Here is a 54,913-nt window from a genome sequence, read left to right on the forward strand (position 1 = left end):
GCGCGGGCTCTGCGAGATGGATCCGTTCGAGTTGACCATCGGTGCGCTACGACGGGTGCCCGCCGCACTGATCTTCGATGCGACACCCGTCGGGAATGTCGACGAGTTACGAAGAAAGTTGAGAGCGGGCGCTATCGGCGCGCTCTCCGAGTCGGATGCTCCACCACAGCAGCACCCCCCGCACGTGACCGTTGCGTACGGTAATTCGGACGGGATCGCGCCTCCGGAACTAGATGAGGCGGTGGCGACGGTGGACCGCAGTTTGCGAACGGTGCGGGTGGAGGTGTCCGAGGTCTCGATGGTCCTGCTCTACCGGCGGCGGGCCATGTACTCGTGGGATTTGATCGAGCGAATTCCGCTTGGGAAATCGATCTAGCGTTCGTGCCGAACCCGGTATTTCCTCCGTCTGCCGTTCAGACGCGGTCTGTCGTCGCCAACCAGGCCGGTGCGCCGTGGTCGTGGAATCGGGTTTCGATCCGGTCCGGTACGACGGCGGCGATACTCCAGCCGCTGGTGGGGGTGAAGGTCGCGTTCAGTTCCTCGAGGCTCACCGGGTGGGGGCCGAGGTCGGGGCCCTCGTCGCTGAAGCAGAGTAGGTACAGCGTGGCACCGGGCGTGGTCACCGAGGTCAGGCTCGCGACGTAGGGGTGGCGCTCCGCGGTGTCGAAGGTGTGGAACAGGCCGCAGTCCAGCACCGTGTCGAATCTGCGGTCGATTTCGCTCAGTTCGAGCGCATCGGCGGCGACGAACTCGACCGCGATTCCACGGTCGGCCGCCTTTTCCCGGGCTGCCGCCAGAGCCGTTTCCGCCACATCGAACCCGAGTACCGGCAGCCCTGCCTCGGCTATGTGCAGTGCGTTCTCCCCGGTCCCGCAGCCCGCGTCGAGGACCGAACCTGTGAAACCGCCCTCGGCGGCCACGCGCACCACGGCGGGTTGCGGCCGGCCGGTATCCCACGGGGCGGGACCGTCCAGATAGGAAGCGTCCCAGGGGAGCCCGGTACTGCGTTCGTGGCTGGTGGGTCGTCTGCCGCCGAACGGATCACCGGTGCGGTCTCCCTGTTGTCCGGGCAATGCCATCACCTCCCTGGGGCCTGGTCACCACATGGTGGCACGTCGGGAGGTGAATACCGAGGATCGACCGGCACCTGTCGGACCCCTGCTGTTCAATGCGTGGTGTGGACACTGTGGACTTCGCGCGGGTCGTAGCGGAATTCGGTGCCGGCTCCGCGCTGCTCGTCGAACCGGGGAGCTCCGCCGCCGCGCACGTCCCCGCACAGTGGGATCCGATCGCCGGTGCTCGTGACCCGCGCGTCCGGAGCGCCGCTGCGGTGGCGCTGTGGAATCTGGACATGTTCGAGCTGGTGCCCCGGTTCGGTGCCGTGCTGGCCGAATGCCTCGACGATGTGCGGGTCTGTCTGCTGCGTGGCGACTGGGTGTTGCTGTACGCGCTGCGGAAACCGTTCCAGCCGCACGAGTTCCGTATCGGCTGGGATCCGGCGACCTTCGGCGCCGATGTGCCGCGCTACTGGGATGCGCTGCCGGAACCGCTGCGGGTTTTCCTCGGTATGGTCCATGCCGGATTCACCGACCTCGACGGCGTGTCCTTCGGTCCGGCCCGGCCGCGGGATATGCAGACCTACGACGAGCTGGATCTGTCCGGATCGGTGCGGAACTGGGATACCGACGAGCGGATCCCGGGCGACCGGGCGATGTTGATCGCCAAGGGGCTGGGCGATACGAACTACTTCGCCTCCCCGGAGCTGCCCGGTGACACGGTCGGCTGGGAGTACGGGGGCGATATGGAACGGCCCATGGACTTCGGCCGCACTTTCGACGATCTGATGGGCCACGGTTTCCAGCTCGAACGCGACCTTCCACCCGAGCCCGCCGCGCCCGTCACTCCGGACGAACTGCGGCAGCGGGTCGCCGCCCTGTCGACCGTGCGAGCGGCACGAGCGGTCGTGTGGACGCGCGAACTCACCGAGGACGCCGCCCGCGCCCGCATTCGCGAAATCCTCGCGGAATTGCTCGACGCGCTCGGCGGCGAGCTCGGCGCCCGGCCCCAGGACGGCCCGGACGGCGAGACGATCCTGCCGTGCGACGACGACGCCGGAAACGTTTACCAGGTGGATCGACTCGAAGCCCGCTATTTCCTCGATCCGCCGCCACCGGACCGGCCCCAGGCCTATCTGCCGTTGATCCTGCGTATCTGGGAGCAGCTGGGCTGGAAGGTCACCACCTCCGCCGGGGCCGACGGTATCTCCGGCGAGGCCCGGACTCCGGACTGGTACGAGCTGACGCTTTCCTGTCGCGACGACGACGCGCTACGTCTGGCGGTGGCGTCGCCGGGCTTCCCGCGGCCTTTCTGAAGAAGGCATCGGGGGGAGACGGGGCCGGATGGTCCGGCCGCGATCAGTCCACCGACCGCCCGGCCCGCCAAGCGTGCAGCGGTTCGGCGGTCAGCACCTCGCCGTGGCCAACGCAGACGGTATCGACATCGAACCGGGCCAGCCGGTACGCCGCCGCGTCGACGGCGGCGCTGTCGAGGTTGAACACTCCTGGCATGGTCACACCCCGCACGTTCGCCAGTGTGTCACCGGTGAAGAGCAATCGGTGGCGCGGGAGATGCAACGCGATACTGCCGGCCGTATGCCCCGGAACCTCGACTACCTCCGCGCCGCCACCGAAATCGAGAACATCGCCGGCGCGCAGTTCGCGGTGGACCGGAGCCGGACGGGGCCGCGGGCCCGGTGGGAGAGCCTCGGCGATAGGACGTTCCCAGTCACGCAGCACCGGAGAAGGTTGCGGTCGCCGGCCGCGCACGATATCGGCATCGGCGTGGTGGGCCCAGATCTCGGCGCCACGGGCAGCGAGATCGGCCGCGGATCCGATGTGATCGTCGTGGGCGTGGGTGAGCACCACCCGCCGCACGGCCTCCGGCGCGAACCCGAGCTCGCCGAGTCCCTGGTCGATCTCGGTGAGGGAACCGGGCAGTCCGGCGTCGATCAGGGTGATCGTTGCGCCGTCGTCCCACACGTAGACGTTCAGGTCGTTGGTGTCGGCGAAGCGTAGTGCTGTCAGCCGGGGTGATACGGGCACGATCTCCACGAACGCGAACTTACCGGCGCCGCCACCGCGTGCGCCGCTTTCTCTGCTCTGAGCAGCGACGGGCGTTCGGTGAGTGCACGTCCGCACCCGCCGCGAGTTCACCGTCGCACGATCACGTATTCACCGTGGTTCTCCTGGAACTCGACCGCGGTCACGATCGCCGCATCGTCGAGATCCGGGCTTCCCGGCGGGACGACCACCAGTTTGTCGTCATCGTCGTACAGCCGGTGCACGATCGCGATACATCTGCCTCGTGCGGTGGCCAGCGGTTCGGCCGGACCGAGATAGTAGGCGTCCAGTTCCTGACCGTCCGGCGCCAGCGTGCCGGGGACGTAGCCGTAGTTCACCGGGTAGCGGAATCCGCAGCGCGGGTGCAGGCTTCCGTATGGCCGGTCGAAGGTGAGATCGACACTCCGGCCGAGAAAGGGGCGGGCCAGCGCGAGCGATACCGAATCGTATTCCGCGCTCCGATCGGTCACCGGATCACACTACCGGGCCGGAGGACACCGCCTCGCTATCCGGCGGTGGTGACCATCGGCAGCTGATCGAAGGCTTCGCCGTAGAGCGTGAAAGTCGGTCTCCGGGGTGGTCGGCGACCAGTCGGGCGTTAGCGGCCGTGTGCGCACATCTGCGTTTTGCGTTCAGGGAATTGTCTTGTGTCTCCCCCCGGGGGAGACAGCAGTCTGGTGTCCATGGACGACGAGACGCTCTACACGATCGGGTCCCTGGCCGAACGGACCGGACTCTCGGTGAAAACGATCCGGTTCTACGCCGATCGGGGAATCGTCCCGCCGACCGCCCACAGCCCGGCCGGTTACCGGCTCTACGACACCCACGCGCTGGCCCGCCTGGAGCTGGTCCGCACTTTGCGCACGCTCGATATCGACCTCGCGACGGTGCGGGCGATCCTGGCCCACGAGACCTCCCTGCGTGAGGTGGCGGCCGCGCACGCGGACGCCCTCGAGGTGCAGATCCGCACGCTGCGGCTCCGGCGTGCGGTATTGCGAGCGGTGGCCGACCGGGATTCGAATCCGCAGGAGATGGATCTGATGCACGAACTGGTCAACCTGTCCGCAGCCGAACGGCACCGCCTGGTCCACGATTTCGTCGACGGAACCTTCGGCACGGTCGACGCGAACCCCGCTGTCGTGGAGTTGTTGCGATCGACCATGCCGGACCTACCGGTCGATCCCACCACCGAACAGGTCACGGCATGGATGGATCTGGTGGCACTCGTGCGGGACGAGACCTTCCGCGCCGCCGTGCGCCGGATGGCCGAATACCAGGCTGAAGAGCGGGCCGCGGGCGACGATACCGGACTTCACCACGAGCTGACGGAGGCGGTGCGCGACGAGGTGAGCAGGGCACTGGAAGCGGGTATCGATCCCGGCTCGGCTGCGGCGTTGTCGATAGTCGATCGGCTGGCCGGGCGATACGCCGAGACTTTCGGCAGGCCGGACGACGGTGAACTGCGGGGCTGGATCCTGGAAAGGCTGAAGGTGGCCGATGATTCCCGGGTGGCCCGGTACTGGCAGTTGGTGGCCGTGGTCAACGGGTGGCCGCCACCGCCGGAGCTGGGCCCGGTGTTCGCTTGGTTCACCCGAGCTCTCCGCGAATCCCTGCGCCGGCCCTGATCACCGGCAGTGCGTGCCCGGGCACCGAATACTCGAGCGCGCGGATCCGCGATGCCGCTGATCACGAGTTCGGCTCGGGTACGGGAAAGCACAGTCCGGCCGGGACCCCCACCGGCCGGGCGGTGTCGGTGCTATCCGGAGAGGGAGCTGAGCAGGCAGGAGAGCTGGCCGAGCGGGTGGATGACACCGGTACAGTCGGCCGTGGCGACGGATTCGGCAGGAGCCGGGGTGGGCGCTTCGAGCGGAAGGGGGGCGGCCGTGGCGGCCCCGGCGCCGGCCAGGGTCGCGGCGCCGATCAGGGCGGCAGTAAGAGTTCCACGTAAGGCGGTCATTCAAACTCCTCAGATGTCGATCAGTAGCCGTTCGAACCTAGCCGACACCTGTTTGCGCTGACCAACCGAAATATGGTGTCCCCGAGTCGGATATCTCACATTCGCGCCGGTGCCTACGCGGTCGGCCTCGGCTGTGAATTGTTCATGGCCTGTTCGATTCGGTCCTGCGACCATCTCGGCCGGACAACCCGAGCGGCCGCGGAGATCGGAACCCGGCGCACAGGTTCGGCTTCGAAAAGGACGATGAACAGCATCCTTCGGGCGCCCGTGACCGTCGCGCCTCCCACACCTGCGCGTTCGCTGGATTAGCATCCGAGGCCGTCGGCCGATGCAGTCCGGGTGACAGTGGATCGGCCATTCGCCCTCTGGAAAGCAGGTCGATGAAAACTGTGCTCACGCTGCTCGCCCGACTTGGTGTGGTCCTCGTTTTGCTGGGTTGCGGTTCGGTAGGGGCATCGGCCGTTTCGGCCCACGCCGATCCTGCGCCGGCGAATCCGGTGCTGGTGATCGGGGGGTTCGATGCCGACCGTGGGATCTTGGAGAACTTGCGGTCGGAGTTGTCCGATCGTGGATACACCGCCTATTCGATGGTGCCGGCCGGGGTGCCGGCCGGGTCGTCCGGGTCAGCGGGAATCGCCGAGTCGGCGAGAGTGATCGCCCGGAAGGTCGCCGAGATCCGGCAGGGCACCGGGGCCCGCCGGGTGGATCTGGTCGGGCATTCCATGGGCGGACTGGCCCAGCGGCACTATGTGAAGTTCCTGGGCGGTTTGGACTCGGTGGGAACCTACGTCGATTTGGGCACCCCGAATTCCGGCCAACCTCTCGGATACCTTTGCTCGCTCGTATTTCCGGGCTGCCGCGATATCGCACCGAACTCGGAATTCCTGCGGCAACTCAATACGCCGCCGGCATTGCCGCCCGGTCTCCCGGCATACCACCTGTATTCGGAGAACGAGGGCCCTGAGCGCGAACCTCTACCGGGAGCGGTCAATGCGAGCGTTCAGCAATTCTGTCCCGGGCGACATGTCATACATCGCAACGAACCACAGGACGGGGCTTTCCAGGATCTGATCGATTCCGCCCTGCGCGGTGGCCCCCTTGCCACGGACTGCCCGCGACAGTTCTTCCTCAGCTCCCGGTAGCCGGTCGCGGCAGTGGGTCGCGCCCTCGGAACACCGGTCCCCGTGAGGCGCGAGGTCGGCGGTGTCCAGGTGGATGAGATGGCCGTTCCGCCGGTTGTACAGAGATTCGGTAGGTCCGGTGGATACGGCTGTGCCCGGCAGATCTTTCGAAAGATCTGCCGGGCACACGGTGTTCCATACCCCGGGGCGCGAATCCGGTGGCCGGTAGCCGCGCTATCTCACCTGGATGTCACTCGGCGTAGCTGAGCACCACATCCCCCAGCACCGGGGCGCCGTCGCGTTCCACGGCGGTGGCGCTGATGATCAGCTGTCCCGGTTCCCGCCAGATCCGCGACCGCAGCGTCTCCCCGGGGAACAGCACTCCGGCGAACCGCGCCTTGAACCCGGTCACCCGGCCGGCGACCGAGTCCAGCACCGTATCGGTGGCGGTTTTGCAGATGATCCCGTAGGTGCACAGGCCGTGCAGGATCGGCGCCGGGAAACCGGCCCCCTTCGCGAATTCCGGATCGGAGTGCAGCGGGTTGCGGTCGCCGCAGAGGCGGTAGAGCAGGGCCTGCTGCGGGAGGGTCGCGGTGGTGACGTCGAAATCCGGGTCGCGGTCGGGGAGTTCGGTCTTGCTGCTCGGACCGCGCTCACCGCCGAATCCGCCCTCGCCGCGGGCGAAGATGGAGGACCGTTCGGTCCACAGCGCTTCGCCGTCGGAACCGGTGACGGTGAACTCCTGCACGATCACCGCGTTGGCGCCCTTGTCCCACAGTTCGCTGATCCGGCCGGTGCGGGTGGCTTTACCCGCGGCGGGCAGCGGCCGGTGCACCTGAACTTCCTGCGAACCGTGCACCACCTTGGCCAGGTCGATATCGACACCGGGGAACTTCACCTTCGGCGGGTCGGTATCGCGCAGGGTGTGGGCGACGGTGGCGAAAGTGGGCAGCACCTGCGGTTCGCGATCGTCGAGGTAGCGCAGTTCGGCGGGTTCGGTCCAGCGGTGACCGGCGCCGATGCCCAGGTGGTAGAGCTGGACATCGGAAGCGGTCCAGGAGAACTCCTTGCTCGGAAGTTCGGCTCCGAGCGCGACTTCAGGATCGATGGGCATACAGATTCTCCTCGCCGGCGGCTCAGGCCGCGGACTTCTTGCGGTCGATGATGTCGTGGACCGCGAGATAGCCGAAGGCGATCGCGGGTCCGATGGTGGCGCCGGGGCCCGCGTAGGTGTGGCCCATGACCGGGGTCGATACATTGCCGGAGGCGTACAGCCCCTCGATCGGGGTACCGTCCTCGCGCAGCACCCGCGCGGCGGTATCGGCGACCAGGCCGCCCTTGGTGCCGAGGTCGCCGGGCACCATCTTGGCCGCGTAGAACGGGCCCTGGACCAGCGCCGCGAGGCACGGGTTGGGTTTCACGGTCGGGTCGCCGTAGTACCGGTCGTACTGGCTGTCGCCGCGGCCGTAGTCCTCGTCCTTCCCGGTTTCGGCGAACTTGTTGAACCGCTCCACTGTGGCCGCGAGTTTGTCGGCGGGCACACCGATCTTCTCGGCCAGTTCCTGAAGGGTCGCGGCCTTGACGATGAGGTCGTTCTCCATCCAGCGCGACGGGAACTTCAGGCCCGGTTGCAGGCTGGCGAACATATAGCGGTTGCGGTAGCGCTGGTCGAAGACGAGCCAGGTCGGGATGTTCTCGCCGGGGCCCTCGCCCTGCCCGTACTCACCGCCGTACATGGTGTGCACGGCCTCGACGTAGGGCGCGGACTCGTTGCCGAACCGCTCGCCCTTCGGGTTGATCATGATCGAACCGGGCAGGTTGCGCTCGGACAGCGCGAACCAGGGCTTGCCGCCCTTGAAGATGGTCGGACCCCACCAGGCGTCCTCCATGAAGCCGATAGCGGCGCCCGCGTCCATACCGGCGACGATGCCATCGCCGGTGTTGGTGGCGGCACCGGTTGTCCACTCAGTGGTAATCGGTTCGCGCTGGTATTTGGCCCGCATCTCGGCGTTGTGCTCGAACCCGCCGCTGCCGAGCACCACGCCGTAGCGCGCGGTGAAGGTGACCGTCTCGCCCTTGTGGGTGGCCTCGACCCCGGTGACCTTGCCGTTCTCGACGACCAGTTTGGTCATGGGGGTGTCGAGCAGCAGGGGCACGTTCGCGTCCATCAGGCCCTTGCGCATGCCCGCGATGACCGCCTGGCCCATCACCATCAGATGCTTGTTGGTGAACTTGGCCCAGTAGGTGCGCGCCCCGACGCGCAGGGCCCGCAGCATGCCTTTCGGGTGGCGGCGGATCAGGTTCAGCCGGACGAAGTCGGCCTGGGTGACCGCCACGTTCAGCGGCGCCTTGGAATAGGGCGGATGGATATTGAACCGCTCGTCGCCGAGGATCTTGGCGTTGAACGGCTTCGGCTCGCAGGACCGCCCGCCCGCCCGGCCGCCGGGGGCCTCGGGGTAGTAGTCGGAATAGCCCTTGACCCAGGTCATCTTCAGCGGTGAGTGCGCGAGGACGAAATCCATGGCTTCGGCGCCGCGGTCGATATAGGTATCGATCCGTTCGGCGGGCACCACGTCGCCGATGATGCTGTGCAGATACCTGCGCGCTTCCTCGCGGTCGTCGGGACCGCCCGATTCGCGCAGGGCCTTGTTACCGGGGATCCACACCCCGCCGCCCGAGCGCGCGGTAGATCCGCCGTAGTACGGCGCCTTCTCCAGGATCACCACACTCAGCCCGTTGTGCGCGGCGGTGAGGGCGGCGGTCATCCCGGCGGCGCCGCTGCCGACCACCACCACATCGTATTCCCGATCGTTCATGTAGAACACGTTATAGAATGATGGCGCTGTTGGTCTATGTTGTCTGGCAGAAGACTTGTTCTGTGGAGTAAACAGCAGGGAAACTCGTTTCAGTTTGTGGTGGAGTTGGTAGATGACGCACGAATGGGACCTGGCCGCGGACGTGGTGGTCGTCGGTTTCGGCGCGGCGGGCGCGGCCACCGCCCTGCAGGCCACCGAGGACGGTGCGCAGGTACTCGTACTGGACCGTTTCACCGGCGGGGGCGCGACTGCGCTGTCCGGCGGCATCATCTACGCCGGTGGGGGCACCTGGGTGCAGCGCGCGGGTGGAGTCGAGGACACCCCGGAACTGATGCTGGCCTATCTCGAACGCGAGGTCGGTGACGCGGTCTCGCCGGCGACACTGCGGCGTTTCGTCGACGACAGTCCCGCCATGATCGACTGGCTCACCGGGCACGGGGTGCCGTTCGAGGCGTCGCTGTGCCCGTACAAGACTTCCTACCCGAACAACGACTACTACCTCTACTACTCCGGCAGCGAGATCTCCGGCGCGTTCGCCGATATCGCCCCTGCTCAGCGCGGCCACCGGGTCAAGGGATGGGGCACCTCCGGGAAGAAGCTGTTCGCACCACTGGCCCGGTCGGCGCGGCAGCGGGGAGTGCGGGTGGAAACGCTCACCACCGCCACCGCCCTGATCACCGACGACACCGGCGCGGTCGTGGGGGTCGAGTGCCGCACCCTGCGCGACGCACCCGCGCGTGTCAAGACGCGTTACGCGCGACTGGCCGCGATCGCCGCCAAACCCGGCATCTACTACCCGCCGCTGCGCCGGGCGCTGGAGAAGCGGCTGGCCCGGCTGGACCGCAGATATGCGACCACACTCCGCGTCCTGGCCCGGCGCGGTGTGGTGCTGACCGCGGGCGGGTTCATCGCCAACCGCGAGATGCTGCACGCCCACGCCCCCGCCTACAAGAACGGCCTGGCCCTGGGCAGCTCCGGTGACGACGGCAGCGGGATCGAGCTGGGTCGCAGTGTGGGCGCCGCGACCGACCGGATGGGCAATGTCTCGGCCTGGCGGTTCCTGCTGCCACCGAGTTCGTTCGCCGGCGCGCTGCTGGTCGACGGAAAAGGGCAGCGGGTCATCGATGAGACCCGCTACGGCGCGGCGGTCGGCGACGCCCTGATCAACCGGCACGACGGTATCGGCTGGCTGCTCGCCGACGACGCGCTCATGCGTACCGCCATCTCCCAGATCGGCCCCCAGGCCGCCTGGTTCCAGCGCATGCAGTTCGAGGTCATGCGCCGCAAGGCCAAGCGTGGGAAAACCCTCGACGAGGTCGCCGCCGCGGCGGGTGTCGACCCGGTGGGCTTGCGTGAAACAGTCGCCGCGTACAACAGCGCCTACGCGACCGGCGCACCCGACCCGGTGGGCAAACCGGCCGAATACGTGCGCCCGGTCGGCGCCGGCCCGTACTGGATGCTGAACGTATCGATCGAGCCGAGCCTGACCAATCCGTGCCCGATGTTCACCGTCGGCGGCCTGGTGGTCGACGAGCAGACCGGGGCGGTGCGCGATACGCACGGCGGTGAGATCCGAGGCCTGTACGCGGCGGGCCGGACAACCGCAGGAATATGCGTGAACTCCTATGTCAGTGGCTTGTCCCTGGCAGATTGCATTTTCTCTGGTCGTCGGGCGGGCCGTAGCGCGGCGGGCGAAGCGTTGGCCGTGGAAGGCGTGCCCGCAGAGCGCACGGTGAGGTAGGGATCGAACACCGGAGGCGCAGCCGATTTCGCGCCCTACGCCAGCGGGGACGCGGTGCCTGTTGACGCAGTCGCGGCCTTCGCCGACATCGATTACGCCACCGGTTTCGAGCTGGTCGACGGTTTGGCCCGGCTGGCGGCGATGAATCTGCTGCTGCACGGCATCGGGACCCCGAACGGTGGAGCGGGCAAAATCCTGCGCGCCAAACTCCTGGACGACTTCGATCTGCACACTATCCTCAGGCTGCCCACCATGGGCAGACCGTCATTCTGCCGCGGAGCAGCGGGCGGCCCGCACTGCGGTCAGCTCCTCGTTGCCGGCGGCAGCAGCGTGGCGGACAAGTGCTCCTGTGCCAAGCGGCGGAGAGCGGAAAGCGCGGTGTCGCCGAGGACGGTCCCGACGATGGCGGTTTCGATCATCCGCTCGAGAGTGGGCTCGTTGCCGATCAGCCCGAGGTCCGTGGCGGCGATGGCTTCGCTGGCGACGGCGTACTCGTCCAATGCGGCGACCACGTCGGAATGACCGAGCAGGTGAAGCGCCGCGCATACATCGATGAGGTTGGCGAGAGCGGGGCTGTGCTCGGCAATGTGCCAGCCTCGGCGCTCCAGTAGGGCAGCGACATCACGCGCGGCCGACTCGCGGCGTTCGTCACCGACTGGTGACCGGCGACCGGCGACCGCGTACAGCACATGACCGAGCGAGTCGCGGGCGGACAACTTCCTGCTGTCGAGCGCGGCGAGTAGCTCTTTGGTTTCCCCGACCGACAGTCCGCTGATGTCCATCAGTGCCTTGATCAGGCGCAGACGGCCGATGTGTGCGTCGCTGTAGTCGACCTGGTTGTGATGAGTTCGCATGCCGGGTGGCAACAGGCCCTCGCGGACGTAGTACTTGATCGTCGCGGCAGAAACGCCGCTGACGCGGCTGAGTTCGGCGATCCGCATCGAGACCCATACCTTTCGGTCGAGTGTTGACAGTCGATAGTAAAACTATCGATAATGCTATCGATAGTTCAACTATCGATAGTGTCACTATGAAAGAAGGCCGACCGATGACAGCTCCGTTTCCCGCCCTCCACTGGCATCGCCCGTTGATGCTGCTGGCCATCGTCATGGCAGCGCTCACCGGCGCGTCCCTCATAGGCTTGGTCATCGACGATCGCACCTTGACCGGCATGCCGATCTGGACCAAATCCGTGAAATTCGCCGTGTCCGTGGTGGTTTATGCCGTGACCTGGGCCTGGCTGATCGCCCAGCTCACCCGCTGGCGGAAGATCGCGTGGTGGGCCGGCACGATCGCGGCGGCCGGTCTCGCGGTGGAGTTGATCATCATCGTCACCCAGATCGTGCGCGGGACCACCAGCCACTTCAATTACACGACGCCGCTGAACGCGACACTGTGGAATATCATGGGGGCCTCGATCATTCTGGTCTGGGTCGCCACGCTGGTTGTCTCGGTGGCACTGTTCCGTAATGGCACGGCCGACCGCGCCCGCAATACGGCGATCCGCTACGGCGCCGCGCTGTCCCTGGCCGGCGCGGCACTCGGCCTGTTGATGGTGCCGGCGACCCCGGCGCAGCGAGTGACGGGCAGTTCGGTCGTCGGCGCGCATACCGTCGGCCTCCCCGACGGTGGACCCGGATTGCCGTTCCTCGGCTGGAGCTCCGTCGGCGGCGACCTGCGGGTCCCGCATTTCATCGGTATGCACGCGCTGCAAGCGCTTCCGCTGCTACTGGTCGCCCTCGAATTCGGGGCACGGCGGATTCCGGCCTTGCGGTCGATGCAGGTACGACACAGACTCATCGTGACAGCGGCGGTGGCTTTCGGCGCGTTGCTCGTCGTGCTGACCTGGCAGGCGTTGCGCGGTCAGTCGGTAGTGCGGCCGGACGGTCCCACCTTGCTCGCCTTCCTCGTGATCGTCGTAGCTTCCCTGTGCTCGGCGGGCATTGTCCTGCGGCCGAGAGCCGTTGCTGTTTCGGGCGACTCGGTGGACGCGGTCCGATGACCGATTTGCTCTTCGATATCACTTTCTGGTTCGCGGCGCCGTTCTGGGCGCTGATGATCCTGGCTCCCGGATGGCGTCGAACCAGTGCTGCTGTGGCATCGCCACTGATCTGCCTACCGTCTCTGGTGGTCTACGCCGTGTTGATCCTTCCCGGCTTCTCCAGTTTCGCGAAAGAGCTGATCAACCCGAGCCTGCTCGGCCTGCAGGCTGTGCTCGGTAGCGATGTGGGCGCGGCAGCCGCGTGGGCGCACTTCGTCGCATTCGATCTGTTTCTCGGGCGGTGGATCTTCCATGACAGCCGCGCTCGTGGTCTTCCGGCGCTGCTCATCAGCCCGCTGCTCGCGCTGACCATTCTGTTCGCGCCGGTCGGTGTCCTGCTGTATCTGATCACCCGATCCGCGTGGGCAGCGCAGTCCCGGCTCGGCCGGCCCGCCCCTCAACGATCTTGATGGGCCGCATGTACCGTCCCGGCAACGCTCGTTCAGCCGATGCGGTTCTCTCACCGGGGGTATCGCCGGGCACCCCCCCGAACCTTGAACGAGGGGGCCTGATCGGGCCGATGCGGCGTCGGCGTCGGCGTCGGCCCGTCGGCAGCGTGGCGGCCATCGGCGTCGGGCTCAGTTCTGTTGAGCCGATTTCCCCTCGGCCGACGCGGAGCTCAATGCGGTGGCCTGGGGGTTGACCGTATCGCGCACGATGCGTAACGCGCAGAGAAGTGCGTCGAGTTGTTCGGCGGTGAGCAGGTCGATGAGCCACTGCTGGATTGCGTCGAGGTAGAGCGGCAGGACTTGTTCGAGTCGTTGCGCTCCCGCCGCGGTAAGTGTGGCGTAGGAGACGCGCCGGTCGGTGGGGTCCAGTTCGCGGACCGACAGGCCGCCGCGGGACAGCCGGTCGACCAGCCGGGTGACACCGCTGGTGGACAACGAGGTCTGGTTCGCGAGGTCGGTCATGCGCAACCGTCGGCCGGGGGAACGGCTCAGTCGGATCAACGCATTGAGGTCGAGGCCGGACAATCCGTGCGCTTTCCAGACGGGTTCCATCCGCGCGAGCAGGCCCTCGTGCGTTTCGAGCAGCAGACCCATCGCTGTGAGCCGGGGGTCATCGAACAAGTCACTGGCGCCCATGCGCTCGAACCTACCAGAAGTCTGATGCGCGGATAGTTGACATGCGTAATATTGACGTGCAAAATCTGCTCTATGGGAAATTCCGCATCGCAAATAAACTTCGACGGAAACAGCTGGCTCGCCGGCTTCCGATCGGGTGTCATCAGCCCGGATGAGCAGATCGCACTCACCGAACCCCGTGCGTTCGCCGATCAGACGATCCGCCAGTCCCTGCGACTCGCCGGGGGCGGCAGCCGGGTACGGGTGCGTCTGACCAACCGTTACGGCCGCACTCCGCTGCGGGTGCGGGCCAGGATCGCGATCCAGTCGGCGGGGGACGAAATAGACGCGGCGACCGACACTCCGCTGCGTTTCGCCGGCGCGGACGAGGTCCGGATCGCGCCGGGGGCCGAGGTCGTGAGCGATCCGATCGACTGGGCGACAACGGCCGGAACGACCCTGGCGCTGAGTCTGTACCTACCGGAGTCCACCGGCCTCGCGACCTACTCGCACATGCCGCAGCAGACCGCCTACGTCGCACCCGGTGACCAGTCCGGCGCTGTCCGCCTCACCGGGGTGGAGCCGGTGGGCGCGCGTTTCTTCGTCACCGGTGTCGACGTCTACGGCCCTGCCTCGACGCCGGTGACGGTCGCATTCGGTGACTCGTGGTTCGAAGGCGTGGGTACGACTCCCGACACCGACCGGCGCAGTGTCGACATCATGAACCGGCGGCTGCCCGCGGGCTGGGTGGTCAACCAGGGAATATCCGGTAACAGGTTGCTGCGCCCGGAGATCGGCGAGAGCGGGCTGGCCCGGTTCGATCGGGACGTCCTCGCGGTCCCCGGGGTGCGGCGAGTCCTGCTCCACTTCGGCATCAACGATCTGATCCTCGGCGGGATGGCCGGGCAGCCCCCGGCGACGGCGGCGGAGCTCATCGCGGGCTTCATCGAGTTGGCCCGGCGCGCACATAGGGCCGGGCTTGCGGTGCACGCCGCGACGATAGGACCCTTCGGTGGGTCGGTATTCCCAAAAGTTACTGCTGTCGAGGGGTCTCCGATCCGTCGGGAGGTCAACGAGTGGCTCCTGCGCACAGATGTCTTCGACTCGGTGGCCGACCTCGCGGACGCGGTGGCCGACCCTGCGGACCCGGACCGTATCCATCCGGTGTTCGACAGCGGCGACGGAACCCATCTCAACGACCGAGGAGCGGCGGTCATGGCCGAAACCCTGCTGCCGATGCTGCCCGAGTTCGACCGCGTGATACCAGGGCGGGGAAGCTCGGCGGGGGCTGGTCTCGCGGAAGCTGCCTGACCGGGTGCGGGGTTCCGCAGCCCCGGGGAGACGGCACGATCGAGAGGCGGGTGTACGGTTCACCGCTCACCGCTGCGGGATGAGCGAACGCCGGGCCCGAGGTCCCGGACCCCCGCGGAGGGGTCTGCCGACCGTTCGTGGTGAACGCCGCGTCGGTCCGGTGGCCCGGCGGATCATCTCTGCGGACCGGGGTCGTCGCAATGGGATCCCGGTCCACATCGGAAGCGCTCATTTCTGCGGCCGGCGACCCAGATAACGCAGCAGCCGGTCCGTACTGGAACCCTCGCCCTCGACGATCGGGCCGTAGGCGCCCCAATCGCGCAGTGGTTCGATCCGGCCCTGGGCCGCGGCGAGGATCGGTGCGCAGAGTTCGTCGGTCAGCGGGGATTCCTGGCCGGTGGCGACCGCGATATCCCAGGCGTGCACCGCCGCGTCCAGGGCGCACAACACCGCGGCCACCGGGGTGGGCAGGGGGCCGAAGGGGAGTGGGGTGGGCACGCTCTCGGTGTCGTCGGTGACGGTGGACCAGGCGGTCGCCGTCTCCTCCAAGGCGACGGTGACCAGGGCGACGGGGCCGTCGGCGATGGTGCCGGTCGGGGAGAAGGGATCGTAGGCCGGGCCGGCGCCCACGCCGAGTGCCGCGGCGAAGGCGCGCTGATCTCCGGCGGCGTGCTCGGCGACCTGTGCGACATTCCAGTCCGCGCACGGGGTCGCCAGCTGCCACTGACCGGCGTCGACTCGTGCGATCACCTCACGCAGTGCGTCGTGGGCGGAGCTCAGCACCTCGCGCCAGACCGGTGCGAGCTGAGCGGTGGTGTCCTGTGCGGCGGTGATTTCCATTGTGCTGCCTCTCGGTCGTTTTCGGTGTTGAACACAGGCTATGGCCCTATTAGGCTCGTTTTCTTCCTGATAAGCACGGCGCGGAAATGAGAATTTTGTGACCTCCACCACAACCCGGGTGCTTCGGTTGCTGTCGCTGCTTCAGGACCGCGCTTACACCGGTCCCGAACTGGCGCAACGGCTCGGCGTCACCGATCGCACCCTGCGCCAGGACATCGCCCGTTTACGCGAGCTCGGATACCCGGTGCACGCCGCCCGGGGCCCGGTCGGCGGCTACCGCCTCGGCCAGGGCGCGACCATGCCGCCGTTGCTGCTCGACGACGACGAAGCGGTCGCGGTCGCGCTGGCCATGGGCCTCGCCGAGGACGGGTCCACCGGTATCGCCGATATCGACCACAGTGTCAAACGGACCCTCGCCAAGCTGGAGCGCATCCTGCCGAAACGCCTGCAGCGCACTGTGCACGCCCTGCGCGAGACCACCGCGGTCGGTCCGGCGACCATCGGATCCCGGGAACCGGACGCGCCGGTGCCCGCCGAAACCCTGGCCACGATCGCGGCGGCGATACGTGCCGCCCGGGAACTCGAACTGGACGATCTCCGGGTCGAGCCGTACCGGCTGGTCAGCTGGCAACGCCGCTGGTATCTGGTCGGCTACGACCTCGACACGCACGCCTGGCGCGCGTTCCCGGTGGCGAATCGGCGCCGGGTGGTGGCGGGCACCCGCCGCTTCGCCGCCCGCACCCCGCCCGAAAGCGATTTGGTGGCATTCGTGCTCCGGGAGGTGGCCTCCGCGGGTTACGCGGTGCACGCCCGGGTCACGGTGCTGGCACCTGCGGAAACCGTTATCGCCCGGATCAATCCGGCGGTCGGGGTGGTGGTACCGGTCGACGAGAACTCGTGCCTGCTGCTCACCGGCGCGGACGCGATGGAGACCATAGCCATCTACCTGAGCATGTTGATGATGGATTTCCGCGTCGACGGCCCACCGGAACTGGTCGAACACATCCGCACCCTGGGACGGCGATATCGGGAGGCGGTGGCCCACCTCTGATATGGCCGGGCCTGTGTGGCGAGCCGATTCACCGTGAGCACCCATGCGGGTTGCCGTGGAATCGAATGGACCACTGTCCGCCCGTGCTGCCCGAACATCGAATCGGCGGAATGGTCGATCCCGGGTGCTCAGGCGGTCGCCGGGAGGGTCGGATAATCCGTATAACCCTCGGCCCCGCCCACGTACATCAGCTGCGCGTCGCGGACCGCGTTCAGGGGCGCGCCGATACGCAGGCGTTCCACCAGATCGGGGTTGGCCAGGAAGGCGCGGCCCAGCGCGATGTGGTCGGCGCCGGCGGCGAGCAGGCGTCCGGCCCCTTCGACGATGGCGCCGGCATCGCGGGCATCACCGGCGGGGTTGGCGACGAGGCTGCCGGGCCACAGCTCCCGGAGCCGGGGCAGCAGCGGATCGTCGGCCTCGACCCGGACGATGTGCAGGTACGCGAGACCCCGGTCGGCGACCGCGCTGACCAGGGCCGGATAGATGGCCTCGGTATCGCCCTCCGCTATGCCGTTCACGGGATTCGCCGGCGAGATGCGCAGCCCCACCCGCTCCGGCCCGATGGCCGCCGCCACCGCCTCGACGACCTCGACCGTGAACCGGATCCGGTTCTCGACCGGGCCGCCGTACTCGTCGGTGCGCTGGTTGGTGTTGCGGGCCAGGAACTGATGCAGCAGATAGCCGTTGGCGCTGTGGACTTCCACCCCGGCGAACCCGGCGTCGACGGCATTACGCGCGGCGGCGGCGAAATCGGCGACGGTCGCCTGGATCTCGTCGGCCGTGAGTGCGCGCGGTGTCACGGCCGGCTGATGACCCGACGGGGTGTGCACGGTATCGGGCAGTGGGATCGGCGAGGGCGCGACCGGAACCAGACCGCTGTTGTCGGGATGACCGACCCGCCCGCCGTGCTGGAGTTGCAGGAACATCCGACCGCCGGCCGCCCGGACGGCGTCGGTGACGCGGCGCCAGCCCGCGATGTGCTCGGCGCGGTGGATACCGGGGATATTGGCGTAGGTCTGGCCCACCTGGTTCGGGGTGGCGGCCTCGGCGATGATCAGACCCGCGCCGGCCCGCTGGGCGTAGTAGGTCGCCATCAGGTCCGAAGGGGTGCCGTCCGCCTGCGCGCGGTTACGTGTCAAGGGGGCCATCACCAGGCGGTGCGGTAGTTCCAGCCCGGCGAGGCGAGCGGGAGCGAATAGATCACGGGGCGCTGTGGTTGTCATGCCTGGACGGTAAGACCTGACATTGATGTGAAGTTCAAGCCCGAACGGGAAAATACGAGGTGAGCATGCGAATCGGAGAACTGGCGCAGCGGACCGGGGTCAGCGAACGCTCACTGCGCTACTACGAAGAACAGCGGTTGCTCACCGCCGACCGCACCCCGGGCGGCCATCGCGACTATCCCGAGCACGCGGTGGACCGGGTCGTACACATCCAGGAACTCTTCGCGGCCGGACTGTGCAGTAAGAAGATCGTGGAGATCTTGCCCTGCATGCGCGACACCGACGGCGGCGCCAATGAATTCGCGACCCCCGCGCTGGTGAACGAGCTGCGGGTCGAACGGGAACGGATCGACCGGATGATCGCCGATCTGCTGCGCTCGCGCGAAGTCCTGGACGAGGTGATCGAACGGGCGGGCGCGGGTTTCACGACCGCGGCTGCGTGAGAGCCGTCCCCGCATCCCGAATCGGTTCGCCGACGCCGGATGTCGCTGCCGGCAGGCCCCGGTCCGTGTCGGCGACAGGCGGAGCCGCAATGAAGCCGGGAACCGGCCCCACCGGTGTATCTCACCCTCGAGCGGAGACTTGACTGCCGGGATTGCGCTGTCATCGTCGCCGATCCCGCTACACTCGGGCCACTGTTCCCGAGTCAGGTGGTGACTCATGGTATTCGCGGTGTGGGTACGGCCGATTGCGGTTTTCACGGCGCTGCTGGCGGCCGCGCTGAGTGGCTGCGCGTCCCCCAGCGACGGCGACCCCGGCTCGACGGTCTCCTCGGCCGCGCCTCCGGCGGCGGCACAAACGTCCACGGTCGCGGCGACCGGGGAACAGCTCCCGGATGACCCGCCGTCCACCACGATGGTCACCCTGGCCGCCGTCGACGCCTCGGGCCGCCCGGCCGACGGTTTCGACGTATCCGGTACCGCGCCCGCGGGCCGGCTCGACTGCGGCAATGTCGTATCCAGTCGGTCCGCGATCAGCCCGGGTATCTACCACTGTGGGGCTTCCGCCGACGCCGCCGATATCTGCTGGGCCCGGGCCGGCGGCACCGAACTGCTGTGCGCCGACGACCCCTGGAACCGTGAACTGCGCTGGTACAGCGTCGAGCCCCGGCTCGAACCGATCGGGAAAACCCTCGATCCCGAACCGTGGGCGCTCGAATTGGCCGACGGGCGCCGCTGCCGTATCCGGGTCGGCGGAGCGTGGGGCGGCCGGGCCGACGGCCTGGTCGGCGCCTATTCGTGTACCGGCGGCGCCGAAGTTGTCCTGCAGCCGTCCGCCGCGCGGACCGCCATCGACACCTCCGCCCCCACCTGGCATGTCCGGTTGGGCGAACTCGGCGCCGGTTCTCCTGAGCTGCCCCCGCCCACCATCGTGGACGTGCGGACAGCGTATTTCGCGGCCGTATCCTGACGACTTCGCCTCCGCCTCCTGGACCGAGCCGGTCGGGCCGCCCGTCTACTCGCCGGCAGCTTGCCGATGAGGTGGATTGCCGCCGGGTATCGCCGGTGCCGCGCTCGGCTGCGGATGAACACGCGCGGCGCCGACTCGCGCGATGCGTTCCCGCCCCCACTCGCCGAGCGGTTCGAGCGCAGTATTGAGGGAGCGGCCCAGGCCGGTGAGACGGTATTCCACCCGCGGCGGAACCTCCGGGTAGACCGTCCGGTCTATCAACCCGTCTTCCTCGAGCTCACGTAGCTGTTGGATGAGCATCTTCTCGGACACCCCGGGGAGCCCGCGACGTAGCTCACCGAACCGCCGTACGCCGTAGTTGTCCAGCTCCCAGAGAATCAGCCCTTTCCATTTACCGCTGATCACATCCATGGCGGCATCGATCCCGCAGAAATACGGTCCGAACCTTTTCTCGCCCACTTCGACCTCGCTACCTGTTCCCATACCTTTTGGTAGGTACCTCACCGAATAGTAGGTACTTGTCCCGACATCCGGTGTCGATGATCGTTGGTGCGGGCGCGCCGAGCAGATGAACCATTCGCCTCAGCAAGGAGTCGGTAGATATGACCGCAAACGAGCAGACAACCGTGGCCGTGCTCGGTCTCGGACCCATGGGCCGGGCCATTGCCACCACCCTGGTGAAGGCCGGAAATCCCACCACGGTGTGGAACCGTACCCCGGGAAAGGACGCGGAACTGGTGGGCCTGGGTGCCGTGAGCGCCCCCGATACCGTGTCGGCGATCGGTTCCGCTGCCGTGATCGTCGCCGTCCTCGGCGATCACGCGTCCGTGCATGAGGTGCTCGACCCGGTCGTCGACCGGCTGCGCGGTAAGGCGCTGATCAATCTGACCAGCACCGCTCCGGAGGACTCCCGGGAACTCGCCCGCTGGGCGGCCGGACACGGTATCGACTTCCTCGACGGCGGTATCATGGCGGTACCGCCGATGATCGGCGGGCCGGGCGCCTCCATCCTCTACAGCGGCTCGGAATCGGTATTCCAGCGCTTCCGCTCGGACCTGGAGAAACTTGGCGCGGCGGATTACTTCGGTGCCGATGCCGGGACCGCCGCGCTCTACGATTTCGCGTTGCTGGCCGGTATGTACGCGATGTTCACCGGGTTCTTCCACGGTGCCGCCATGGTGCGTTCGGCCGGGGTCACGGCCGCGTCCTTCGCCCCCCGCGCGGCCGCGTACGTCACCGCCATGGCGGGGCTGCTTCCGGCCTATGCCGAGGTGATCGACAGTGGTGACTACGCCGACGACGTCCAGCCCGCGCGATTCCACAAACCCGCCTTCGACGCGATCGTGCGGGCCAGCCGGGACGCCGGGGTCGGCCTGGACATCGTCGGCCCGATCAAGAACCTCATCGATCGGCAGATCGCAGACGGCCGGGCGGGCGAGGGACTGGAACGGATCACCGAGGAGTTGGCCGGGAACCGCGAGTAACACGCACCACGGTCGCTGCCCCCTGTCGGTGCCGACCGGCATGATCCGGTCATGGCGTTCACCAACCGGATCGAAGTGCGGGTTTCCGACCTGGATCTACAAGGGCATGTGACCGGCGCGGCGTATCACCAGTACGCCGATCATTCCCGGTTCGCATGCGTGCAGGCCGCAGGGATTCCGGTCGAGGAGATGATCGCGGCAGGCTTCGGTCCGGTGAACCTGGAAACGGTCCTGCGTTTCCAGCGGGAGCTGCGTGGCGGCGACTACGTCGACATCACCTGCGACTGGGTGTGGGGGACGGGCAAGACCTATCGGGTCGAGCACGTCCTCACCCGCCCGGACGGCGAGGTCGCCGCCACGGTGTCCCACGTCAGCGGGCTACTCGACCTGACCACCCGCCGCCTCGTCGCCGACCCGGCCCGGCAATGGCGGTCGATGGCGAGCCGCCCCGAACTGCTGCAGCTCGGCCGACACTGATGTACGTATGAAGGTGGCGCTTGATCTCGCCTACAGCCAGGTGTCCAGGGTCGTGGTGGTGAGGAAGTGGTCGAGGTCGGCGCGCCAGGGGGCCGGGGTGGTCTTCTCCGGTTCGATGGCGGTGTACTGACCCCGGTAGAACAGCAGCGGGCGGCCGTTGGTGGTGGCGGGGGTCTCCGACATGGCCAGGACGCGGCCGATGACGATGAAATGGTCGCCGCCGTCGACCACGCTGTCCACCCGGCATTCGATGGTGGCCAGGGAGTTGTCGAGCCGCGGCAGGCCGAGGTCGGAGGTGTGCCAATCGGTTCCGGCGAATTTGTCCGGTTCGCGGGAGCCGAACTTCGCGCAGACCGGCTGCTGTTCCTCGGCGAGTACGTTCACACAGAACCGGCCGTTGGCCTCGATGGCGGCCCAGGACCGCGAGCCCTTGGTCGGGCAGAACAGCACCAGAGGTGGTTCGAGGGAGAGGGCGGCGAAGGATTGGCAGGCGAAACCGATGGGGGTTTCGTCGTCGGTGAACGTGGTGATGACCGTGATGCCGGTGCAGAACTGCCCGAGGATATTGCGGAACTGCCGCGGGTCGATAGTGGCCGCTTCGCCCGCGCCGTCGGCCGGATCCGCTGGTGCCGTCACGTTCATACCGTCCTCGCCTCGTTCATGGAGCTGCCGGCGGACGGGCCGCCGGATTCGGCCGGACCCGATGCGAGTATCGCACCGGGTCCGGCCGGAGATCACTTGAAACCCACGGAGAAATCGTGGCCCCACAGGCTCACCGCGGTGGATTCCCGGGCGATCCAGCTGTGGTCGTCGACTTCCAGTCCTTCGCAGCCGAATTCGACGTCGAACCCGCCGGGAGTCTTCATATAGAACGACAGCATCTTGTCGTTGATGTGCCGGCCCAGGGTGGCCGACATCTTCACCTTCTTGCGCATGGCCCGGTCCAGGCACAGGCCGACATCGTCGGAGTTCTCCACCTCGACCATGAGGTGGACGATGCCGGTCGGATTGGGCAGCGGCAGGAACGCCAGCGCGTGGTGGCGCGGATTGCACCCGTAGAACCGCAACCAGGCCGGGTCACCGTCCTCGGGCCGGCCCACGAGCTGTGGCGGCAAACGCATCGAATCGCGCAACCGGAATCCGAGCACATCCTGGTAGAACGCCTGTGCCGCGGCATCGTCGTTGCAGGTCAGGACCACATGGCCCAGGCCCTGTTCGGCGGTGACGAATTTGTGGCCGTACGGGCTGACGAACCGGCGGCCCAGGTACTGCGCACCGTAGAACGCCTCGAGGGTGTTGTCGGAGGGGTCCCGGAAGCGGATCATTCCTTCGACCCGGCGCTCGGCGAGTTCCTCCTTGGTGCCTTCTTCGAAGTCGACGCCGTTCTTCTCCAGTGTCTCCCGGAGGCGTTGCAGTGCGGGACCGTCGGTGACCTCCCAGCCGGAGACCAGCAACCGGTCCTTCTCACCCGGCACGATCACCAAGCGGGCGGCGAAATCATCCATCCGGAGATAGAGCGCGTCGGGGTTGTTCCCGTCGCCCTCCATCATGCCGAGCACCTTCAAGCCGTACTCGCGCCAGGCCGCCATATCGGTGGCCTCGATACGCATGTACCCGAGTGCCTTGATACTCATCGTCATTTCTCCTTGACGCCGAGCAGGAAATCGGTGGCCAGCCGGTTGAATTCGGCGAACTTCTCCAGCTGGGCCCAGTGCCCGCACCCGCCGAACACATGCAATTGTGCGCGCGGGATGCTCTTGAGCGCCACCAGCGCGCCGTCGAGTGGGTTCACCCGGTCCTCGCGGCCCCAGATCAGCAGGACCGGCTGGCGCAATTTGTACGCGTCCCGCCAGAGCATGCCCTTCTCGAAATCGGCGCTCGCGAAGGATTTACCCATGGCCCGGGCGGCGGCGAGCGCCTCGGGGGTGCTCGCGGAGGCGAATCGTTCGTCGATGAGTTCCTCGGTGACCAGGGACTGGTCGAACACCATGATCCGCAGGAACGCCTCGATGTTCTCCCGGGTCGGTTCGTAGTTGAACTTGCCCAGCAGTTTGACGCCCTCGGTGGGATCGGGGGCGAACAGGTTGGTGCTCAGCCCGCCCGGGCCCATCAGGATCAGTTTCCCGGCCCGATCGGGGTAGTCGAGCGCGAATCGCACCGCCGCGCCGCCGCCGAGCGAATTGCCCAGCAGATGGACCCGGTCGGTGATCTCCAGGGTGTCGAGCAGATCCTTCAGCGCCGAGGAACTGTGCACGAAGTACTGCGGATGCTCGGTCGGCTTGTCGGACTGCCCGTACCCGGGCTGATCGACCGCGATCACGTGGAAGTCACGGGCCAGCACCGGGATATTGCGCGAGAAGTTGGACCAGGAGGAGGCGCCCGGCCCGCCGCCGTGCAGCAGCACGATGGTGGGACCGTTACCGATGCCGGCCTCGTGGTAATGCAGCTTCAGATCCGGACGAACCTGGGCGAATCGCGAGGTGGATTCGTAGGTGAGTTCGGCGGTCGAGGTCATCACACCATCCCGTCGGAAACCGGCAGCCCGAATTCGTGCGTGCCGTACATGACGTAGGCGCGCTCGGGATCGTTGGAGGCGTGCACACGCCCGGCGTGGGCGTCCCGCCAGAACCGCTGCAGCGGCGTGCCGTTCACCAGTGCGGTGGCACCGGAGCTCTCGAACAGTTTGTCGATCGAGGCGATGGCCCGGCCGGTCGCGCGGACCTGGTCGCGCCGGGCGCGTACACGCAGGTCGAACGGGATCTCCTTGCCCTCGAGCAGCAGCGCGTATTCGTCGGCCACATTGCCCGACAGCTGCCGCCAGGCGGCATCGATATCGCTGGAGGCCTCGGCGATCCGTACCTTGGTGAACGGATCCTCGTTCGCCTTCTCCCCGGCGTAGGCCGCGCGCACCCGCTTGCCCTGGTGCTCGACATGGGCTTCGTAGGCGCCGTAGGCCATACCGATGATCGGCGCGGAGATGGTGGTGGGATGGATGGTCCCCCACGGCATCTTGTACACGGGATCGGTGTTGCGTTCGAGACCGGGCGATTTCAGGTCGTTCATGGTCTTGTAGCTGAGGAACCGGTGCGTGGGGACGAAAACGTCCTTCACCACGAGCGTATTCGACCCGGTGCCGCGCAGGCCGACCACGTTCCAGACGTCGTCGATCTCGTATTCGGAGCGAGGAATCAGGAAGCTACCGAAATCGACCGGTTTGCCGTTCTTGATCACCGGACCGCCGACGAAGGTCCAGTCGGCGTGCCCGGAGCCCGAGGACCAGGCCCAGGAGCCGCTGACCCGATAGCCGCCGTCGACCACGGTGCCGGCACCCATGGGCGCGTAGGACGAGGAGATCCGCACATCGGTGTTCTCGCCCCACACCTCTTCCTGAGCTTCCTGGCCGAAGAGCGCCAGGTGCCAGTTGTGCACGCCGATGATCCCGGCGACCCAACCGGTGGAGCCGCAGGCGCTGGCGATCTTGCGGACCGTGTCGTAGAAGACGACCGGGTCCGCGGCGTGCCCGCCCCACTGCTTGGGCTGCAGCAACCGGAAGAACCCGGCTTCCTGCAGGTCCTTGATGGATTCGTCGGGGATCTGCCGAAGGTCTTCGGCCTCCTGTGCGCGGGCGCGCAGCGTGGGCAATAGCGCCTCGACCCGTTCGGTCACTTGTCGCGTCATCTCCGGCCCTGCTCCTGCCTGGTCGTTTGCTAACCGGTGGTCATCTGCTCGGCGCAGAATTTACTTCTGAGACTAGAACAGGTTCTTGTTCATGTCGAGAACCGGTGTCGGTGGGCCGCATATATGCGACATGTGCTGGATGTGGCGTGAATAGCTGGCGTTCGGGGCGTCAGTTTTGTAACGTGTTCTAGTACAGCAGGAGGAGGAATTGCGATGGCAGTAACCCCCCCGTCGCCGAGCGATGGGCCCGGAGGAGGCAGCGTGCGTAACCACGGAGGGACCCGCGCGGCGGCGGATCCGGCGCAGCGCGGTGCGAAGGTCCGGGAGCTCGACGTCGGCTCGGTTCCCACCCGGTACGCGCGCGGATGGCATTGCCTGGGGTTGGCGCAGAATTTCCGGGACGGCAAACCGCATTCGGTGCAGGCGTTCGGAACCAAACTGGTGATCTGGGCCGACAGCGCCGGCGAATTGCACGTACTCGACGCCTACTGCCGGCATATGGGCGGTGATCTCAGCATGGGCGAGATCAAGGGCGACGATGTCGCCTGCCCGTTCCACGATTGGCGCTGGGGCGCCAACGGCAAATGCACGTCCATCCCCTACGCGCGGCGCGTGCCCCCGCTGGCGCGGACGCGGCGCTGGACCACCCTCGAACGCAACGGTCAGCTCTTTGTCTGGCACGACCACGAGCGCAACGAACCGCCGCCCGAGGTCACCATCCCTTATATCAAGGGCCCCTACACCGATGCCGACGGCAACCCGGTGGAGGAACTCGACAGTGGCTGGACGGAATGGACCTGGAACTCGTTGCTGATCGAGGGCGCGAACTGCCGTGAGATCATCGACAACGTCGTGGATATGGCCCACTTCTTCTATATCCACTACGCCTTCCCCACCTTCTTCAAGAACGTTTTCGAAGGGCATGTCGCCACTCAGTTCCTGGAGACCAAGGGTCGGCCCGATATCGGGATGGGCGCCAAATACGCCGGCGATCAGCTCCTGAAATCGGAGGCCTCGTACTTCGGGCCCTCCTACATGATCAACCCCCTGGTCAACAGCTACGGCGGTTACGAGATCACGGTCAACCTGATCAACTGCCACTATCCGGTGACGCAGGATTCGTTCATGCTGCAGTGGGGCCTGACCGTCGAGAAGCCGAAAGGCCTCGACGACGAGACCGCGCAGAACCTCGCGAAGACCATGGCCGATTTCTTCGGCGACGGTTTCCTGCAGGACGTGGAGATCTGGAAGCACAAATCCAAGGTCGAGAACCCACTGCTCTGCGAGGAGGACGGCCCGGTCTACCAGCTGCGGCGCTGGTACGACCAGTTCTACGTCGATGTCGCCGATGTGACCGAGAAGATGACCCAGCGGTTCGAATTCGAGGTAGACACCACCAAGGCGAACGAGGCGTGGGAAGCCGAGGTCGAAGAGAACCTGCGGCGCAAGCGCGAACAAGAGGCGGCCGCGGCGGACGCCGACCAAGCGGAGGCAGGAGTCTGATATGACCCGCTGGGCAAAAGCACCCGACTTCGCCGACCAGCCCGCCCGGCAGGCCGCGGTGCGGGCCCAGACGGTCGTGGATCAGCAGCGGTACCTGGAGGACGGCCTGACACCGCTGCGGTGTCAGGCCTGTGACACCGAGGTACGGGTCCGCAAGAGCAGCTCCCGGCAGACCTCGGTGCAGTGGACCGAGAACCCGGCCGCGCGCTGCCCGGTCTTCGCCGAGCTCAGCGCCAAGGGGTACGGGCCCGGTCGGCCGGAAACATGTGACCGGTTGCAGAAGACCATCAAATGGGCCGTCGACGAGGGTTTGCTCGAGGTTCCGGAGTAGCCTGCCGGGACCACCGGGCGGCCGGGGACGACCGAGGTGTCCTACGGCGGCGACACCCCTTCTGCGGAGTCGCGCGGACGCTGTGCTGGGACACCTCAGTGGGCTAACCTGTTAGCTAAGGAGGTGTCCATGGCGAGCAGCGCAGCAGAGCAGTTCAATATCCACGAGGCGAAGACAAATCTGTCCCGCATCGTGGAGCGGGTGGAACGTGGCGAGGAGATCGTGATCAGCCGGGCCGGCCATCCGGTAGCCAAGGTGGTGCCGCTGGTCCGGCGAGCCGACCGTACCGGTCGTGGGTCGCTCCGCGGAACGCTCGTGCTGGAAGCGGATTGGGATTCCGACGAGACGAACGAGGCAATAGCCGACGAGTTCGGTATATCGCGATGAGCCTCTTGCTCGATACCCATGTGGTCCTGTGGTGGCTCGCGGACGATCCCACGCTCAGCGGCGAAATAAAGGATCGGCTCGATCACGACCCGGATGTTTTCGTCAGTGCCGCGTCCGTCTGGGAGGTGGCGATAAAGCAGGCAGGTGGCAAGCTGGGCGGACCGGCCGACCTCCCGGAGCGAGTGCGTGACAGCGGGTTCAATCTGTTGCGTATCGATGCAGAACACGCCATCGCTGCCGGTCGGATGCCACTGATCCACCGCGATCCATTCGATCGCATGCTGTTGGCGCAAGCCGGTTCGGAAGGCTTGGTGCTGGCCACCCGCGACCCGTGGTGTCAGAAATACGAGGTACCGACACTCGCGGTCTGACGGGCTACCGCCCGCCAGGGCGCAGCGTGAAAGAGCGCCGGTTGAATGGCTACGGCCGCTTCCAGAAATCTGGAAGCGGCCGTATTTCATTCGGTGATCGGACCGTATCGGCGGTGCGATCAGCGCCGGGAGCCGCGCTCGCGATACATGCGCCGCTGTTCCCTGGCGATACCCCGCCACACCTTGTCGCGCTCGGCCTGGAGCCGCTTGTCCGACCGCGCTTCCATCCAGGCGTTCTCCTTGCCCAGCTTGCGATAGCTGCGCACCCGCCGTTCTGGTATCTCGCCGGACTCGACGGCCGCGCGGACCGCGCAACCCGGTTCGGCGTCGTGAGCGCAGTCGGCGAACCGGCAGCCGGTGGCGAGTTCCTCGATATCGCTGAAGGTCCGGCTGATGCCCTCGGCCGCGTCCCACAATCCGACACCCCGCAGTCCGGGAGTGTCGATGAGAGTGCCGCCGGTGGGCAGCGGCCGCAGTTCACGGTGCACCGTGGTGTGCCGGCCCTTCTTGTCGGCCGCGCGCACCGCGTCGGTGGCGAAGACCTCTGCGCCGAGCAGTGCGTTGGCAAGTGTGGACTTACCCGCACCGGACGGTCCCAGGAGCACCACCGTGCCGCTCAGCACCGCGACCAGCACATCGAGACCGAGTTCGGCGGTCGCGCTGACCGCCAGCACCGGGGCGCCCGGCGCCACGGCACGGACCTCGTCGAGCGGTAGATCCTCGGTGGTATCCGCCTTGGTGAGTACGACCACGGGCTGGGCGCCGCTTTCCCACACCAGGGCGAGCAGCCGTTCGATGCGCCCCAGATCCACGTCGCCGTCGGCCGGCGCGCAGATCAGCACGGTATCGACATTGGCGGCCAGTACCTGGCTCTCCGACCGCCCGGACGCGGCGGAGCGGGTGATGGCGGTACGGCGGGGCAGCAGAGCCCGGACATGTGAACGGGCGTCCAGGCTCACCCAGTCGCCGGTGCACAGACCGCTCACCGAGGAGTCCGCGCGCGGACAGGTGGCCCGGGCGGGCCCGGTGGGGGTCACCACATCGCATTCGCCACGATCCATCCGCACGATGCGGGCGGGGACGCAATCGGCGTCGAGGAGCGGGAGGTACTGCTCGGCTAAGTTTTCTGTCCAGCCGAAAGGGACGAGTGGGTCGAAGTCGACCATGAGGGAAGAAATCCTTCGTCGGGCGCCGAGCCCGACGGGCTCAGCGAGTGGAGTTCGAGAGGGAGAACGACGGGGCGGTACGAACCGATGCGGTCCGCCGCGCCACGGCAATCCGGGCGACCGTCACGTTCTCCACCTCCTTCACGACTCGCTGTTGCCGGATACTCTGGCATGCCTTCCGCGGGTGCGCAATTCTTTTTTCGCGGCGCCCGCACAGCGGGCGAAGAAGCCGCGGAGGTCGCGCTCAGGCGATCGCATAGTCGCCGAGCGCGGGTTCGAGCAGATCGAAGACCCGCCCGGCTTCGTCGACCGCCCGCGCCACGATGTGTGCGGGCGAGTGTCCGAGCATCGTCAGTTCCTGCACCCGCTGGAACAGCAGGCGGTGCGCGGCGCCGAATTGGGCGGCCGCGGCCCGGCGGGTGAGATCGTCGCCGGGCAGGGCCGCGGCGAGTGCGTGTTCGCGAAGTTCGTGCAGTTCGCGCAGCCGCGCGACCAGGGTCGGACTGTCGGTGATCATGCGGCAGAAGTCCGGACCGGAGAAGCCGGCGAGGGCGTCGGAACGCCGTGCGGCGGCGAGGTATTCGGTACGGAGAGCGGCCAGGGCGGAGGTGCCCTGAGCGCGTGCGTGCACCGTCTCCGCGAGCGAGGTGACGAACTCCCGGTGGATATCGAGTGCCAGGTCCTCCTTGCGGGGGAAGTAGTTGGTCACCGTCTTCTTGGCGACCCGGGCCCGCGCGGCGATATCGGCGATGGTGGTGGCCTCGAACCCGCGCTCGATGAACAGGCGCGTCGCGTGGTCGGAGATCGATCGGCGGGTCTCACGCTTCTTGGCCTCTCGCAGGCCCATCGAGTCGGTGCTCATGAGCCAAAGGTACAACGAACGTAATTTTCGCGTTGACATACTTTCTGCCCTGAGCATAAATTTACTATCGATGTAAGTTATGGCCGCTGCCGAATCCCGACGGCCGCGTGAGCAGGTAAGTGGCTTCGTCATCACAGCGGACGAGCGACGCCGGTGACCCGGCGTCGGACCAGGAAGGCAGGGCGACGTGCGCAGAATTCGCTTCACCGGGCATCCGGAGGTCGTCGAGGTGCCGCGGCCCGCACCCGGTCCGGGCCGGCTCCTTGTCCGGACCCGACTCGTGGGTGTCCACCTGGGCCTGGTGCGCATGCTGCGGACCGATCCCGTCGCCGAGCCCGGAGGCGAAATGGTGGGCACCGTGGTCGAGATCGGTTCGGGTGTTCCGGAGAGCTGGCTGGGCAAGGAGGTCGGCGGGGTGGTCCTGGAAGGGGCCTACGCCGACCATGTCCTCGCCACACCGGAGCTGGTGACAGAACTGCCCGGTGGGGTGGATGCCGCCGACGCGCTCGCCGTGGTGCGCGGCGGTCTGGTGGCACTGGGGGCGCTGCGTGCGGCCGGACCCCTTGCCGGGAAATCGGTGCTGGTCACCGCGGCGGCGAGCGGAACCGGTCATCTGGCCCTGCAGATCGCGCGAGCATCGGGCGCCGCGCGGGTGGTCGGCGCGGTCGGAACGGGCGACAAAGCCGGCTTCGTCCGTGAGTGCGGCGCCGACGCGGTGGTCACCTACGACGAGCCGTGGACCGAAAGGTTCGATGTGATAGCCGACGGAGTAGGTGGTGCGCTGGTGCCGCGGGCGGTCGAAGCGCTGGCGCCGTACGGACGCCTGGTGGTCTTCAGCGCGGGCGGCGGCACGGTGGAGGCGGGAAGTCTGCTCGCGGACCACAAGAGTGTCACGGGTTTTTCGATAGGCCGACCGGCGCGCACCGAGCCGGAACGGATCGAGCACTACCGTCGGGAGCTGTGGCAACTGCTCGCCGACAAAGCGATCGGCCCCCGTCACACCGTGTATCCGCTCGAACAGATCGGCGCCGCCCTCGCGTCGGTCGAGGCGCGCCGCAATACCGGACGTGTCGCGATCCGGATGAGCCACGGCGCCGGCTGATTCGGTCCAGGACCGCAATCTCGCCGAAAGTCTCGTCGCTGCCGCGCGCTTCGGCCCACCCGGGTGTCCTCAGCTGTTGACCAGTGGACGGCGTGGTACGCCGAAGAGTTCGGCGTCGCCGTGGGCCCGTTTGAAGTACAGGTGCGCGTCGTGTTCCCAAGTGATGGCGATACCGCCGTGCAGCTGGATGGTTTCCGCGGCGATGGTGGAGAACGATTCGGAGCACTGCCGGCGGGCCACCCAGACGTCCTCGGCCGCCGACGGGGCGTCCTCGGCCACCGCGAAGGTGGCGGCCAAGGCCGCCGATTTCGCCGACTCGGCGAGCACGTACATATCGGCCATCCGGTGCTTGAGGGCCTGGAAACTGCCGATGGCCCGGCCGAACTGCACCCGCGACTTGGTGTACTCGACCGTGGCCTCCAGGCAGTACTCGGCCGCGCCGACCTGTTCGGCGGCGACCGCGGCCCACGCGACGCGGCGCAGACGTTCGATGATCGGCCCCGGTTCGGCGTCGCCCAGGCGGCGGGCGGCGGTAGCGGTGAACGAGACCTCGGACAGTGCGCGGGAGGGATCCATGGCGGCGACCCGGCGCCGCTCGACACCGCCGGCGGCCGGGTCGACCTCGAAGAGGCCGGTCCTGGTGACCACGATCAGCGTGTCGGCGACGGTGCCGTCGAGCACGTAGTGGGCCGTACCGTCGAGGGTGTCACCCGTGGCCCGCACCCCGAAACCGTCCCAGCCGCGGGCCGAGGCCCAGCAGACTGCCAGGGTGCGGCGGCCCTCGGCGACCTCCGGCAGCAGCCGCGCGCACGCCTCTCGATCACCGGAGAGCAGCACCGCCTGCACGCCCAGGACTGCCGAGCCCAACATGGGCACATCGGCCAGGGTCCGGCCGAGTTCGCCGACCACCAGCAAAGATTCGACCAGGCCCGCGCCGAACCCGCCGAACTCCTCGGGCACGGCCAGCGCGGCCACCCCGACCTGTTCGCACAGCTGCGCCCACAGTTGCGGGTCGTAGCCCAGATCGGTGTCCATGGCTTTGCGGATGCCGGCCCGCGCGTCACGTTTGGCCAGCAGTCCCCGGACCGCCGCCACCAGCTCCTGCTGTTCCTCGCTGATCATCTTTTTCTCCCGTGGTTTCGGACGGATACCGGCAGCGCAACCCGCCGGGTCTCCGGTCAGGTGAGCGCGCCGGCCGGATCCACGGCGGGCCCGGTGCGCAGCGCCTCGGCGATCCGGCCGCGATGCAGGTCCGGGGTGCCCCACGCGGTGCGCAGGGCGGTGACCCGGGTCAGCCACAGCGATAGGTCGTATTCGGCGGTGTAGCCGATGGCGCCGTGCACCTGCAGGGCGGCGCGGGCCGCCCGGTAGGCGGCCTCGGCGCAGGTCACGACCGAGGCGGAGATATCGCGGGCGCTGTTGGCCGTCGTGGTGGTCAGCGCGGCCCGGTACAGCAGCGGTTCGGCGAGATCGAGCCCGATGAGCACATCGGCCAGCTTCTGTTTGACGGCCTGGAATTCACCGATCGGGCGACCGAACTGTTTGCGCTGCTTCACGTAGTCGGTCGACGCGTCGAGCAGCGCCTTGCCCGCGCCGAGCAACTGGGCGGCATTGGCCAGGGCCCCGGCATCGAAACCGGCCGCGATCGCCGCGGCGACCTGCGGTCCCTCGGCGACGAGCTCGTCGGCTTCCACCACGAACAGCCGGCGGGCGGGGTCCACCGAACGCACCTGTTCACCGGCCCGGCCGGTGCTCAGCCGGTCCTCGTCGGCGACCAGTACGAGGTCGACGCGGTCGGCGTCCACAGCCACCGCGCGTCCACCGCGGCCGGTGAAGGCGACCGTTGCCGTCAGGGTGCCCTCGGAGATCCCCGGCAACCAGCGGCGGGCGGGCTCCGGATCGGCGAGCGCCTGGAGCAGGGCGGGAACCGCGGCCGCCGCCTCCACCAGCGGGCCCGCGGCCGCCGCACGACCGATCTCGACGAAGGCGACCACCTGGTCCAACGGTTCGGCGCCGAGACCGCCGAACTCCTCGGCGATGGTCAGGCCGAATGCCCCGGCGGCGGCCAATTGTTCGATCAGTGCCCGGCCGGGCGCGGGATCGCCGGCGCTCCACGCCCGCACCGCGGCGGTCGTGGAACCGGACTCGAAGAGTTTGCGGATACTGGCACCGAAGTCCAGATGTTCCGGGCTGAGCGCGAATTTCATCGGCCACTTCCCCTCGGTAGGCCGAGGAGCCGCTCGGCGATGATGTTGCGTTGGATTTCGTTCGTACCGGCGTAGATCGGGCCCGACAGCGAGAACAGGTAGCCGTCCGTCCAGCGACTAGCCTGTTCGGCTTCCGGTCCGAGTAGATCCAGTGCGGTTTCGTGCATGGCGATATCGAGTTCGGACCAGAACACCTTGGTGATCGACGATTCGGCGCCGAGCTTGCCGCCCTCGTTCAGCCGCGTGACCGTCCCGAAAGTGTGCAGCCGGTAGGCCTCGCTGCCGAGCCAGGCGTCCACCACCGCGTCGCGGGCCGCGGTGCCGGTATCGCCGCGTTCGGTCCACAGGTCGATCAATCGTTGCGCGGTCGCGCTGAACCGGCCCGGGCTGCGCAGTGAGAGACCGCGCTCGTTGCTGGAGGTGCTCATGGCGACCCGCCAGCCCTCGTTCGGCGCGCCGATCACATCGCTGTCGGGAACGAAGACATCGTCGAGGAAGATCTCCGCGAAACCGGGTTCGCCGTCGAGCTGGGGGATCGGGCGGACGGTCACGCCGTCGGCGTCGAGCGGGAACATCAGATAGGTGAGTCCGCGGTGCCGCTCGGCGGCGGGATCGCTGCGGAACAGGCCGAACGCGCGGTCGGCGAACGCCGCCCGGGAACTCCAGGTCTTCTGACCGCTGAGCACCCAGCCGCCGTCGGTGCGCCGGGCGGTGGAGCGGATACCGGCCAGATCGCTACCGGCCTCCGGTTCCGACCAGGCCTGGGCCCAGATATCGTCGCCGCGGGCCATCCGCGGCATGATCCGCTCCAATTGCTCGGGGGTGCCGTGCTCGAACAGGGTGGGAGCCAGCAGGAAGATACCGTTCTGACTCACCCGGCCGGGGGCGCCCGCCGCGTAGTACTCCTGCTCGAACAGCACCCATTTCAGCAGCGACGCGTCCCGCCCACCGAACTCGCGCGGCCACGACACCACCGACAGCCGGGCCTCGGCCAGGGTGCGTTCCCAGGTGCGATGGGCTTCGAATCCGGCTGCGGTGTCCATGGACGGCAGCGGTTCCGCGGGCACGTTCGCGGCCAGGAATTCGCGGACCTCCCGCTGGAATTCCCGGGTGCCTTCGTCGAGATCGAGATCCATTCAGTCTTTCCCGTCCGTATTCTTCGCGTCGGCCGTACTCGCCTGCGCTTTCATGGTTCTGGCGTTCATACCGCCCAGAGAGTCCGTCCCGACCTCGGCGTTGTGCGCGTGCGCGAAATGATGGAGGCCGAACACCGAATCCATTCCGGCGCGCATTCCCATGAGGTCCTCGGACTGGTTGACCGCTTTCTTCGTCAAGGCCAGCCCGAACTGCGGCATGGCCGAGATCTTCTCGGCCAGCGCCATGGTCTCCGATTCCAGGTCGGCGCGCGGCACGACCCGGTTGACCATGCCCCACTCCTTGGCCTGCGCGGCATCGAACCGGTCGCCGGTGTACAGGAATTCCTTGGCGGCCCGCGGACCCATCACCCACGGATGGGCGAAGTACTCGACACCCGGAATTCCCATGCGCACCACGGGGTCGGAGAAGAACGCGTCGTCGGCGGCGACGATCAGATCGCAGACCCAGGCCAGCATGAGCCCGCCCGCGATACAGGCGCCCTGCACCATGGCGATGGTCGGCTTGGGAATTTCCCGCCAGCGGCGGCACATCCCCAGATACACCTCCGTCTCGCGGGCGAAGCGCTGGTCACCGCCGGGGCGGTCGACATGGTCCCACCACAGCGCGGCCTTGTTCGGATACTTCACATGATGGTCGCGTCCGGGGGTGCCCAGATCGTGGCCGGCGCTGAAGTGTTTCCCGTTGCCGGCCAGCACGATCACCTTGACCTCGGGATCCTCCACCGCCCGCTCGAACGCGGCATCGATCGCGTAGGTCATCACCGAGTTCTGGGCATTGCGGTACTCGGGCCGGTTCAAGGTGACCACCGCGATCGCGCCGCGGCGTTCGTAGATCACCACATCGGGTTCATAGGGAATGCCCCCGGCAGGGCTGTCCGACATCACGAATTCTCCTCACGTAGCTGGCGTTTGAGCACCTTGCCGCTGGCGTTGTAGGGCAATTCGTCGCGGAATTCGACGAAACGCGGCACCTTGAAATTGGCCAGTGCCTTGGTGGCATAAGAGAACACCTGGTCCTCGCTGAGGGCGGCGCCCGGTTTCCGGACGATATAGGCTTTGCCCACCTCGCCCATCCGGGTATCGGGTACGCCGATCACCGCGACGACGGCGACACCGTCCAATCCGGCCAGGACTTGTTCGATCTCGGCCGGATACACATTGAATCCACCGCTGACATACATGTCCTTGAGCCGGTCGGTGATCTTCAGGTAGCCGCGGTCGTCGACCACGCCGATATCACCGGTGTGCAGCCAGCCGTCGGCGTCGATCGTTTTCGCGGTGCTCTCCGGATCGTCCAGATAACCGAGCATCACATTGGGTCCGCGCAGCAGGACCTCGCCCGCGTCGCTGAGTTTCAGCTCGAATCCGGCCATGGGGCGGCCGCTGGTGGCGGAAATGGTTTCGGCGTCGTCGTCGACCCGGCACATGGTGCCGAACCCGGTGGACTCCGAGAGCCCGTAGGCGGTGAGCACCACATCGAAGTCCAGTTCCCGGCGCATCCGTTCGACCAGGACAACCGGTACCGGAGCCGCCCCCGTGACGGCCACGCGCAGGCTCGCCAGCCGGTAGTCGCCGCGGTCGGGAAAATCGAGGATGGACTGGTAGATGGTGGGCGGGCCGGGCAGGACGGTGATCTGCTCCTGATCGATGAGCCGCATGGTGGTCGGGACATCGAAAACGATCTGCGGGACGATGGTCGCCCCGGTGAGCAGGCAGGCGATGATTCCGGCCTTGTAGCCGAAGCTGTGGAAGAACGGGTTGACGATCAGATAATTGTCATCGCTGTTCAGCGTGGCGCATTCGGTCCAGCCGCGGACCGCGGACAGCGTCTGCCGGTGCGCGATGAGGACGCCTTTGCTGCGGCCGGTGGTGCCGGAGGTGAACAGGATGTCGGACAGGTCCTCGGGGCTGATCGATTCCGCGTGCTCGCGCGCCTGTTCGCGGCTCACTCCGGCACCGGCGGCCGCCAGCTCCGACCAGTTCAAGGCGTCCTCGACCGGTTCTTCGGTGCCTTCGACCGGGAGCACCACGACGGTATCGATCCGCAGATCGGGCGCCGCCGCGCGCAACTCGGCGAGCCGGTCGCGTTTGAGGAAGGTGCCCGCGATGAACAGGCCCTTGGCGTCGACCCGCCGCAGTACATCGGCCACCTCGTCGGCGACGTAGCGAGTGTTGAGCGGAACCAGCGTCGCGCCGGCGTAGTGGGCGCCGAGCGCGGCGATCACCCAGTGGTGGGTGTTGGGCGACCAGATGCCCACCCGGTCACCGGTCCGGATTCCCCGGGCGAGCAGGGCGCGTGCCACGTCCTGGACCTGTTCGAGCAGCTGGGCCCAGTCGAGCCGGATCGGTCCATCGGCCAGCGCGGGCGCGGTGCCGTAGGTCTGGGCGGCGGCGTGCAGGGCCAGCGGCGTGGTCCGGTCCGTCGGTGGGGTGTGCGCAGGGGTGGTCACGGGTGTCCTCGATGTCGTGCGGCCGTGGGTGGTGCGCGGTCTGCGAGCGGCGGTCTACAAAGCAAGTGCTTGGTAGGTTATCCTACCGGCGTGGGTGCTATCCAGACCTCAGAATCCGGTACCGGCCGCGACGGCGGGCGGCAATCGGCCGAACACGCCGCCGGGGCTCGGCCGACGGCCGAACGGACCAGCGTGGCCGCCCTGAGCGACGGCGAATTCGCCGCGCAGGTGCGGAGCTGGCTCGACGAGCAGCTCAGCGGTGAATTCCGGGAGCTGCGCGGACTGGGCGGACCCGGCCGCGAACACGAGGCCTTCGACGAACGCCTGGAATGGGATCGCGCGCTGGCCGCCGCCGGCTGGACCTGCCTGGGTTGGCCGGTGGAGTACGGCGGGCGCGACGCGAGTGTGGCGCAGCAGATCATCTTCCACGAGGAGTACGCGAAGGCGAACGCGCCCGCGCGGGTCTCTCATGTGGGCGAGGAACTGCTCGGCCCGACCCTGCTGGCCTTCGGGACCGACGCCCAGCGCGACCGTTTCCTGCCGGGTATCCGCACCGTCACCGAACTGTGGTGTCAGGGCTACTCGGAACCGGGCGCCGGCTCCGATCTCGCCGCCGTCTCGACCTCCGCGCGCCTGGACGGTGACCAGTGGTCGATCAACGGGCAGAAGATCTGGACCTCGCTGGCGCATGTGGCCGACTGGTGCTTCGCGGTCTGCCGCACCGAACCGGGTTCGAAACGTCATAAAGGTCTTTCGTACCTGCTGGTGCCGATGGATCAGCCGGGTATCGAGGTCCGCCCGATCGTGCAGCTCACCGGCACCTCCGAGTTCAACGAGGTGTTCTTCGACAACGCGCGCACCGAGGCCGACCTGGTCGTCGGCGAGCCGGGCGACGGCTGGCGGGTCGCGATGGGCACGCTGAACGTCGAACGCGGTATCTCCACGCTCGGCCAGCAGATCCGCTTCGCCCGGGAATTGGCGGCGATCGAGAATCTGGCCCGCGAGTCCGGCGCCCTCGACGATCCGCTCCTGGCGGACAAGATAGATCGTGCCTGGGTGGGGCTGCGGGTCCTGCGCGCCCACGCACTGCGCACCATGGCCGAGACCGCCGACGACGGCGGCCAGGCCTCGGTGGGCAAACTGCTCTGGGCGAATTGGCATCGCGGACTCGGCGAGCTCGCCATGGCGGTGCGCGGCGCCGCCGGACTCGTCGCCGCGGACGGTGATCTCGACGAATGGCAGCGGCTGTATCTGTTCACCCGCGCCGACACGATCTACGGAGGTTCGAACGAAGTGCAGCGCAACATCATCTCCGAGCGGGTGCTCGGTCTGCCCCGTGAGGCCCGCCAGTGAGCGGGCCGCTGTCGGTCGCTCCCGCGCAGACTCCGGGGCACGGGCTGCTCACCGGCCGCCGGGCGGTGGTCACCGCGGCCGCCGGTACCGGGATCGGGTCCGCGACGGCTCGCCGGTTGCTCGCCGAAGGCGCCGACGTAGTGGTCTCGGACTGGCACGAACGGCGGCTGGAGGCCACGCGCGCCGAACTGTCCGAGGAGTTCAGCGACCGCTTGGTCGCCGCGATCGCCTGTGATGTCACCAGCACCGAACAGGTCGACGAACTGGTGCGTGGCGCGGCCGCGGCGCTGGGCGGGGTCGATATCTTCGTCAACAATGCCGGGCTCGGCGGCGAGACGCCGGTGGTCGATATGACCGACGAACAGTGGGACCGTGTCCTCGACATCACCCTCAACGGAACCTTCCGCTGCACCCGGGCCGCGCTGAACTACTTCCGCGACGCGAAACACGGCGGCGTGATCGTGAACAACGCGAGCGTGCTCGGTTGGCGGGCCCAGTACGGTCAGGCGCACTATGCCGCGGCGAAGGCCGGTGTCATGGCGCTGACCAGGTGCAGCGCGGTCGAGGCGGCCGAGTTGGGGGTCCGGATCAACGCGGTGTCGCCGAGCATCGCCCGGCACGCCTTCCTGGACAAGACCAGCTCCAGCGAACTGCTCGACCGGCTCTCCGAGCGTGAGGCCTTCGGCCGGGCGGCCGAGCCCTGGGAGGTCGCGGCCACCATCGCGATGCTCGCCAGCGACTACACCACCTATCTCACCGGCGAGGTGGTCTCGATCAGCAGCCAGCGCGCCTGAGCGCCCGTCCCGGCCGGTTGGCTCGTCCGAACCGGAACCGTTCCCCGGCGGCGCATCGGGCGCTCGGCCGCCACCGCGTTCATCGGCATGCGGTCACCTCGGGCCGGTGCTGTACCGTGCCTGCCGTCGATTTCCGTACGGCCGAGCCGGTGTCGGCGGGGTTCTGGTGTGCCCGCGTCCGGTACCGCCGGATGCCTCCTCGATCGGACGGCGGGTGTGCCGGGTTCGGTGGATTGCGCGGCGCCGTCGACAATGCGCAGGCGCGCGCCGCAGGCGGGTGCAGGCCCGGAGCTCGGCCGGCGGTGAGCTCCGGTGTGGGTCGCCTGCGAATTCGGCGTGTGTAGACGCGGTTCAGGCGCGGGTCAGCGCGAAGATGCGCAGGTCGCGGTCGGTGCGCTTGCGGTAGGCGGCATAGGCGCCGGTGATCTCGACGAATCGTTCGAATACCGATTCCGCGGCCGGCCCGTCGACCCGGGTGGCGGTGACCGGTATGCGTTCGCCGGCGATGGAAACGGTCGCGGCCGGGTCGGCGAGAAGATTGGCCGTCCAGGCCGGGTGGCGGGCGCCACCGAAGTTGCTGCCGATGACGTAGAGGGTCGCACCGTCGTGTACGCACAGCAGCGGCTGGGTACGCGGCTGTCCCGACCGGCGACCCGTTGTGGTCAGCAGGATCACCGGTGCTCCGATCGGCCCGAGCACGGTGTAGCGGGCATCGGTGCGTTCGAGTACCCGGCGGTCCAGTGGGGTGAGGGCGCGGACCACCCGGGAGCCGAACTTCGTGCCTGCGAACCTGTCTGCCGCACGGGCCAACGGGCTCTCCGGCGAACCCCATTGTCGCTGCGGAAAGGGTGTCGTCATCCGGCGAATATACCGACGAGACCGGTGCGCCCCCGGGTGTGCGGCGGGCCCGGGTTCGCTGTGGCTCCTCGCGCAGCGAACGGTGGATCGCCGAATCGGTCGCCTGAATTCGGCATGCGGCGGAACCGGTTCGGGATATCGGCCGTCCAATCAATCGGAAGCAGTGCGGAGTTCGTACCTCTTCCGAGACGCGGGCCCGAGGGGTCCGGCTCCGACAGGGAGGGGGGAGCCGGAAAACTCGGGCCCGTACGTTTGCGCACCGCCCATGGACCAAGCAAATGCTTGGTTGTATTATGGCGGGGTGACCGCACCCGACCCCTCGAAATCGGCCCGGCGAACCGAACTACTCGATATGGCGGCCGAGCTGTTCGCCGAACGGGGCGTGCGCGCCACCACGGTGCGTGATATCGCCGACGCGGCGGGCATCCTCTCCGGCAGCCTGTACCACCACTTCTCCTCGAAAGAGGGGATGGTGGACGAGATCCTGCGCGGTTTCCTCGACGAACTGTTCGGACGCTACCGCGAGATCGTCGCCGCCGGGCTGAATTCACGCGCCACGCTGGAAGCCTTGGTGCTGGCCTCCTACGAGGCCTTCGACCGATCCCACGCGGCGGTCGCCATCTACCAGTCCGAGGCCAAACGCCTGCGCGCCGCCGAACGTTTCGCCTATATCGACGACTACAACCGCGAGTTCCGCGAGCTCTGGCGTCGCGTGCTCACCAGCGGGGTCGCCGACGGCAGCTTCCGCCCCGAACTCGATATCGACCTGGCCTATCGCTTCCTGCGCGACACGGTCTGGGTCGCGGTCCGCTGGTACCGGCCCGGCGGCGGGTCGCTCACCGTCGACACGCTCGCCAAGCAGTACCTCACCATCGTGCTCGACGGGCTCACCGTGCCGGGCCACACCGATTAGGAGAAATTCCATGGCAACAGCTGCCCGCCGCCCCTACGCACCGCTGCGTGAGGCGTATGTGATCGATGCGGTGCGCACCCCGGTCGGGAAGCGCGGTGGTGCGCTGGCGGAGGTCCACCCGGCCGATCTCGGCGCGGCCGCGTTGCAGGGCCTGCTCGGCCGCAATTCGATCGACCCCGCCCGGGTCGACGATGTGATCGTCGGCTGTGTGGACAACGTCGGCCCGCAGGCCGGCAATATCGGCCGGACGATGTGGCTGACCGCCGGATATCCGGAAGAGGTCCCCGGTGTCACCGTGGACCGGCAGTGCGGGTCCAGCCAGCAGGCCATCAACTTCGGCGCCCAGGCCATCATGAGCGGTACCGCCGAGGTCATCGTGGCCGGCGGTGTGCAGAACATGAGCGCCATCCCGATCTCCGCGGCCATGATCGCCGGTAAGGAGTACGGCTTCGATTCGCCGTTCGTCGGCGCCAAGGGCTGGGATCATCGCTACGGCACCGGTGAGGTGTCGCAGTTCCGTGGGGCGCAGATGATCGCCGAGAAATGGGGGATCACCCGCGAGGATATGGAGCAGTGGGCGCTGCGCAGTCACGAGCGCGCCCGTGCGGCCATCAAAGCGGGCCGGTTCGACAATGAGATCGTGCCGGTGGGCGATTTCTGGATCGACCAGGGTCCGCGCGAGACCAGCCTGGAGAAGATGGCGTCGCTGCCCGCGCTGGAGGAGGGCAGCCCGCTGACCGCCGCGGTCGCCTCGCAGATCTCCGACGGCGCCAGCGCCACCCTGCTCGCCTCCGACTGGGCGGTCGAAGAATACGGTCTCACCCCGCGCGCCCGCATCGTCCACGTCAGCGCCCGCGGCGCCGACCCGCTGTACATGCTCACCGCGCCCATCCCGGCCACCAGGTGGGCGTTGGAGAAGACCGGTCTGACCATCGACGACATCGACGTGGTCGAGATCAACGAGGCCTTCGCCCCCGTGGTGCTGGCCTGGTTGAAAGAGACCGGCGCCGACCCGGAGAAGGTGAACGTCAACGGCGGTGCCATCGCCCTGGGCCACCCGCTCGGCGCGACCGGCGCGAAACTCTTCGCCACCCTGCTGAACGAACTCGAGCGGATCGACGGCCGGTACGGCCTGCTCACCATCTGCGAGGGTGGCGGCACCGCCAACGCCACCATCATCGAAAGGCTCGATCGCTGATCGGGTGGTGGCGGCAATGCCGCCACCACATCGGCTCCGTCGGTGAACCCGGACGGGCACTTTCGCCCACCCGGCGATATCGGTCACCGTTGCCCGGCGCAGGCCCGCCCGGTCGACGGTGTACTCGTGCATCACGTCGAGTAGCGCGTCCAGGGCGATCCGGCCCTCCAGCCGGGCCAGAGCGACACCCAGGCAGCTGTGGATGCCGTCGATGTGGAACCGGATCACGTCCTGGCCGAACTCGCCCGGGTCATGCCGGTTATGCGTGAACTCATCCGGCCGATGGTCGAGGGCGCCGACGCCGATATCGTCGCCGCGTCGATCATCCGGCCGGTGGCCTGTCACTACGTGGTCCGGGGCGACGACCGGGCGACCTTCCTCGCGCAGCTGCGGCGTGTGGCGGGTATCCCACCGGACGGTCTAGAAATAGATAGTTAGCCTATGTAATAATATCGAGGTGCAGTCGAACCCGGTGACCGATGTGGACGACACCGTCGTCGATCTACTCGTCACCGCGGGTCGGCTCACGCGCGCGGCGGGAATGCTCAGCGTCGACGACCTACCGCGCGCCACCGTGCGCGCACTGGCAGGGCTCGAGGAGCACGGTTCGCTGCGGGTCAGCGAATTCGCTCGTATCGATCGCACGTCGCAACCCACGGCGACCGCGCTCATCGCCCGTCTGGTGGGAGAGGGATACGCCTCCCGGCACCGCGACCCGGACGATTCGCGTGCGGTCGTCGTCCAACTCACCCCGGCCGGGCGTGCCCGGCTCGCCGCCACCCGCGTCTCCATGCGTGAGGCGCTGTCCGGCCCGCTACCCGGCTTCGACGCCGAACGCTTGACCGGACTCGCAGCCGACCTACGGGACCTGCTGGCGGCGATCCGGGAATCGGCCGGGCACCACCCGTAATCGAGGAAAGACCGATGAGCACCACGACCGGGAAGGCCACCGCGCCGGACAGTACGAGCGCGTCAGGCCCGGAGGCGGTAGCGCAGCGTGACCACGTAGGGCCCGCGCTCGTACTCGAACAACACAGCACATCGACCGGACAGCCGAAGGCGGTCTGGGCCGTCGCCTTCGCCAGCGTTATCGCGTTCATGGGCATCGGCCTGGTCGATCCGATTCTCAAACCCATCGGTGAACAGCTCCACGCGTCGCCGTCACAGGTATCGCTGCTGTTCACCAGCTATATGCTCGTCACCGGTGTCGCCATGCTGGTCACCGGTGTGGTCTCCAGCCGGTTCGGCGCGAAGAAGACGCTGCTCGCCGGCCTCGCGCTGATCATCGTGTTCGCGGCCCTGGCCGGAATGTCGGAGACGGTCGGCCAGATCGTCGGCTTCCGCGCGGGCTGGGGGCTCGGCAACGCCCTGTTCATCGCCACCGCGCTGGCCACCATTGTCGGGGCCGCCAGCGGCGGGGTCGCGCGCGCGATCATCCTCTACGAGGCGGCGCTGGGGATCGGTATCGCCACCGGACCCCTGCTGGGCGGCGTGCTCGGCGGGATCAGCTGGCGCGGGCCGTTCTTCGGAGTGTCGGTGCTGATGGCCGTCGCCTTCATCGCGATCGTCGTGCTGCTGCCCGAGGGGCCGAAAGCCGCGAAACCGACCTCGCTGGCGGCGCCGTTCAAAGCGCTGCGCCACCGCGGCCTGCTGGTCGTGAGCATCACGGCCCTGCTGTACAACTTCGGTTTCTTCACCCTGCTCGCCTACACCCCGTTTCCGCTGGATATGGGCACCTACGCGATCGGCTTCATCTTCTGCGGCTGGGGCATCCTGCTGGCCGTGGCCTCGGTGTTCTTCGCGCCCAAACTGCAGCACCGTTTCGGCACGCTTCCGATGATCGCCGTGGCGGTCGGGCTGTTCGCCGCGGACCTGGCGGTGATGGCGTTGTTCGCCGAGCACAAGCCGGTACTGATCGTCGGCGTCGTCCTCGCGGGCCTGTTCCTCGGCGTGAACAACACGCTGATCACCGAGGCCGTGATGATCTCCGCCCCGGTGGAACGCTCGACCGCGTCGGCGGCCTACAGCTTCGTCCGCTTCGTGGGCGGCGCCGCCGCACCGTGGCTGGCGGGCAAACTCGGGGAGACCAGTGTTTCGCTGCCGTTCTGGGTGGGCGCGGTCTGCACCGCCGCCGGTGTGGTGGTGCTGCTGGCCGGCCGCTCGGCCCTGGCCCATATCGACGACCACGACCCCGCGCCCCACAGTGTGGAGGAAGCGCAGGCGGTCACGGTCGGTGACTGACCTCCACAAGAGGTCTTTCCGCGGGTCCCGCCGACAGGCGGGACCCGCGCTTTTCGTGGCCCCCGGGCAACCTGCTCGGCGTAGGGTCGGGGAGTATGACCGAAGCACAGCGAGACGAGGTCCGGGTCGAGACGATCCAGAAGCGGGTGCGGGTCTACCTCGGCGGCCATCTGGTCGCCGACACCGTGCGGCCCGCGCTGGTCTGGGAGAACCCCTATTACCCGGCCTACTACATCCCGGTCGCCGACCTGCGCGCGAAACTCGAGTTCGACGGCAGCACGCGCACCTCGCCGCGCCTCGGGGAGGGGACCGAGTACAACGTCGTGGTGGACGGCACCACGGCTGCCGGCGCCGCCCTGCGCTATGCGGATGAGCCATTGCACGACCTGGTGCGGCTGGAGTGGGACGCGATGGACGAATGGTTCGAGGAGGACGAGCCCATCTACGTCCACCCCCGCAACCCGTACTCGCGGGTGGACATTCTGGCGAGCTCCCGGCATGTACGGGTGGAACTCGACGGTGTGACCGTGGCGGATTCACGGTCCCCCCGGATCCTGTTCGAGACCGGGCTCCCGCCCCGTTTCTATCTGCCGCTCACCGATATCAGGATGGATCTGCTGCGGCCGTCGGACACCCACACCGGCTGCCCGTACAAGGGCAACGCCGACTACTGGAACATCCACATCGGCGAGACCGAGTATCCGGATCTGGTGTGGATCTACCGGACCCCGACCCCGGAGAGCCAGAAGATCGCCGGGCTGGCCTGCTTCTACAACGAGAAGGTCGATCTCTATATCGACGGCGAGTTGCAGGAGCGGCCGCGAAGTCCGTTCGGCTGAGGGAACCAGTGGGCGGCCGGCTGGGTGCGCGTCGGCCGCCACCCGGCGCACCGGGCACCGACGGCAGAGCCGGTGTCGCGGCAGGGACGAGGTCCGGTCAGGGGGAATACCGAGGTCTTGTAGGAGCACACCCGCGGCGGCGCGCCGAGGAAGTACCGGATCAACCCGATGGCGGCGGCGATGCCGTTCGGCCGACCGGATCGCCATGCCGCGATTCCGATGTTTCCGCGCGTGGGGACCCGATCTCGATACTGTCCCGAGCCGCCAGGGTCCCACCCCAGTCGTAGAGCGCCTGCAGGACCGGCCGGAGTCCGGGATCGATCAGCCGATAGGTCACGGTGCGGACCGCGCCCTCGTCCACCGTCCGCTCGATCAGGCGGGCTGTCTCGAGTTCGCGCAGCCGCTGGGTCAGCATCTTCTCGGTGATCTCGGGAACGAGCCGGCGCAGTTCGCCGTAGCGCCGCGGCCCCTCCTTCAGATAGCCGAGGATCACGACCGCCCACTTGCCGCCGATGGTGTCCATCGCCAGTTCGATCTGGCAGGAGTAGAAGGTTCGCCGCACGCTCACGCACCACAAAGTACGTTCTTGTGCCGTCGCTCCCAAGGTGGTCGACTTCATCCATGATCACCGAGTACATCCGGTACCGCGTTCCCGACCCGGCCGCGTTCGAGGATGCCTATCGCCGCGCTGCGGTCTCGCTGCAGTTCTCACCGTACTGCCGGACCTACGATCTGGACCGGTGTGTCGACGACCCGCAGACCTATATTCTCCGGCTCACCTGGACCTCGGCGAGCGATCATCTGGAGAAGTTTCGCAACAGCTCGCACTTCCGCGAGTTCTTCGCCGAGATCAAGGATTACGTCACCGGTATCGAGGAGATGCGGCACTACGAGCCGGTCGCGTTGGTGCCGTCGCTGTACGACTGGGCAGGCGGCGCGGAGGCGTTCGGGAAGCTCTTCGACACCTTCTACGACCGGGTTCCCGAAGACCCGGTGCTCGGCCCGGTGTTCGAGGGTATGCACCCCGACCACGCGAAGCATGTAGCCGCCTGGCTCGGCGAGGTTTTCGGCGGGCCCGCCGTCTACTCGGAACGACACGGCGGCCACCAGCACATGATCTCCCGGCACCGGGGCCGGGCACTGACCGAGGAGCAGCGGCAGCGGTGGATGAGCCTGCTGATCGATACCGCCGACCGGGTCGGCCTGCCCGCGGACGCCGAGTTCCGGGCGGCATTCGTGGGATATCTGGAATGGGGAACCCGGATGGCGCTGTTGTTCTCCGGCCCGGATGCTCCGGCGAGCGACAGCGAACCCACGCCCACCTGGGGCTGGGGTGAGGTACGTCCGTGGCCGCGGGATTGAGCGCCTGGCAATGAAAGGGCCCGTCCACCGGCGGTGGACGGGCCCGTGAGCCGGATGTCTCAGCTCTTCGATTCGGCGCCCTGGGGCAGCTCGGCGAGCGCGCCGATCCGGGCGACCGCGTCCGTGACGATCCGGTCGATCAGCTCCTGGCAGGTCGGCAGATCCTCCAGGATGCCGCTCACCTGACCGGCCGCCAATACCCCGGCTTCGGTATTGCCCTCGACCAGCCCGGCACGCAGCAGCATTGGGGTGTTGGCCGCCATGATCACCTGAGACCAGGTCAGGTCCTTGGCCTTGCGCATGGCCAGACCGTCGCGGACCAGCGTCGACCATTTCATCCCGGTCATGCTCTTGAACCGGGCCGCATTACCCACGGCCGCGGTGAGCCCGCGGATACGTCCGGAGTTCTCCAGTTTCTGCACGAGTTCGGTGTTGAGCACCCGGTGCGGCATCCCGTCGACCTTGGTGGACACCACTGTTTCGCCCAGTTGGCGGCGCAGGTACTCCTGCTTCACCGAATCCGGGACACTGCTCTCCTGGGTGAGCAGGAAGCGGGTGCCCATCGCGACCCCGGCGGCGCCGTAGGCGAGGGCGGCGGCGAGGCCGCGTCCGTCGAAGAACCCGCCGGCCGCGACCACCGGGATATCGACCGCGTCCAGGACCGACGGCAGCAGCAGGGTCGTGGCCACCGGGCCGGTGTGCCCGCCGCCCTCGCCGCCCTGGACGACCACGGCGTCCGCGCCCCAGGAAGCGACCTTCACCGCGTGCTTGGCCGCGCCGATCGACGGAACCACCAACACGCCCGCGTCTTTCAGCTTGGCGATGAGGTCCTTCTTCGGCGCCAGGGCGAAGGAGGCGACCTTGACGTTCTCGCGGATGAGCAGGTCGATCCGCTCGGGCGCGTCCGAGGCGTCGGCGCGGATGTTCACGCCGAACGGTTTATCGGTCTGCGCCTTGGTCTTGGCGATGGCCGCTTCCAGCTCGTCATAGGTCATGGTGGCCGAGGCCAGAATGCCCAATCCGCCGGCATTGGACGTGGCCGAGACCAGGCTCGGGCCCGCCACCCAGCCCATACCGGTCTGCACGACGGGATGTTCGATCCCGACGAGTTCGGTCAGCGGAGTCCGCAGCCGGGGCGTCACTGCGGGACCTCCCGGTCGCGGATCTTCTTCGGATCCAGGACCTCGCGGATGATCCGCAGTTCCTCGTCGCTGGGCAGCCGGGACTCTTCGGCCGTACCCAGGTCGGCAATCTCGAAGGCGGTGTTCTCCGCGACCTCACCGGCGGTGACCCCGGGATGCAGGCTCAGCGCGCGCATCGTGTGGTCCGGGCCGTTGAAATCGAAAACGCCCAGATTGCTGACCACCCGGTGGATGTGGTGGAAGCGGAAGGCCGGGTTGTCCGGGTCGACCTTGTCATAGCCGATACCCGCGACTATATCCACCTTCTCGCCGAACACTCGCCTGGTGTGCCGGCCGACCCAGTAGCTGGTGGGGTGGTTGATGGTGTTGCCGGGTGCGCCGCGGACGCCGAACATCTGCCGGGTCGGCTGCTGGAGCGGGCCGAAGGCCGAGAGATTCTGGTTGCCGTAGCGGTCGATCTGGTTGGCGCCCATGACCACATGGCGGCGGCCGGAGGCCAGCACATCGAAGACCTTGCGGAACGGAATCCAGCCCTCCACCGGCGCCTTTCCGCCGATCGGCGGGGTCTCGGCGAGGAAGAACGCCTCACCGTCGGAGATCAGCAGATCGGGTTCGAAGGTGAGTTTGGCCAGCCGCGCGCCCAGCTGTGCCATCGGCGACATGGGACTGGCGAAGATCTCCCCGGCGCCGCGGAAGATCTCGGCGCAGGCGACCGCGCACACCTCGGCGCGGGTGATGGTCTCGGTGCTGGTCACCGCTCCTCCTTGAATCGCGCGACGGCGGCCTGGTAATCGGCTTCGGAACCGCTGAGGTAGGTGTCGACGAAGGTCTGCCAGGTTTCCGGCGACCCGGCGGCTTCGACATAGTGTCGCTGGAATTTCTCGTCCCGGCCGTAGCTCTCACCGCCCAGGGTGAAATGGGCGCCGTTCGGGGCCTCGACCACCGCGTCCACCATCATGCGGTTGAGCAGCAGGGCCTGCTGGGGAACGGTTTTCACCAGTTCCTCGGTCTCCACGAGGCGCTCCACCGAGAGGTAGCGCTTCTCGGCGGCCAGGCAGAACAGGTCGTCCATATAGGGGTCCACGCCCTGATAGGCGGCATTGCCGTGCGCGTCGCCGATGTTCAGGTGCACCAGCGCGGCGTCGAGGTTCAGGGCCGGCATGGCGATCAGGGTTTCGGCGCGTCCGTCCGGTCCGGGGTACGGCGAGGTCACGGTCCGCAGTTCGCCGTCCCAGAAGTTGGGCACATCCGACCCCAGGCCGGCGCGGATCGGCAGGAACGGCAGTCGCGCCGCGGCCGCCTCGAGCCCGCATTTGAGCATGCCCTCGTCCATCTCGCGGGCGACGAGCTGCCCGGAGGTACGGGCCTTCGCGAACCAGGGGTCGTAAAACGGCGCCGAGTCGAGGGAGACGAACCCGTAGTAGGCTTTCCGGACCTTCCCGGCCGAGAGCAGCAGCCCCAGGTCCGGGCCACCGTAGGTGACCACCGTCAGGTCGGTGACATCGGACCGCAGCAGGGCACGCACCAGGGCCATCGGCTTACGCCGGGAACCCCAGCCGCCGATGCCGATGGTCATCCCGCTGCGCAGTTCGCCGACGATCTCTTCCAGCGTTTTCCGCTTGTCTCGCATGGTCTTCCGCTCCATGTCAGTTCTTGTCCTTCTGCGCCGCGAGGTCTTGGTCGAAGCGTTCGCGGATCTCGTCGGAGGCTCCGGAAAGGTTCAGTTCGAAGGTGAACCCCTGCTCGAAGCGGTAGCTGCGGTGCACGTCCTGCAGGTCGATTCCGTTGAGGGCGCGTTTGGCGGCGCGGATGACCCGGCCGTCCTTGGCCGCGATGTCCTTGGCGACCTCGAGCGCGGCGGCGTCGAGTTCTTCCCGGGGGACCACCTTCAGCACGGACCCGAAGTGGTGCAGCTGCTGGGCGGTGGCGGTGCTCGCGGTGAAGAAGAGCGCGCGCATGAGGTGCTGGGGGACCAGCCGGGCCAGGTGGGTGGCGGCGCCGAGCGCACCGCGGTCGACCTCGGGCAGGCCGAAGGTCGCGTCCTCGGAGGCGATGATGATGTCGGAGTTGCCGACCAGGCCGATCCCGCCGCCCAGGCAGAAGCCCTGGACCGCGGTGATCACCGGGACGGGGCAGTCGTAGACCGCGCCGAATGCCTCGAAACATCCGTGGTTGGCGTCGATGAGCGCCTGATGTCCGGGTTTGCGCTGGATCTCCTTGATATCGACGCCCGCGTTGAAGCCCCGGTTCTCGGCGCGCAGCACCACCACGCGGGTCTGCGGGTCGCGCCCGGCGGCGCGGATCTCGTCGGCGAGGGCGAACCAGCCGTCCGAGGGTATGGCGTTGACCGGCGGATAGTCGACCGTGACCACGGCGATACCGGCGGATTCCGAATGGCGGTTGATCCCCATCGCGTATCCCATCTCGCATCTCGAGCATCTTGGCTAAGCAAGCAATTGCTTGGTAGGTTAACACGGTGGCACTCGAAATCGACCTGTCCGATCGCGTCGTTCTGGTAACCGGCGGCGTCCGCGGCGTCGGCGCGGGGATCAGCCGCGTCCTGCTGGCCGCCGGGGCGACCGTCGTCGCGTGTGCCCGCCGTCCCGGCGATACGCCGGTCGAGGCGGACGGGCGGCAGATCGATTTCCTGCCGTGCGATGTCCGCGACCCGGCGGCCGTGGCGGAGTTGATCGCCGAGATCGTCCGGCGGCACGGGCGGCTGGATCACGCGGTGAACAATGCCGGTGGCGCTCCTTATGCCCTGGCGCGGGACGCGAGCCCCAAATTCCACACCAAGATCATCGAGCTGAACCTGCTCTCCGCCCTGCACGTCGCCCAGGCCGCACACGCGGTGATCAGTGAGCAGGAAGAAGGCGGTTCCATCGTCAATATCTCCAGCCTGAGCGGCCACCGGCCCTCGCCGGGAACCGCCGCCTACGGTGCGGCGAAGGCGGGAGTCGACGCCCTCACCGTCTCCCTCGCCGCGGAATGGGCGCCGAAGGTCCGGATCAACTCCCTGGTGGTGGGTGCGGTGGAAACCGAACTGAGCGCCCTGCACTACGGCGATGCCGACGGTGTAGCCGCCGTCGGGCAGACCATCCCGATGGGCCGGCTGGCCCGGCCCGAAGATGTCGGCAACGGGGTGGCCTTCCTGCTCTCCCCGCTGGCCGGGTACATCTCCGGGGCGACCCTGCAGATCCACGGCGGCGGCGAACCCCCGGCCTTCCTGTCGGTCGCGACCGCCACCCACTCCGGGGACGCGGCGAAAGCCTGACCTGCAGCTCGAACAGATATCGACCATCGACGATAGGAACGGACATGGCAACCGAGGGCATCTGCGCCGGACGGATCGTGATCATCACCGGTGCCGGCCGAGGTATCGGCCGGGCACACGCCCTGGCCTTCGCGGCCGAGGGCGCGAAGGTCGTGGTGAACGACCTCGGCTCCACTCTCAGCGGTGAGTCGACCGCGGAAACCCCCGCCGAGCAGGTGGTCTCGGAGATCCGTGCGGCCGGTGGGGAAGCGGTGGCCAACGGTGACGACGTAGCGAGCTGGGAGGGCGCGCAGCGGCTCGTCCAGCAGGCCGTGGACACCTTCGGCGGCCTGGACGTCCTGGTCAACAATGCCGGATTCGTTCGTGACCGGATGCTGGTCAACCTCGCCGAGGACGAATGGGATTCGGTGGTCCGCGTCCACCTGAAGGGGCATTTCGCCACCATGCGTCACGCGGCCGCGTACTGGCGCGCGGAATCCAAGGCGGGTCGCGCCGTAGACGCCCGGATCATCAACACCAGCTCCGGCGCCGGTCTGCAGGGTAGCGTCGGCCAGGGGAACTACGGCGCCGCCAAGGCCGGTATCGCCGGCCTCACCCTGACCGCCGCGGCCGAATTCGGGCGGTACGGCGTGACGGTGAACGCGATCGCCCCCTCGGCCCGCACCCGGATGACCGAAACCGTTTTCGCCGACATGATGGCCGCGCCCGAGGACGGTTTCGACGCCATGGCGCCGGAGAACATCTCACCGATCGTGGTGTGGCTCGGCAGCACCGAATCGGCCGGCGTCACCGGGCGGATGTTCGAGGTCGAGGGCGGTCGCCTCGCGCTGGCCGAGGGCTGGCGCCATGGGGTGCCGGTCGATCGCGGCGCGCGGTGGAACCCCGCCGAATTGGGCACCGTGGTCTCGGAACTGATCGCGAAGGGCGCGACTCCGGAACCTGTATACGGAGCGTAGGAATTCACCCCGTCACGAACGTGTCCGTCCCGCCGTCGGCCGATGGCGGGACGGACACGTTTCGGTAGGGGCTCGTGGCCGTCCAGCTACTGGACCCCGCACCGGGTGGATGTGATCTGTTCCATGTTTCCCGGGCCGCCGGCCGCTGTGTACTGGCGCTCGAACAGCGGATAGCCGGTCCGGCCGCTCGATATCGCCACTTCGTCATGCACCGGTTGGTCGGCTGGTTTACCATGAGCAACCATCTGTTCGTTCTACCCGGAAGACGTCATCGCCGGGCGAATCCGCAATAACGATCGAGGGGTTGACTGGCGCATGGCCGTGGGTCGCATCAAGCGATTGCTCGCAGTAGCCGGGGCGGCCGGATGCCTGGGACTACTCGGGGGGCCGACACTCGCTCAAGCGAATCCGGGCCGGGGGCCGGTAACCGAACAGGGCCCTTCCGGTAGCGGAGGTGAGGGTGTCGTACCGCCCCGACCGGATGCGGAGCCTCCCGTCGGCGGTCCGCTCGCGATACCGGGCAGCGAAACAGGGCCGGGCGACGCGTCCGGCGAGCGATCGCCGGCCGAATCGGGCGCACCCTCCGGCCTCGGTACGGGTAGCAGCGCACCGGCGCCGGAACCCGGTCCGGTGGGCCCGGACTCCGGTACCGGTAGCAGCGGTGCGGATTCCGATGACGTCGCGCAGTGGCAGCCCCTGGGCATTCCGGGCCGAGTCCAGGAGCCGGAACCGGTCGACACCGGCGAACCGGCGTCGGTCGCTGTCCCACAGTCGGATCCGGCGCCGGTCGCCGAACCTCTCGGGCCGGTGGGGCTGGGAACCGCCCTCGGCACCATCCTGGCCACCGGCTCGGCCGCCGTCGGCTCGGCGGCCGCGGCGCCCCTGGGAGTCACCGGCTCCGCCGCGCTCGGTACCGGATCGGCAGTCCTGGGAACCGGTTCCGCCGCGGCCGGTTCGGCCGGCCTCGGGGTCGGTGTGACCGGTTCGGCCGCACTGGGCACGGGCTCGGCAGCTCTCGGAACCGGTTCCGCGGCCGTCGGCTCCGCAGGGGCCGGGGTACTCGGGACGGGTTCGGCCGCGCTCGGTTCCGCCGGGGTCGGCGTGCTCGGGACGGGCTCCGCGGCGACGGGTTCGGCCGGTGCCGGGATACTCGGCACCGGTTCGGCCGGGGTGGGTTCGGCTGCCGTGGGTTCCGCGGCCACAGGCTCCGCTGCCGCCGGATCGGCGGCGACCGGTTCCGCCGCGGTCGGTTCGGCCGGGGTGGGTTCGGCGGCCCCGCTCCTGCTCCTGTTGCTACCGGCGCCCCCGGTTCCGCCGCCTCCGGTCGGGCCGCCGTTGGCATTACCGGCACCGGGCGGCGGTGCCGGAGCACCGGCGATCGGGGTCGCCGCGCCGATACCCGCGCTCGCGCCGCCAGTGGTTCCCGCCGCGCCCGGAGCCGGTGGCTCCGCGCCGGCGGTCGTCGCGGCGCCGCCGAATCACGCGGTGCGCCCGACGAACGCCGAGGGGCTGCTGCCCGAACCCAAGGTCCTGTCGGTGATCGGTGGGCTGATCGCCCTGGCCATCGCCGGCACCGGTTCGGCCGTGATGAGTTACCACAGCGCCGCCCAGGCGCAGGCCCGGGTCGATGCCGCGCGCGCCGAATTCTTCGGAACGGGCGCGTGATCACCATGACCCAGAATCGGACTCAGAGCACCAGGGCCTATCGGCGGGTCGCCGCCGCGGTCGACGCGGTGTGCGCGATCGCCGCCGATGCCGACGCCACCACACTCGAGGAAGTGGTGGACGCGGTGGCCGCCGAACGGGGCCGCCCGATCGAAATCGCCGACGCCGACCTCGGTCCCGGCGTCTGCGGCCAGCGTCGGTACTACCCGACCAAGGACATCATCGTGCTCGCCAGCGCGCTGCCGAGCCGGGACCATACGCTGGCCCACGAGCTGGGGCATATCGTCTTCGACCACGAGGGCGCCCCGGCCCCCGAGGTGACATTGGAGGTGAGCGACGAGCTCATCGCCTACATGCTGAGTCAGCGTGCCCATCAGACCGCGCTCGAGGACGGTGAGGACGACCAGTCCGAATGGGAGGCAGAAACTTTCGCCGCCATGCTGATGACGCGGCTGCGCGTGTTCAACAGCCGGGGCGCGGGCGTCTCGGTCCTTCGATTCGATGAGGCTCTGGGATGACGTTCTGGTTGACCGCCCTGATCGTCTGGATCGCCGCGGGTGCGCGGGTGGGGCGGGTGCTCGTCAAACCCGCGACCACCGCGCGGGTGGCGATAGTGGTGGCCGTTTCGGCGGTGGCGTTGGCCTGTACCGCGGCGGTGCCCGATGTGGCGCTGGCCGTCGACAATCTGCTGCCCGGCGGGTTGCCGCCGGGTCCGCTGTCGGAGGGACTGGTGGTATCCGCGTGGCTGCTCTTCGCCGCCGCTACCTCGGTGGTCGCCTCGGCGGCCTGGCCCGTGGTCTCGCGCCGTAATCTGCGCCAGATCGCCGGGGGCATATACGGAACCTGGCTCTTCGTCGTCGCCGGTACCCTCAGCGCGTCGTTCGCCACGGGCTGGGCGGTCATCGCGGCGGCCGGTGTCTTCATCGTGGTGACCGGGCTGCGAAATCTGAGCTGGACCGCGCTCGGCCGGGGCATCGCTGTCTACGTCACCGGGACCGCGCTGGTGGTCGCTCTGGCCGCGTGCCAGGTGCGACGGGAGGTCACCGGCGCTACTCGGCCCGGGCCGGGCGAGCCGGCCTGGGCCTGGCCGTTCTGGCAGCTGGCCGCGCTGCTCGTCGCCTTCGGCGCGGTGTGGATCGTGGTGGAGATGTGGGTGCGGGCGCGGTTGCTGCTGCGCCGGGTGCGGACCTTGCACACAGTGCTGGTCGAACGCTTCCCGGAGGTCGTCCAGGAGGAGACGGGGACATCTACCCAGCTCAAGGCGTCGGATCGGGTCGCGCAGATCATGGACGCGATGTACCTGCAGTCGGGCGGCGGTGTCGAGATCGCTGCTGCCGGAGAGCCTCCCGCTGCGGTGTCCGCCCGTGCGGAACGGGTGGCGCAGTGGGCCCGGAACCCGATGGGCCGCGCGGTGGTGGACTCTCGCTGGATCGCACCACCGGAAGGCAT

General features: G+C 68.0%; 60 protein-coding genes and 1 pseudogene (2 of these 61 only partly in view). 32 read left to right on the forward strand and 29 right to left on the reverse strand.

Translation table 11 applies throughout. The annotated features are described in order from the left end of the window. Window positions 1–376: the 3' portion of a 2'-5' RNA ligase family protein gene (locus ON38_RS34605; RefSeq protein ID WP_157181639.1), read on the forward strand. The gene continues 263 nt to the left of window position 1, outside the view; the window shows 376 of its 639 coding nt (coding positions 264–639); the start codon falls outside the window, past its left edge; the stop codon is at window positions 374–376. Window positions 377–413: 37 nt separating this feature from the next. Here the strand turns inward: ON38_RS34605 and ON38_RS02000 are convergent, their stop codons facing one another. Continuing rightward, entirely contained in the window at window positions 414–1,079 is a 666-nt protein-coding gene (locus ON38_RS02000; protein WP_051164285.1) for a class I SAM-dependent methyltransferase, read from the reverse strand. A gap of 98 nt (window positions 1,080–1,177) precedes the next feature. On the opposite strand from ON38_RS02000, the gene ON38_RS02005 reads away from it, so the two are divergent. Further along, entirely contained in the window at window positions 1,178–2,371 is a 1,194-nt protein-coding gene (locus tag ON38_RS02005; RefSeq protein WP_157181640.1) for a hypothetical protein, read from the forward strand. A 43-nt stretch (window positions 2,372–2,414) separates the two neighbouring features. Here the strand turns inward: ON38_RS02005 and ON38_RS02010 are convergent, their stop codons facing one another. Both ON38_RS02010 and ON38_RS02015 read right to left on the reverse strand, forming a co-directional pair. Continuing rightward, window positions 2,415–3,110 (reverse strand): MBL fold metallo-hydrolase, encoded by a 696-nt coding sequence (locus tag ON38_RS02010; protein ID WP_039821829.1) that lies wholly within the window; start codon window positions 3,108–3,110, stop codon window positions 2,415–2,417. 98 nt (window positions 3,111–3,208) lie between these two features. Next, a complete protein-coding gene (locus ON38_RS02015; protein WP_218000727.1) occupies window positions 3,209–3,589 on the reverse strand; it encodes an inorganic diphosphatase in 381 nt (126 codons plus the stop codon). Between the two features lie 213 nt (window positions 3,590–3,802). Here ON38_RS02015 and ON38_RS02020 point away from each other — a divergent pair, with 213 nt between their 5' ends. Continuing rightward, window positions 3,803–4,744 carry a MerR family transcriptional regulator gene (locus tag ON38_RS02020; protein WP_039821830.1) on the forward strand — a complete coding sequence of 314 codons (942 nt, stop codon included), beginning with the start codon at window positions 3,803–3,805 and terminating at the stop codon, window positions 4,742–4,744. 131 nt (window positions 4,745–4,875) lie between these two features. On the opposite strand, the gene ON38_RS02025 is transcribed toward ON38_RS02020, so the two are convergent. After that, complete coding sequence (locus tag ON38_RS02025; RefSeq protein ID WP_039821831.1) at window positions 4,876–5,076, reverse strand: hypothetical protein; 201 nt, start codon at window positions 5,074–5,076, stop codon at window positions 4,876–4,878. A gap of 380 nt (window positions 5,077–5,456) precedes the next feature. Here ON38_RS02025 and ON38_RS02030 point away from each other — a divergent pair, with 380 nt between their 5' ends. Continuing rightward, entirely contained in the window at window positions 5,457–6,218 is a 762-nt protein-coding gene (locus ON38_RS02030) for a lipase family protein (protein WP_083872115.1), read from the forward strand. 229 nt (window positions 6,219–6,447) lie between these two features. On the opposite strand, the gene chsH3 is transcribed toward ON38_RS02030, so the two are convergent. Both chsH3 and kstD read right to left on the reverse strand, forming a co-directional pair. Continuing rightward, window positions 6,448–7,311, reverse strand: a complete 864-nt coding sequence (gene chsH3 / locus ON38_RS02035; protein ID WP_039821833.1) for an enoyl-CoA hydratase ChsH3 — start codon at window positions 7,309–7,311, stop codon at window positions 6,448–6,450. 22 nt (window positions 7,312–7,333) lie between these two features. Then, entirely contained in the window at window positions 7,334–9,022 is a 1,689-nt protein-coding gene (kstD, locus tag ON38_RS02040; RefSeq protein ID WP_039821835.1) for a 3-oxosteroid 1-dehydrogenase, read from the reverse strand. A gap of 103 nt (window positions 9,023–9,125) precedes the next feature. Between kstD and ON38_RS02045 the strand changes: the two genes are divergently transcribed. Then, window positions 9,126–10,754 carry an FAD-binding protein gene (locus ON38_RS02045; protein ID WP_039821837.1) on the forward strand — a complete coding sequence of 543 codons (1,629 nt, stop codon included), beginning with the start codon at window positions 9,126–9,128 and terminating at the stop codon, window positions 10,752–10,754. Between the two features lie 302 nt (window positions 10,755–11,056). On the opposite strand, the gene ON38_RS02050 is transcribed toward ON38_RS02045, so the two are convergent. Continuing rightward, complete coding sequence (locus tag ON38_RS02050) at window positions 11,057–11,695, reverse strand: MerR family transcriptional regulator (RefSeq protein WP_039821838.1); 639 nt, start codon at window positions 11,693–11,695, stop codon at window positions 11,057–11,059. 107 nt (window positions 11,696–11,802) lie between these two features. Between ON38_RS02050 and ON38_RS02055 the strand changes: the two genes are divergently transcribed. Continuing rightward, window positions 11,803–12,756 (forward strand): hypothetical protein, encoded by a 954-nt coding sequence (locus tag ON38_RS02055; protein ID WP_039821839.1) that lies wholly within the window; start codon window positions 11,803–11,805, stop codon window positions 12,754–12,756. Beyond that, on the forward strand, window positions 12,753–13,205 hold the full coding sequence (locus tag ON38_RS02060; RefSeq protein WP_039821841.1) for an ABA4-like family protein: 453 nt from the start codon (window positions 12,753–12,755) through the stop codon (window positions 13,203–13,205). The genes ON38_RS02055 and ON38_RS02060 overlap by 4 nt, the downstream gene beginning before the upstream one ends. A gap of 168 nt (window positions 13,206–13,373) precedes the next feature. On the opposite strand, the gene ON38_RS02065 is transcribed toward ON38_RS02060, so the two are convergent. Beyond that, a complete protein-coding gene (locus ON38_RS02065; RefSeq protein ID WP_039821842.1) occupies window positions 13,374–13,880 on the reverse strand; it encodes a MarR family winged helix-turn-helix transcriptional regulator in 507 nt (168 codons plus the stop codon). A gap of 72 nt (window positions 13,881–13,952) precedes the next feature. Here ON38_RS02065 and ON38_RS02070 point away from each other — a divergent pair, with 72 nt between their 5' ends. Continuing rightward, window positions 13,953–15,170 (forward strand): GDSL-type esterase/lipase family protein, encoded by a 1,218-nt coding sequence (locus ON38_RS02070; RefSeq protein ID WP_083872117.1) that lies wholly within the window; start codon window positions 13,953–13,955, stop codon window positions 15,168–15,170. Between the two features lie 228 nt (window positions 15,171–15,398). On the opposite strand, the gene ON38_RS02075 is transcribed toward ON38_RS02070, so the two are convergent. Then, window positions 15,399–16,010 carry a TIGR03086 family metal-binding protein gene (locus ON38_RS02075; protein ID WP_039821843.1) on the reverse strand — a complete coding sequence of 204 codons (612 nt, stop codon included), beginning with the start codon at window positions 16,008–16,010 and terminating at the stop codon, window positions 15,399–15,401. Window positions 16,011–16,107: 97 nt separating this feature from the next. Here ON38_RS02075 and ON38_RS02080 point away from each other — a divergent pair, with 97 nt between their 5' ends. After that, window positions 16,108–17,061 carry a helix-turn-helix transcriptional regulator gene (locus tag ON38_RS02080; protein ID WP_039821844.1) on the forward strand — a complete coding sequence of 318 codons (954 nt, stop codon included), beginning with the start codon at window positions 16,108–16,110 and terminating at the stop codon, window positions 17,059–17,061. 128 nt (window positions 17,062–17,189) lie between these two features. Here the strand turns inward: ON38_RS02080 and ON38_RS02085 are convergent, their stop codons facing one another. Next, complete coding sequence (locus ON38_RS02085) at window positions 17,190–18,284, reverse strand: alkene reductase (RefSeq protein ID WP_039821846.1); 1,095 nt, start codon at window positions 18,282–18,284, stop codon at window positions 17,190–17,192. 65 nt (window positions 18,285–18,349) lie between these two features. Between ON38_RS02085 and ON38_RS02090 the strand changes: the two genes are divergently transcribed. Continuing rightward, a complete protein-coding gene (locus tag ON38_RS02090; protein ID WP_039821847.1) occupies window positions 18,350–18,727 on the forward strand; it encodes a MerR family transcriptional regulator in 378 nt (125 codons plus the stop codon). A gap of 217 nt (window positions 18,728–18,944) precedes the next feature. After that, window positions 18,945–19,694 carry a hypothetical protein gene (locus tag ON38_RS35495; RefSeq protein ID WP_051164269.1) on the forward strand — a complete coding sequence of 250 codons (750 nt, stop codon included), beginning with the start codon at window positions 18,945–18,947 and terminating at the stop codon, window positions 19,692–19,694. Between the two features lie 45 nt (window positions 19,695–19,739). Here the strand turns inward: ON38_RS35495 and ON38_RS02100 are convergent, their stop codons facing one another. Beyond that, a complete protein-coding gene (locus ON38_RS02100) occupies window positions 19,740–20,153 on the reverse strand; it encodes a winged helix-turn-helix transcriptional regulator (protein ID WP_039822014.1) in 414 nt (137 codons plus the stop codon). 143 nt (window positions 20,154–20,296) lie between these two features. On the opposite strand from ON38_RS02100, the gene ON38_RS02105 reads away from it, so the two are divergent. Next, the gene (locus ON38_RS02105; protein ID WP_039821848.1) at window positions 20,297–21,178 is read left to right on the forward strand and encodes an NAD(P)-dependent oxidoreductase; all 882 of its coding nucleotides are present in this window, start codon (window positions 20,297–20,299) and stop codon (window positions 21,176–21,178) included. A gap of 51 nt (window positions 21,179–21,229) precedes the next feature. Further along, entirely contained in the window at window positions 21,230–21,655 is a 426-nt protein-coding gene (locus ON38_RS02110) for an acyl-CoA thioesterase (protein WP_039821850.1), read from the forward strand. A gap of 30 nt (window positions 21,656–21,685) precedes the next feature. Here ON38_RS02110 and hsaB read toward each other — a convergent pair whose 3' ends face one another. The 4 genes from hsaB to hsaA all read right to left on the reverse strand — a co-directional run bounded on the left by hsaB (window position 21,686) and on the right by hsaA (window position 25,333). Next, window positions 21,686–22,297, reverse strand: coding sequence for a 3-hydroxy-9,10-secoandrosta-1,3,5(10)-triene-9,17-dione monooxygenase reductase subunit (hsaB, locus tag ON38_RS02115; protein ID WP_051164287.1), 612 nt, complete (start codon window positions 22,295–22,297; stop codon window positions 21,686–21,688). A gap of 92 nt (window positions 22,298–22,389) precedes the next feature. Then, window positions 22,390–23,289 carry an iron-dependent extradiol dioxygenase HsaC gene (gene hsaC / locus ON38_RS02120; protein WP_039821852.1) on the reverse strand — a complete coding sequence of 300 codons (900 nt, stop codon included), beginning with the start codon at window positions 23,287–23,289 and terminating at the stop codon, window positions 22,390–22,392. 2 nt (window positions 23,290–23,291) lie between these two features. Next, on the reverse strand, window positions 23,292–24,170 hold the full coding sequence (gene hsaD, locus ON38_RS02125) for a 4,5:9,10-diseco-3-hydroxy-5,9,17-trioxoandrosta-1(10),2-diene-4-oate hydrolase (RefSeq protein ID WP_039821854.1): 879 nt from the start codon (window positions 24,168–24,170) through the stop codon (window positions 23,292–23,294). After that, the gene (hsaA, locus tag ON38_RS02130) at window positions 24,170–25,333 is read right to left on the reverse strand and encodes a 3-hydroxy-9,10-secoandrosta-1,3,5(10)-triene-9,17-dione monooxygenase oxygenase subunit (protein WP_039821856.1); all 1,164 of its coding nucleotides are present in this window, start codon (window positions 25,331–25,333) and stop codon (window positions 24,170–24,172) included. The genes hsaD and hsaA overlap by 1 nt, the downstream gene beginning before the upstream one ends. Window positions 25,334–25,594: 261 nt before the next feature. Between hsaA and ON38_RS02135 the strand changes: the two genes are divergently transcribed. From ON38_RS02135 to ON38_RS02150, 4 genes are all read left to right on the forward strand, one after another. Then, complete coding sequence (locus ON38_RS02135) at window positions 25,595–26,836, forward strand: 3-ketosteroid-9-alpha-monooxygenase, oxygenase component (RefSeq protein WP_039821857.1); 1,242 nt, start codon at window positions 25,595–25,597, stop codon at window positions 26,834–26,836. 1 nt (window position 26,837) lies between these two features. Continuing rightward, entirely contained in the window at window positions 26,838–27,167 is a 330-nt protein-coding gene (locus tag ON38_RS02140) for a hypothetical protein (RefSeq protein ID WP_039821858.1), read from the forward strand. A 129-nt stretch (window positions 27,168–27,296) separates the two neighbouring features. After that, a complete protein-coding gene (locus tag ON38_RS02145; RefSeq protein WP_039821859.1) occupies window positions 27,297–27,554 on the forward strand; it encodes a type II toxin-antitoxin system Phd/YefM family antitoxin in 258 nt (85 codons plus the stop codon). Beyond that, a complete protein-coding gene (locus tag ON38_RS02150; RefSeq protein WP_039821860.1) occupies window positions 27,551–27,925 on the forward strand; it encodes a type II toxin-antitoxin system VapC family toxin in 375 nt (124 codons plus the stop codon). Before ON38_RS02145 ends, ON38_RS02150 begins: the two co-directional genes overlap by 4 nt. Before the next feature lie 119 nt (window positions 27,926–28,044). On the opposite strand, the gene rsgA is transcribed toward ON38_RS02150, so the two are convergent. Further along, the gene (gene rsgA, locus ON38_RS02155) at window positions 28,045–29,091 is read right to left on the reverse strand and encodes a ribosome small subunit-dependent GTPase A (RefSeq protein WP_039821862.1); all 1,047 of its coding nucleotides are present in this window, start codon (window positions 29,089–29,091) and stop codon (window positions 28,045–28,047) included. 244 nt (window positions 29,092–29,335) lie between these two features. Continuing rightward, window positions 29,336–29,953, reverse strand: a complete 618-nt coding sequence (locus ON38_RS02160) for a TetR/AcrR family transcriptional regulator (protein WP_039821863.1) — start codon at window positions 29,951–29,953, stop codon at window positions 29,336–29,338. 187 nt (window positions 29,954–30,140) lie between these two features. On the opposite strand from ON38_RS02160, the gene ON38_RS02165 reads away from it, so the two are divergent. Beyond that, window positions 30,141–31,055, forward strand: a complete 915-nt coding sequence (locus ON38_RS02165) for a quinone oxidoreductase family protein (RefSeq protein WP_039821864.1) — start codon at window positions 30,141–30,143, stop codon at window positions 31,053–31,055. Between the two features lie 69 nt (window positions 31,056–31,124). Here the strand turns inward: ON38_RS02165 and ON38_RS02170 are convergent, their stop codons facing one another. From ON38_RS02170 to ON38_RS02190, 5 genes are read right to left on the reverse strand one after another with little or no spacing between them, the layout of a single operon-like run. After that, on the reverse strand, window positions 31,125–32,177 hold the full coding sequence (locus tag ON38_RS02170; RefSeq protein WP_039821865.1) for an acyl-CoA dehydrogenase family protein: 1,053 nt from the start codon (window positions 32,175–32,177) through the stop codon (window positions 31,125–31,127). Between the two features lie 56 nt (window positions 32,178–32,233). Continuing rightward, window positions 32,234–33,262 (reverse strand): acyl-CoA dehydrogenase family protein, encoded by a 1,029-nt coding sequence (locus ON38_RS02175; RefSeq protein ID WP_039821866.1) that lies wholly within the window; start codon window positions 33,260–33,262, stop codon window positions 32,234–32,236. Beyond that, entirely contained in the window at window positions 33,259–34,398 is a 1,140-nt protein-coding gene (locus ON38_RS02180; protein WP_039821867.1) for an acyl-CoA dehydrogenase family protein, read from the reverse strand. The genes ON38_RS02175 and ON38_RS02180 overlap by 4 nt, the downstream gene beginning before the upstream one ends. Then, complete coding sequence (locus ON38_RS02185; RefSeq protein WP_039821868.1) at window positions 34,399–35,301, reverse strand: enoyl-CoA hydratase; 903 nt, start codon at window positions 35,299–35,301, stop codon at window positions 34,399–34,401. After that, window positions 35,301–36,869: a FadD3 family acyl-CoA ligase gene (locus ON38_RS02190; RefSeq protein ID WP_039821869.1), complete on the reverse strand. Its 1,569-nt coding sequence runs from the start codon at window positions 36,867–36,869 to the stop codon at window positions 35,301–35,303. The genes ON38_RS02185 and ON38_RS02190 overlap by 1 nt, the downstream gene beginning before the upstream one ends. A gap of 192 nt (window positions 36,870–37,061) precedes the next feature. Here ON38_RS02190 and ON38_RS02195 point away from each other — a divergent pair, with 192 nt between their 5' ends. Continuing rightward, complete coding sequence (locus ON38_RS02195) at window positions 37,062–38,222, forward strand: acyl-CoA dehydrogenase family protein (protein ID WP_039822017.1); 1,161 nt, start codon at window positions 37,062–37,064, stop codon at window positions 38,220–38,222. Further along, complete coding sequence (locus ON38_RS02200) at window positions 38,219–39,016, forward strand: SDR family oxidoreductase (protein WP_039821871.1); 798 nt, start codon at window positions 38,219–38,221, stop codon at window positions 39,014–39,016. Before ON38_RS02195 ends, ON38_RS02200 begins: the two co-directional genes overlap by 4 nt. Window positions 39,017–39,367: 351 nt before the next feature. Here ON38_RS02200 and ON38_RS02205 read toward each other — a convergent pair whose 3' ends face one another. Further along, on the reverse strand, window positions 39,368–39,874 hold the full coding sequence (locus ON38_RS02205; protein WP_039821872.1) for a nitroreductase/quinone reductase family protein: 507 nt from the start codon (window positions 39,872–39,874) through the stop codon (window positions 39,368–39,370). A 265-nt stretch (window positions 39,875–40,139) separates the two neighbouring features. Between ON38_RS02205 and ON38_RS02210 the strand changes: the two genes are divergently transcribed. After that, entirely contained in the window at window positions 40,140–40,787 is a 648-nt protein-coding gene (locus ON38_RS02210; protein WP_169333238.1) for a TetR/AcrR family transcriptional regulator, read from the forward strand. 43 nt (window positions 40,788–40,830) lie between these two features. Then, the gene (locus ON38_RS02215) at window positions 40,831–41,985 is read left to right on the forward strand and encodes an acetyl-CoA C-acetyltransferase (RefSeq protein ID WP_039822019.1); all 1,155 of its coding nucleotides are present in this window, start codon (window positions 40,831–40,833) and stop codon (window positions 41,983–41,985) included. Window positions 41,986–42,024: 39 nt separating this feature from the next. Here ON38_RS02215 and ON38_RS37320 read toward each other — a convergent pair. Beyond that, a pseudogene (locus ON38_RS37320) lies at window positions 42,025–42,192 on the reverse strand (cytochrome P450); the annotation flags it as partial. Between ON38_RS37320 and ON38_RS02220 the strand changes: the two are divergent. From ON38_RS02220 to ON38_RS02235, 4 genes are all read left to right on the forward strand, one after another. After that, window positions 42,184–42,423, forward strand: coding sequence for a hypothetical protein (locus tag ON38_RS02220; RefSeq protein ID WP_051164271.1), 240 nt, complete (start codon window positions 42,184–42,186; stop codon window positions 42,421–42,423). The pseudogene ON38_RS37320 and the gene ON38_RS02220 sit on opposite strands and share 9 nt — an antisense overlap. 19 nt (window positions 42,424–42,442) lie before the next feature. Then, window positions 42,443–42,895 carry a MarR family winged helix-turn-helix transcriptional regulator gene (locus ON38_RS02225; RefSeq protein WP_051164272.1) on the forward strand — a complete coding sequence of 151 codons (453 nt, stop codon included), beginning with the start codon at window positions 42,443–42,445 and terminating at the stop codon, window positions 42,893–42,895. Between the two features lie 14 nt (window positions 42,896–42,909). After that, entirely contained in the window at window positions 42,910–44,226 is a 1,317-nt protein-coding gene (locus ON38_RS02230; protein WP_039821875.1) for an MFS transporter, read from the forward strand. A gap of 95 nt (window positions 44,227–44,321) precedes the next feature. Continuing rightward, on the forward strand, window positions 44,322–45,065 hold the full coding sequence (locus ON38_RS02235) for a DUF427 domain-containing protein (RefSeq protein ID WP_039821876.1): 744 nt from the start codon (window positions 44,322–44,324) through the stop codon (window positions 45,063–45,065). A gap of 160 nt (window positions 45,066–45,225) precedes the next feature. On the opposite strand, the gene ON38_RS02240 is transcribed toward ON38_RS02235, so the two are convergent. Then, window positions 45,226–45,633: a winged helix-turn-helix transcriptional regulator gene (locus ON38_RS02240; protein WP_245563858.1), complete on the reverse strand. Its 408-nt coding sequence runs from the start codon at window positions 45,631–45,633 to the stop codon at window positions 45,226–45,228. A gap of 53 nt (window positions 45,634–45,686) precedes the next feature. Here ON38_RS02240 and ON38_RS02245 point away from each other — a divergent pair, with 53 nt between their 5' ends. Continuing rightward, on the forward strand, window positions 45,687–46,427 hold the full coding sequence (locus ON38_RS02245) for a group II truncated hemoglobin (RefSeq protein WP_039821878.1): 741 nt from the start codon (window positions 45,687–45,689) through the stop codon (window positions 46,425–46,427). A 59-nt stretch (window positions 46,428–46,486) separates the two neighbouring features. Here the strand turns inward: ON38_RS02245 and ON38_RS02250 are convergent, their stop codons facing one another. The 4 genes from ON38_RS02250 to ON38_RS02265 are packed head-to-tail and all read right to left on the reverse strand — an operon-like array spanning window position 46,487 to window position 49,980. Beyond that, window positions 46,487–47,569, reverse strand: a complete 1,083-nt coding sequence (locus tag ON38_RS02250; RefSeq protein ID WP_039821879.1) for an NAD(P)H-dependent flavin oxidoreductase — start codon at window positions 47,567–47,569, stop codon at window positions 46,487–46,489. Then, window positions 47,566–48,324, reverse strand: coding sequence for a CoA-transferase subunit beta (locus ON38_RS02255; RefSeq protein ID WP_039821880.1), 759 nt, complete (start codon window positions 48,322–48,324; stop codon window positions 47,566–47,568). Before ON38_RS02255 ends, ON38_RS02250 begins: the two co-directional genes overlap by 4 nt. Beyond that, a complete protein-coding gene (locus ON38_RS02260) occupies window positions 48,321–49,199 on the reverse strand; it encodes a CoA transferase subunit A (RefSeq protein ID WP_039822024.1) in 879 nt (292 codons plus the stop codon). Before ON38_RS02260 ends, ON38_RS02255 begins: the two co-directional genes overlap by 4 nt. A gap of 16 nt (window positions 49,200–49,215) precedes the next feature. Further along, window positions 49,216–49,980: an enoyl-CoA hydratase family protein gene (locus ON38_RS02265; protein ID WP_039822026.1), complete on the reverse strand. Its 765-nt coding sequence runs from the start codon at window positions 49,978–49,980 to the stop codon at window positions 49,216–49,218. Window positions 49,981–50,045: 65 nt separating this feature from the next. Here ON38_RS02265 and ON38_RS02270 point away from each other — a divergent pair, with 65 nt between their 5' ends. From ON38_RS02270 to ON38_RS02290, 5 genes are all read left to right on the forward strand, one after another. Continuing rightward, window positions 50,046–50,843, forward strand: coding sequence for an SDR family oxidoreductase (locus tag ON38_RS02270; protein WP_039821881.1), 798 nt, complete (start codon window positions 50,046–50,048; stop codon window positions 50,841–50,843). A 44-nt stretch (window positions 50,844–50,887) separates the two neighbouring features. Continuing rightward, a complete protein-coding gene (locus ON38_RS02275; protein WP_039821883.1) occupies window positions 50,888–51,799 on the forward strand; it encodes an SDR family oxidoreductase in 912 nt (303 codons plus the stop codon). 630 nt (window positions 51,800–52,429) lie between these two features. Further along, window positions 52,430–53,464: a TrbL/VirB6 family protein gene (locus ON38_RS02280; RefSeq protein ID WP_039821884.1), complete on the forward strand. Its 1,035-nt coding sequence runs from the start codon at window positions 52,430–52,432 to the stop codon at window positions 53,462–53,464. Between the two features lie 5 nt (window positions 53,465–53,469). After that, complete coding sequence (locus ON38_RS02285) at window positions 53,470–53,982, forward strand: ImmA/IrrE family metallo-endopeptidase (RefSeq protein ID WP_039822028.1); 513 nt, start codon at window positions 53,470–53,472, stop codon at window positions 53,980–53,982. Continuing rightward, window positions 53,979–54,913: the 5' portion of a hypothetical protein gene (locus ON38_RS02290; protein ID WP_039821886.1), read on the forward strand. It continues 88 nt past the right edge of the window; 935 of the gene's 1,023 nt are visible here — the first part of the coding sequence; the start codon lies at window positions 53,979–53,981; its stop codon lies off the right edge, out of view. The genes ON38_RS02285 and ON38_RS02290 overlap by 4 nt, the downstream gene beginning before the upstream one ends.

It is taken from the genome of Nocardia testacea NBRC 100365 (assembly GCF_000308775.1).
In the GTDB taxonomy this organism is placed as follows: domain Bacteria; phylum Actinomycetota; class Actinomycetes; order Mycobacteriales; family Mycobacteriaceae; genus Nocardia; species Nocardia testacea.

Coding starts and splice junctions, on each gene's coding strand:
- ON38_RS02260 (WP_039822024.1), bottom strand. CDS start 49,199: ATGCGAGACAAGCGGAAAACGCTGGAAGAGATCGTCGGCGAACTGCGC.
- ON38_RS02070 (WP_083872117.1), top strand. CDS start 13,953: ATGGGAAATTCCGCATCGCAAATAAACTTCGACGGAAACAGCTGGCTC.
- ON38_RS02160 (WP_039821863.1), bottom strand. CDS start 29,953: ATGAGCACCGACTCGATGGGCCTGCGAGAGGCCAAGAAGCGTGAGACC.
- ON38_RS02050 (WP_039821838.1), bottom strand. CDS start 11,695: ATGCGGATCGCCGAACTCAGCCGCGTCAGCGGCGTTTCTGCCGCGACG.
- ON38_RS02285 (WP_039822028.1), top strand. CDS start 53,470: ATGACCCAGAATCGGACTCAGAGCACCAGGGCCTATCGGCGGGTCGCC.
- hsaC (WP_039821852.1), bottom strand. CDS start 23,289: ATGAGTATCAAGGCACTCGGGTACATGCGTATCGAGGCCACCGATATG.
- ON38_RS02205 (WP_039821872.1), bottom strand. CDS start 39,874: ATGACGACACCCTTTCCGCAGCGACAATGGGGTTCGCCGGAGAGCCCG.
- ON38_RS02045 (WP_039821837.1), top strand. CDS start 9,126: ATGACGCACGAATGGGACCTGGCCGCGGACGTGGTGGTCGTCGGTTTC.
- hsaB (WP_051164287.1), bottom strand. CDS start 22,297: ATGAACGTGACGGCACCAGCGGATCCGGCCGACGGCGCGGGCGAAGCG.
- ON38_RS02060 (WP_039821841.1), top strand. CDS start 12,753: ATGACCGATTTGCTCTTCGATATCACTTTCTGGTTCGCGGCGCCGTTC.
- ON38_RS02265 (WP_039822026.1), bottom strand. CDS start 49,980: ATGGGGATCAACCGCCATTCGGAATCCGCCGGTATCGCCGTGGTCACG.
- ON38_RS02105 (WP_039821848.1), top strand. CDS start 20,297: ATGACCGCAAACGAGCAGACAACCGTGGCCGTGCTCGGTCTCGGACCC.
- ON38_RS02275 (WP_039821883.1), top strand. CDS start 50,888: ATGGCAACCGAGGGCATCTGCGCCGGACGGATCGTGATCATCACCGGT.
- ON38_RS02150 (WP_039821860.1), top strand. CDS start 27,551: ATGAGCCTCTTGCTCGATACCCATGTGGTCCTGTGGTGGCTCGCGGAC.
- hsaD (WP_039821854.1), bottom strand. CDS start 24,170: ATGACCTCGACCGCCGAACTCACCTACGAATCCACCTCGCGATTCGCC.
- chsH3 (WP_039821833.1), bottom strand. CDS start 7,311: ATGCCCATCGATCCTGAAGTCGCGCTCGGAGCCGAACTTCCGAGCAAG.
- ON38_RS02180 (WP_039821867.1), bottom strand. CDS start 34,398: ATGGATCTCGATCTCGACGAAGGCACCCGGGAATTCCAGCGGGAGGTC.
- ON38_RS02030 (WP_083872115.1), top strand. CDS start 5,457: ATGAAAACTGTGCTCACGCTGCTCGCCCGACTTGGTGTGGTCCTCGTT.
- ON38_RS02085 (WP_039821846.1), bottom strand. CDS start 18,284: ATGACAACCACAGCGCCCCGTGATCTATTCGCTCCCGCTCGCCTCGCC.
- ON38_RS02185 (WP_039821868.1), bottom strand. CDS start 35,301: ATGTCGGACAGCCCTGCCGGGGGCATTCCCTATGAACCCGATGTGGTG.
- ON38_RS02090 (WP_039821847.1), top strand. CDS start 18,350: ATGCGAATCGGAGAACTGGCGCAGCGGACCGGGGTCAGCGAACGCTCA.
- ON38_RS02145 (WP_039821859.1), top strand. CDS start 27,297: ATGGCGAGCAGCGCAGCAGAGCAGTTCAATATCCACGAGGCGAAGACA.
- ON38_RS02235 (WP_039821876.1), top strand. CDS start 44,322: ATGACCGAAGCACAGCGAGACGAGGTCCGGGTCGAGACGATCCAGAAG.
- ON38_RS02075 (WP_039821843.1), bottom strand. CDS start 16,010: ATGGAAATCACCGCCGCACAGGACACCACCGCTCAGCTCGCACCGGTC.
- ON38_RS02170 (WP_039821865.1), bottom strand. CDS start 32,177: ATGATCAGCGAGGAACAGCAGGAGCTGGTGGCGGCGGTCCGGGGACTG.
- ON38_RS02140 (WP_039821858.1), top strand. CDS start 26,838: ATGACCCGCTGGGCAAAAGCACCCGACTTCGCCGACCAGCCCGCCCGG.
- ON38_RS02025 (WP_039821831.1), bottom strand. CDS start 5,076: ATGACCGCCTTACGTGGAACTCTTACTGCCGCCCTGATCGGCGCCGCG.
- ON38_RS02065 (WP_039821842.1), bottom strand. CDS start 13,880: ATGGGCGCCAGTGACTTGTTCGATGACCCCCGGCTCACAGCGATGGGT.
- ON38_RS02110 (WP_039821850.1), top strand. CDS start 21,230: ATGGCGTTCACCAACCGGATCGAAGTGCGGGTTTCCGACCTGGATCTA.
- hsaA (WP_039821856.1), bottom strand. CDS start 25,333: ATGACGCGACAAGTGACCGAACGGGTCGAGGCGCTATTGCCCACGCTG.
- ON38_RS02020 (WP_039821830.1), top strand. CDS start 3,803: ATGGACGACGAGACGCTCTACACGATCGGGTCCCTGGCCGAACGGACC.
- ON38_RS02055 (WP_039821839.1), top strand. CDS start 11,803: ATGACAGCTCCGTTTCCCGCCCTCCACTGGCATCGCCCGTTGATGCTG.
- ON38_RS35495 (WP_051164269.1), top strand. CDS start 18,945: ATGGTATTCGCGGTGTGGGTACGGCCGATTGCGGTTTTCACGGCGCTG.
- ON38_RS02230 (WP_039821875.1), top strand. CDS start 42,910: ATGAGCACCACGACCGGGAAGGCCACCGCGCCGGACAGTACGAGCGCG.
- ON38_RS02175 (WP_039821866.1), bottom strand. CDS start 33,262: ATGAAATTCGCGCTCAGCCCGGAACATCTGGACTTCGGTGCCAGTATC.
- ON38_RS02000 (WP_051164285.1), bottom strand. CDS start 1,079: ATGGCATTGCCCGGACAACAGGGAGACCGCACCGGTGATCCGTTCGGC.
- rsgA (WP_039821862.1), bottom strand. CDS start 29,091: ATGGTCGACTTCGACCCACTCGTCCCTTTCGGCTGGACAGAAAACTTA.
- ON38_RS02245 (WP_039821878.1), top strand. CDS start 45,687: ATGATCACCGAGTACATCCGGTACCGCGTTCCCGACCCGGCCGCGTTC.
- ON38_RS02210 (WP_169333238.1), top strand. CDS start 40,140: ATGGACCAAGCAAATGCTTGGTTGTATTATGGCGGGGTGACCGCACCC.